Raw genomic sequence first — 56,642 nt, 5'->3', positions numbered from 1 at the left:
TGAGTTTTCGAAGTCCCAATCGCCACGCAGGAGCCGTTTTGGGTGGCTCGACGCGGCCGAAAAACGCGCTGTATGGCCTGCCCACTGAACGACAGGCCACACATGCTTCACATGCTGGCCCTACAAGTCCCCAGCATTCAGGGCATTGGCCAGATGATCGGCCTGACGAATGGCCAGTGCGACAATGGTCAATGTCGGGTTTTCCGCCGCCCCCGTTGTGAACTGAGACCCATCCGAAATGAACAGGTTCGGGATGTCATGGGTCTGCCCCCATTTGTTGACGACCCCATCGCGCGGGTTCTCGGACATGCGGTTGGTGCCCAGATTATGCGTCGACGGATAAGGCGGTGTCGGGAAGGTCCGGGTTGCGCCTGCCGCCTCATAGACCGCCTGACCTTGCTGATAGGCGTGGTTGCGCATGGCGATATCGTTGGGATGGTCGTCGAAATGCACATTCGGGACGGGCAAGCCGTATTGATCGGTCACATCCATGTTCAACGTCACACGGTTCGTTTCCTGCGGCATATCCTCGCCTACAATCCACATCCCGGCCATGTTTTCATAGCCGTCCAGAGCGGTCGTGAACTCACGCCCCCAAGCGCCGGGGTCAAGGAACGCCGCCATGAACGGCAGGCCGAGCGCCAGGGTTTCCAGTTCATAGCCGCCAACAAAGCCGCGCGACGGGTCATGTCGGGATTCATCCTGAATGATGCCGGCCATGGTGGTCCCGCGCCACATCCGCACGGGCTTGTCGAACACCGCGTATACTGATCCGGTCATGTGCCGCATATAGTTGCGCCCGACCTGACCGGAACTGTTGGCCAATCCGTCCGGGAACATGGACGACGTGGAATTCAGCAGCAAGCGGGGGCTTTCGAAGGAATTGCCCGCCACGCAAACAACCCGCGCCTTTTGCAATTGCAGATTGCCGTCAGCGTCAAAATACTCGACCCCCGTAACCTTGCCGGTGTCATCGTGCAGGATGCGGGCGACATGGGCCTTTTCGCGGACTTCCAGATTACCCGTCGCCTCGCCTTGGGGGATGTCGGTATAGGCGGCCGACCATTTGGCGCCCCATTTGCAGCCCTGAAAACAGAAGCCGGTTTGCTGACACATCTGACGATCGCGGTTTTCGTCAGAGTTGATGGCCATCCGACCTGTATGAACCTGCTCGTAACCCAGCGCCTTGGCGCCTGCCTCGAACACTTTGTAGTTGTTGTTGCCCGGCAGACCGGGGCGGTCGCCGGTGCGGGTCACGCCCAGCTTGTCCTCGGCCAGGGTGTACCAAGGGTCCATCTCTGCGGCGTCGATGGGCCAGTCCAGCAGGCTTGCACCCTGAACGTTGCCATAGGTAGTTGCGGCCTTCCATTCGTGATCCTGAAACCGCAGCGATGCGCCCGCCCAATGGGTCGTCGTGCCGCCAACAGCCTTCACGATCCAGGCCGGAAGGCCCGAGAAGTCCCTGGCCACGCGCCAGTCCCCGGATGTGGTGCGCGGGTCTAGCCATGCGAGTTGACCAAAGCTTTCCCATTCGTCGTTGACATAGTCTTCGGGCAGGTATCTGCCGCCCGCCTCCAACGCGACGACGCTGATACCTTTCTGCGCCAGTTCATTTGCCAGAACGCCGCCCCCGGCGCCGGTTCCGATTACGACAACAACACTGTCGTCGGTGAGGTCAAAAGGTGCCGTCATGGTGCCTACCTCCGATTAAAGCCAGTTGATGTCGTCGAAGCCGCGGTCGATGTAACCGCCGAATTCGTATGAAGAGCCTTCGTAGCCAAAGATCGGCCAGACGGCCTTCTGGTTATAAAGCCCGGTGACAAGACCACCCCGGATCTGTTGGAAGAATGGGCTGTTTTCCATCCCTCGCAGAATATCGACCCGATCACGTTCCCAGCCGACGTCCAGATAACTGGCGTGCCCTTTTCCCTGAGCCGCTGCATTCAGTGCGGCAATGCCGGCCTCGATTCCCTCGGCGGCTTCGGCAGTGTCGTAGCCCTTGACTGCAATGACGTAGTATTCGTCTCCAACCTTGTCGTGTGGATAGATGTCCCGGGCCATCTGGACCAGGGTTGCAAAGGTTTCCGGTTTCAGGGCCTGGGTCTGGGTCGCCCAGGCTGCGGTGCTCGAGGCGAGAAAACCCGCGCCGACAACAAAGGATGCCCCGGTTGCCGTTGCGCGGGACAACAGCTGACGCCGTGTTAGCCCCTTCAGGTTTGCGTTGTGCATTTCGTTTTTCCTCCCTTTGTTCGTGTCACTTGAACCGCCCACCGCGCTCGAGAACCTCGATCTGGTACCCGTCCGGATCGGCGACGAAAAAGAACCGCGCGATCAGGTTTCCGTCCGGGGCGAATTCAACGATTTTGCGGGGTTGCAGGCCTTCGGCCTCGAACCGGGCATGCTCGGATGCCAGGTCATCAACGGACACGGCCAGATGACCGTAGCCGTCGCCAAGGTCGTAAGGTTCCGTCCGATCCTTGTTGATCGTTAGTTCAAGTTCGAAATCGCTTTCGTCATTGCCGAGGTACACAAGGGTGAAGTCAGGAAAATCAAGCCGGTCGGCAACCTCCAGACCGAAAGCTCTCCTGTAAAACCCGATGGATCGCGCCTCATCCAGAACGCGGATCATGGAATGAATTTTTTTGGCCAAGCCTTTTCTCCCGTCATGTGTGTCCTGACAGGTTACAAGGGCCAAGGCCGGGTGCGGGTAGTATTGATCTACTACCCGTTGATCGGGAGTTTCTTCAGCCGAGGCTACTCGGCGGCGATATCCGCGGGTTTGTCCGCGTCCTGCATCTCAAGAAACTTCAGACACGCACAGCGCAGGAGCGAGGTAAAATTTTCGGGCTCTCCCTGCAGCTCCAGCACCTCAGAATGCAGTTTGGAAATGAAAACCGGCGTGGTCGTCCCTTCACCTTCCGAGATGTGGTCTATGACCGTCCAAAAGGCGTTTTCCAGCCGGATGCTGGTGCTTTGGCCGTTCAACCGTAAACTGCGGGTCGTACTCGCGTACCGGTCCGGGTCCTGCCCAGCAAAAATCTGGCACATGTTCTCCTCCCCTTTGTCGCAGAGCCGGATGGCTCTGTCGTTGCACGGCAGTCTATTGCTGCGGTACAACGCCATGCTATTCATTCAACCAGCACTTGGCTCAAAGTCAAATCAAAGTCCGGGTAGAGGGGTCCTGATGGCCGCGCGGTGCTACGTCGCACGCGCAGCACCGCTTTTGGGTTTTCGCGACGGCTTAGCCGCGCCCCCGATAGGGCGGCACGCCCTGATCGGGTATCCAGACATGTTCTGGTGTGGCTCCGGTCTGCCAGAATACGTCGATGGGAATACCTCCACGCGGATACCAATAGCCGCCGATCCGCAGCCAGCGCGGGTCTAGAAACTCGACCAGACGACGGGCGATGGACACGGTGCAGTCCTCGTGAAACGCTCCGTGGTTTCGGAACGATCCCAGGAACAGTTTCAGGGATTTCGATTCCACCAGCCAGTCACCCGGCACATAGTCGATTACAAGATGGGCAAAGTCCGGCTGCCCGGTCATTGGGCAGAGCGAGGTGAACTCGGGCGCAGTAAAGCGCACGCAATAATCGATATCGGCCTGCGGGTTCTGCACCCGCTCAAGCTCGGCCGCCTCGGGCGAGGTCGGCAGTTCGGTTTTTCCGCCCAATTGGGTCAGATCGCTGTAAATGGTTTCCATCATATGCTCCTTTCGGGGTCAGACCCCGCGTTTGTTGCCCCATAGCAGGACGTGCAGTTGCGGCAGGACCCGTGGGGTGAACCAGCCATCAGCGGTTACCTTCTCCACCAGCCACAGCAACCGGTCCGAAAGGGTTTGCGGATCGACGGGCAGGTCGGGGTCGACCTCGGCATTGCCCGGTTGCAGGTAAAGGGGCAGTGCCGGATAGCGGTCCGCTACGGCGCGTGCCCAGTCATAGTCAGCCTCATCGAAGATCACGATTTTCATCACCACCTTCGGGCCATCTTTCGCTGCTTCGATACAGGCCGCGAAGGCGACCCAGTCCACACTTTCACCGCTAGACGGCGGCTTTGGGCTGAGAACCAGCGTGTCCAGATCACCAAACCACGGTTTTGCGATCGAGCCTTGGGTCTCGCAGGCGAACCGATACCCCTCGACCCGGCCTCGCGCGATCAAGGGGGCAAAGTCCTGAATGGCCGGGTTGCCGCCCGACAGCGATACGGTCAGAGGCCGCCCACCCGACAAGGTGCGCACCCGGTCCCAGACCGCATCCGTATCCATCGCCGCCCAATCGTGGCGATATGCGGTATCGACCGCGTGCAGGCTGTCGCACCAGTTGCAGCGGTAATCGCAGCCACCGGTGCGCACGAACACAGTGGGCTCCCCGATCAGCGCGCCTTCGCCCTGAATCGTGGGGCCGAAAATCTCGGCAATGCGCAGGCGAGTCATGGGCGGTACTCGGCCCAGGTCTTTGGCGTTTCGCTGACCCGTACAGCGGCGGTTTCCGGCCAGCGCGTCGCGCACCAGTCATAGAAGTGACGCGCCATGTTTTCGGCCGTGGTCAGGAAATTCATCACGTCGTTCAGGTGGCGGTGATCGAACGTCTCGTCGATATAGGTCTTGAACGGCTTCAACTCGCCATAGTCCCGCACGAACCCGTCGGCGTTCAGCTTTGGCGCGGCCAGCTCGATCTCGACAATATAGTTGTGCCCATGCATCCGGGCGCATTGGTGATCGTCGGGCAGGTGGGTCAACTGGTGCGAGGCGGAAAAGTGGAATTCCTTGGTGATCCGATACATCAGGCGGTTTCCTTCTGTGCCGTGGCCGCGACCCAGAAATCGGGGTCTTCGTACGTGGTCGGGTCGGCGACACCAGCCAGATGGAATGCCTCGCGCCGTTCAACGCAGGTGCCACAGCGCCCGCAGTGATGGTCGCCGCCCTTGTAGCAGGACCATGTCTGCGCAAACGGCGTGTCCACACGTGCGCCTTCGGTTACAATGTCGGCCTTGCTGCGATGGACGAACGGAGTGAACAGGGACACGTCTGCATAACCGTCCAGCGCGTGTTTCTGCATTGTTTCGAAGGCTTCGGTGAAGGCCGGACGGCAATCGGGATAGATAAAGTGATCCCCGCCATGCACCGCCGTTGCAACCGCATCCGCCCCACGCGCCGCGGCCGCGCCAAAGGCCACGGTCAGCATGATCGCGTTGCGGTTGGGTACTACGGTCACGCGCATGCTGTCCTCGGCATAGTGCCCGTCAGGCACATCCACATCATCGGTCAGCGCTGACCCTGTAAGAACCGTCCCGACCGAGCGCAGGTCGATGATGTCATGCGGCACACCCAGCCGCTGTGCGCAAAGTGCGGCATAGTCCAGCTCTTTTCGATGGCGCTGGCCATAGTCAAAGGAAATCAAGCCCGTAAGCTGGTGATCGCGTGCAACAATATGTGCCAGCGACACCGAATCCAGCCCGCCCGAGCAGATTACGATCGTTTTCATGTTTTGAACCCTTGTTTTGTTACCCGGGTAGGCTGCGACCGGGATGCGCCCTGTTATACCCGGGAACCGGGCGTGCCAAGTCACATTTGCGCAATGTTGCGCCCTTTGCGATGTCGATGGCGTGCAGCCGCTTAGGTGCTAAGAACTCGGAGTTCTTCGAACCGCGTCATGTCGGCAAACTGACAAAAGGCAGGGGCGGTGAGGGGTATGACGGGCGCGGCTTCTGCAAGATCTTCAAGGATTGCGGCAAGTTCAGCTTCCCAGAGAGGTAGAACGCTATCGGGCAGCCAGTTTATTGGGTAGGCTAAGGTCATGTGATGCCGGTACGCATCATGGTTGTGGTGACGATAGGCGAATGGGTCGGTCAGCGCATCGCGCCAAGCCCGCATATTCGCCTCGTCTTCTTCGGTGGCACCTTTGAGCGCAAGCCCTGTGGGGCTCAAGCCTGTCACGCGGACGCTAAAACCCGGTGGCGCCGAAAACGCTGCGAGCCGATCAATCATGGCGTCGGTGACGCTGTTCACAGATGCGTCGCGGTCCATATCGCGGGGCCATGTGTCCGGCGTGCGACGGGTTTCGACAACGCCTTCGAACACGGTCATGTGCAGGCTTTCGATGGGTGTGAACAAAAAACGTTCGGCCTCCGGTAACGCCATCAGTCTTTCGCGTGCATCCAACACGGCCTTGTGGGCTGGGGCGTCGAAATCAAGATGGCAGACAACGGTATTGCCCGCCTCGGGCAGGAATTCTTTGGTGTTGTATCGCCGGCCAATGCGCCGCGGAGCGCCCGAATTTCTACCGGCTGCGAAGGGGGTGACGTCAACGTTCAAAGACAAGGTAAAGCTCCGTTTTTCAACAGCCTATTCGTGATCTGTTGCAGGCTTATGACTGGGGTGCGCCATTGGCTTGGGAAAACACCCGTCTTCGACTTGACTCAGAGCGTGCTCTGACCAGTAGATATGCCCGCATCCTGAGGGGAGCTTTCCAATCGTTCAGGGCTTGCGGGCAGTGCCCCTGCGCGCGGTTTCACATTACGAGCCCGACAATTTTCAGAGGCGCACCGGCAATGACATCGCCCAACCTTTTTCAACTTGCCGCGCTTGTTTTCACTGCGGTGACCTGCGTTGTGATCGGGGACACAGCGGGCAAGCTATTGACCGGCGGCGGTGTCGATCCAATCATCGTGGCTTGGTCACGCTTTGCTCTGGCCGCAATCCTGCTACTGCCATTCAGCGGGCTTACGGGAAGCGAGTTCCCAAGCTTCCGTGACTGGCGCGTCCTGTTGCGGGCGTGTTTTATCGCCGGAGGGATATGCTGCATCCTGACGGCACTGCGAACCGAGCCGATTGCCAATGTCTTTGGTGCATTCTTCGTCGGGCCGGTGGTGTCCTATGTCCTTGCCATCCTGTTTCTGGGCGAGAAACCGTCGCGCCGTCGCGGCGTCCTTCTGGCGATTGGTTTTGGTGGGGTCATGCTGGTTGTGAAACCGGGTTTTGGCGTGTCGTCCGGCATGATCTTCGCTCTTGCAGCGGGAGGATTCTATGGCGCGTATCTGGTTATGACGCGAACGCTTGCGGGCGCTTACCGGCCCCGTTTCCTACTGATGTCGCAACTTTTGATCGGATCGGTGCTTTTGACGCCGCTTGGTTTGTCAGCAGAGTTTCCTGCGCCTGACTTGTCAGTCGTGTCGTTGATATTGCTGAGCGCTTTTGCCTCCGCCGTTGGCAACTACCTGCTGGTGATTGCAAACAAATCCGCCGAGGCCAGTCTGATCGCCCCGTTGGTCTACAGCCAACTGGTGTCCGCGACGGTGCTGGGAATTCTCGTGTTCGGAGATTGGCCGGACGCCTATTCGCTGTTGGGCCTCGTGCTGATCGCGTTTTCCGGGCTTGGGTCCCTGATCCTGCACCAATCCGACAAGTGGGCTTCTGCTGCCAGAGGATGACCTTTTGGCGACAGAAGCCACGCGGTGCCGATCATCTAGCCCAAGATCGCTTCAATCCTGGCGAGCGTTGCCGTGTTCACCGCCACACCCTTTTTGTGGGCCACCAGACGTTTGGCCGTTCGGCCGTCACCGGGCAGATGGGCGCCATCCTGAAAGCGGATTGCTTCGACCAGACCGGCGACACCGGCCTCGAACCTACCCTCGGCCGTGGAGCCCGGATCGATGGCGATGAAGAACTGACCGGTTTTCGGCGGGCCACCGACAGTGCCGGAAAACGGTGAAGCATTGATGCCCAGCGTGGCCCCGGTCAGGGCGGCGGCCAAAACCTCGACCATCAGCGCGACGCCGACGCCTTTGTAGCCGCCCGAAGGTGCCATTGACCCTTTGAGGCCTACTTCGGGATCTGTGGTCGGGTGGCCTTCGGGGTCCAGCGCCCAGCCAACCGGGATCGGCTTGCCTTCGCGTGCGTGTTTCATGACTTCGCTTTTGGCAATCGTGCTGGCGCTTTGGTCGATCAGCAACGCGGGCTGTCCATCGGTTCCGGGAACGGCAACAGAAAACGGATTGGTGCCGACGACAGGTTTCGAACCGCCGGATGGGGCAATCGAGGCCGGTGCGTTGGTGAACCCCAGCGCGACAAAACCGGCTTGGGCTAGTCTGAACGTGTGATAGCCAAGAACGCCGCAATTATAGCTGTTCTTGATGGCCAGGACCGCAACGCCTTGTTCCCGCGCGGCGGTGGTCAGGGCGTCAAAACCCAGATCAATGGCAGAATGAGCGAAACCCGTTGCTGCATCGACGGTCAAAACGCCCGGTTTGGGGCGTGACAGAACAGGTTTCGCCAACCCGTCGACCTTGCCACATTGCACATGCTCACAATAGATGGGGATATAAGCCAGACCGTGGCTTGCGACGCCGTCTGCCTCGGTCGCGGCGGTTGCTTGCGCCAGCGGTCGGGCGTTGTCTTCGGATGTGCCCGCCGCGACAAGGGCGCGGAAGGATAGGTCTTCTATTTCGGCGAGGGTCAGGATCCGTGTTTCGGTCACTTGGGTCTCTTTTCAGTCGTTGTCGGAAAGCCCGGCCCCTGCGCCCAGCAGGCGGGATTCCTCGGTTGCGGGGGCGTAGGTGCGGTGGGCAAAACGGTTCAGAATATCCCAATCGCCCGGCGTGGGCTGTGCGCGCGAGTGCCGATTGAGCAGGGTTTCGGGCGCATCACCCTGAGAAACAGTGACCCGTCGGGCCGTGACTGGGAAAACACCGTGGACGGCGAGGTGATCGCCATCAGTAACTGCCAGCGTGCCGTCGAATTCGATGCTGACCCAGCATTGCAGAACGCGCGCCGCATTGGCGGCAAAGGGCAACAACAGTTCAGGGGCGCAGACGTCCCACATCTCGATCGGGTTGATCTTCAGCAGATCTGCGCTGTCGGACAAGAGAGGCCCTGCCGACAAGGGGCACAACTCGCCGTCGCCTCGCCACGAATGATCAACCTTTCGGGGGCGGTGGGCGGCAAGGTCCGAGGCCAGCCCAAGCGTCAACAACCGTGCCAGAACGCCGGCGCCATCCAGACCTTGCGCACACAGCCAGCGGGCCGCTTTAGATGCCTCTTCCGCCTGTCCCCAGGAATATCCGGCCCCGCGGGTGGCGCGTTTGGCGGTTGCCTCCATCTCGTTCAATGAGAAGCTCATGTGGGTACCTCTGGATAGACCCAAAGATCGGCGTTCTGAATGTTCAGCTCCTCGGGGTAGGGCGCACCCGCATACATGCAGATACGGACCCAGCGATCTGAGCGCGGATCGAAATGCGTGGCGCCGAAGAACGACAGCTTTGCCCGCAACATGTCGAGGGGTAAAACCGTGGCGCCAATCGTGTTGTCCCGGATTTCGCCATAAGGCGCGGTGCGGGCCATCTGTGCGCGCCGGACGGTGTGGCGGTGCTCAGGGTGTTGTAGTAAGAATTCTGCAATAGGTTTGGTGCCGTCCCATCCGCTCAACATCGCGTGGGCCGAAGCGGCATCCCGTGCCGGGGCCAGTGGCTGCTCATAATCGGCGATGGGTTCTTCGAACCGTTCGCCCATGCGAGGTTCCAGTTTCTCTTCAGACACATACCATGCGCGGGCGCAGTTTTCACGGGACGTCCAGTCCAGATCCAAGGCCCATTCAAATGCGCCCCGGATCAGGTTGCGGACATCGCTGATTTGCATCGCTCCGTCGATCATAAAGGCCTCGGCATTGCTGTCGGCCATGCACGAAGCCAGCCCGTCCACAAGTTCAGCGTAGGGCTCAAGGATCAGCGAGGCGAGGTATTCCTGCCCCTCATCGCTGAGCGCGGTTTGCGACCAGATCACCAGTCGGTTCCAGGGGTGGCTGCCGATCAGGCCGTCTTGTTCCACATAGTCCGAGATCGCTTGAATATCAGCTTTCAGCGCTGCCAGTTTTTCGATTTGAATGGGATGTTCAGACCGCCACCATGTCATCGAAAGCTGGCTGCTTTCGAAAACTCGCCGGAAGAGCTCAACCTCAGCCGCAGATGCGGTTTCCACGGACCGGACACGCGCAATCGCCTCTTCCCGTGCTATGATCCAGTTGTTGAACAGGACGGGATGGTTGACGATGAACGGCGCCATGCCGAGGCCGGTGGAATTGCCGATGCCCAGCCAATGGGCGATGTCAGGGTCCAGGTTTACGGCCTGATCGCCGCCTTTGGCGTCAGCCATGTGCTGCACCAAATCCCGAACGAAGGCGCGGGTCAGAAAAACCGAAAGCATCTCGGTCTGAAAGGGGGCGCTGGTTTCGGGGCGGTTTGCAGTGTTCTCGCGATCTGCCGCTCCAAACTTGCCCGACCCGTAAACGGCGGTCGTGCGCATCAGATAGCCAACCTGATAGATTTGCTGCACATCCGGTTGCTGCCCTGCGGCCAGCGCATCAACAACATGTTCCCACAACCTGACCGAACGGTTGGCGCGGGACAGGGACAGCTCGGATTCACTGACGCGCCCGGCTTCCTGTAGCGGAACGTTCTTGGAAAGGCGCTTGATATCAGCCTCAGTCGGGATGCCATCGAACAAGCAAAAGGTCGCATCCCAGGCATCGGCAATCACCCTATCCGAGCGTTTCTCGGGGGGCAGGTCATGGGCAAAGGCGACCAGAGAATACGCTCTTTCCGGACCGTGCGCGGTGTAGACCGCTGTTCCGACGCCCTTGGCGTCAACGTCAAACACTGGGCGTGAGAAAGACCAGCTCTCGCGTGCCATGCGGCGGGTCAGTTGTCGCATGAAGCTTAGCCGACATTGATGTAAGGATCCCAGCCGAGACAGTCGCATGACGGTGGCGGGGTCTCGTCTTTCAATCCGTGTCTGCGTCTGCGTTTCCATTCGGCTACTCCTGCGCAACAAAGTTCTCGGCAAAGAACCTGTACCAGTTTTCCCCCATGATCCCGGCCACATCGTCATTGCTCAGACCGGTTGCACGCAACCCTTGTTCAATGTTCCCAAAGTCCCGGTTGTCCCGGAACCAAGTTGGCATCGGCGGAAAGCCAGGGTTGCTGGCCGATCCTTCGCCATAGTCGATCTGCTTGGTCCAACGACCAACCCGCATCCATTCGACCACGCTATCGGGCTGGTCCTGACATAGATCCGTGCCGATCCCGAGATGTTCTGCGCCGTATTTCTCAGCCGTTCGCGCAATCATTTCGCAAAAGCTTTCCAGTGTGCAGTCTGACTTGTCTTTGAGGTGATGAGGATAGACCGAAAATCCCAACATCCCACCGTTTTCGGTCACCGCCTGGATCACCGCGTCCCGCTTGTTGCGCAGCGCAGGTGACCATTCATGCGGGTTTGCGTGGGTGATGGCGATCGGGCGTTCGGACAGTTCGGCCGCTTCGATGGTGGACCGGTCGGCCGAATGGCTCATGTCCACAACCAGACCAACCCGGTTCATTTCCTTGATCACTTGACGGCCCATGCGGGTGATGCCGGTGTCTTCGGCCTCATAACAGCCCGTCGCCAGCAGGGATTGGTTGTTGTAAGTCAGCTGCATGAACCGCGCGCCCAATGTGTGCACGATTTCGACTAACCCGATATCGTCCTCGATGGGCGAGGGGTTCTGGAAGCCGAAGAACACAGCCGTGCGCCCGGTTTCGCGCGCTTTGTCGATGTCGCTGGCCCACAACCCTTTCATAATTAGATCGGGGTATTGTTCGAACCACCGGTTCCACTTCTCAAAGTTCAGAACGGTCTCACGGAAATTCTCATGATAGGCGATAGTGACGTGGATTGCGTCCACGCCGCCGTCGCGCAATTGCCGAAAGATCTTCTCGGACCAATTGGCATATTGCAGCCCGTCGATCCGCATCACATCGGCTTTCCGGCAGAGATGTAAGCGGTTTTGACCGTCGTATAGAACTCGGCCGCGGCTTTGCCCTGCTCCCGCGGGCCGTATGAGCTGTCTCCGCGTCCGCCGAAGGGCACGTGATAGTCGGTTCCTGCAGTTGGCAGGTTCACCGTCACAACCCCGGTGCCTGCGTTGCGGCGGAAATGCGTGGCGCGCGCCAGGTTTTGCGTAACGATACCCGAAGTCAGGCCGAAATTGGTGTCGTTGACGGTGGCCAGCGCCTCATCATAGCTGCCGACCTTGATGACCGAAGTCAGCGGCGCGAACATCTCTTCGCGGTTGATGCGCATGTCATTGGTGGTGTTCAGGAACACGCCGGGGCTCATGTAATAGCCGTCATCGGGCATGTCCAAGCGCTGACCGCCGCAGGCCAGTTCAGCCCCTTCGGACTTGCCCAGATCGACATAAGCCAGGTTTTCGGCCAGCTGCTGTGCGCTGACCACCGGCCCCATCTGGGTGCCCTCTGTCAGCGCGTTGCCGACCTTCATCGCCTGCGCCCCGGCCACCAGTTTTTCGACAAAGGCTTCGTGAACAGCGGCATGAACTACCAACCGCGACGACGCGGTACATTTCTGACCGGTGCCGCCGAACGCGCCACCCAGTGCCAGCGAAACAGCAAGGTCTAGATCGGCGTCATCCATCACCGCCAGCGCGTTTTTCGACCCCATTTCCATCTGCACCTTAGTCAGGTTCTGAATGGCGGCCGCAGCGATGCCCTTGCCGACCGGCACCGATCCGGTGAACGAGATGGCGTTGACCTTTGGGCTTTCGACAAGCCGTTGTCCGATAGAGCGACCAGACCCCATGACAAGGCTGAACAGGCCCTTGGGGATGTCCTGACGGCTGATGATCTCGGTAAGGGCGACGGCCGAGGCCGGTGTGATGTTGGCAGGCTTCCAAACCACCGCATTGCCGTAGCACAGCGCCGGGGCGATCTTCCACGAGGCCGTCGCCGTCGGAAAGTTCCAAGGGCTGATGACGGCAACAACGCCAACTGCCTCGCGGCGGACATCGACCTCAATGTCAGGGCGCACGGAATCGGCATTCTCACCGATCTGGCGCAGGCACTCGGCCGCGTAATAGGTGAAAAACTGCCCGGCGCGGTAGACTTCGCCTTTGCCTTCCGCCAGCGGTTTGCCCTCTTCCCGGCTGAGCAGGGTTCCAAGTTCCTCGGCACGGGCCATCAGCTCATTGCCAATGTTCATCAGGACGGACTGCTTACGCTCAAGCCCATAGGCGGACCATTCGGCCTGCGCCACGCGCGCCTGATCCAGCGTTGCGTCAAGCTGATCCGCGCTGGCCTGCGCGAAGTGACCGATCAGGTCGCTCAGGTCGGACGGATTGCGGTTCTCGATTTCGGTTTCGCCAGCCAGCCATTCGCCGGCAATCAGGTTCAGGTTGGTCACAACAGGCCCCATGTCAAAAATTGTCCGGCAAAGAATGGACTTTGCTGCCCGTATCAGTCAAATTCAAACAACTTAAAGAAACTTCAGAAAAATTGAAGTATGGCCATTAAGATCGAAATGCTGCGTTGTTTCTGTACAGTTGTGCAAACCGGTAACCTGACCGAAGCTGCCGACCGCTTGGGTCGCACGCAATCGGCCGTTTCTATGACGCTGAAACAGTTCGAGAGCCATCTGGGCAAGAAACTGTTCGCAGGAGAGCGAAAGACTCATCTCTCAGCCCTTGGTGAGCAGGTTTTTGAAATCTCACTGAAACAGGTTCGTCAGTTTGATCAGACGGTGCAGTCTATTGAGGCGGCTGCGGACGCCAGCCACGGCCTGATGCGTATTGTATCTGTCCCGTCGGTCGCCGCTTTGCTTTTTCCTGCGGTTCTGGACCATATGACCCGCCGTTTTCCCGGTTTGAAAGTCGAATTGCGGGATACAGATACGCAGCAGGTGCTGGATTCGCTTGTGGACGGCAAGGCGGATATCGGAATCGCGTCCGGCTTCCACCCGTTGAAAGGCATCAAGGCCATTCCCCTGTTCGAGGATCAGTTCGGGCTTGTGTGCTCGTCAGATCATCCGCTTATTACAAGGCCCACACCGCCGACTTTGGATGATGTGATGGCCTCCGCGTTTGTTCGAAACGCTTTGTGCGACCTCATCCAGACGCCGAAATTTGTGGACGCGATCGCGGATGCCGACGTTACCATTCACAATACGCATTCGCTTGTCACCATGGTCAGAACAGGCAAATGGGTGACCGTGCTTCCGCAAACTGTTGCGCGATTTATTCCCGAAACCACAGCTTTCCGCACGCTCTCGGACCTGCCGGACAAGCGACAGGTCTATCTGTACGTAAAGGAAAAGCCGCGGTTCCAGGAACTGACGGACGAGTGCAGCGCCTTCATCCTGAGCAGACAACTGAGTTAAAGCGATTTGGCAAATCGATCCCGTTTCGACAGGCTAGTGGACGAACGCGATGTGAAATCTATTGCTTAAACAGCTTCTTTCAGGTGGGCGTAGCTGGCTGCGAAGCGACCGAATTTGTGGGCTCCGCAAGTGACGCCCTCATATCGACGCGGATTGTCTGCAGTGACGCACGAGTCCAGAGGCTTGAATTCCGCATCATAGTCGGCATCGATGAAGAAGGGGATGGAATAGCGTTCGCGACCGGACGTATTGATGACGCGGTGCATGTTGGCCAGATAGACGTCATTGGTCAGACGCTGGACCAGATCGCCGATATTGATCACGAAGGTTCCGGGGATTGGCGATCCTTCGACCCAGTTGCCTTCGCGGTTCATCACCTGAAGGCCGCCAACATCGTCCTGAGCCAGAATGGTCAGGTTTCCGTAGTCCGTATGAGCGCCGATGCCGATGATCTTTTCGTCGATCATGCCGTTTTGCGGTGGGTAGTGCAGCAGGCGCTGGATGCTGATCGGGTTCTGCATCAGGCTTTCGAAGTGGTTTTCCGGCAGGTCCAGGCTTAGCGCGATGCCACCCAGCAGCTGCTTGGACAGATTGACCATTTTCTGGTGATAGCCGTAGACCAGCTCTTGAAATTCAGGCAGCGCGGCGGTCCATTGGTTGGGGCCAAAGAACGGGCCTTCCAATGCATCACGCTCGGGTCCGATGTCGAAACACTCTTTCAGGTCCTTGGTTTTGGTCGGATCAGTGTTTTCTCCGTAGGGCTCGATATACCCGCGCAGCGCTACGTCCGAGTTGCTGACGTGCAGCTTCATCTTGTCTTCCATCGGCAGGTCAAAAAAGCGGCGGGTGACGTCGAAGACCTGATCGACGAAATCCTGCGCGATGCCGTGGTTTTTCACGTACATGAAACCGGCATTCGACAGCGCCCAGCGAATTTCTTTCGCCACTTTCTGTTTGCCGCTACCATCCAGCAGCGGAGCGATATCGATCACGGGGAGTTTGTCGAAAGATTCACGCTTTGCACGCAGTTTGTCATCCAGTTGAGCAACGAGATCTTGTGCCATTGGGGTTCTCTTTTCCATCCTGAGAGCGGCCTGATTGCACGCGCACACTGACAGGGGGTGACCCTTTTTCAATATTTCAAAAATTCGACTACGGATGAGCAGAATTCATGCAAGACTGTGTGTCTCTACTTTCGTCATGGTCTTTGGGAGGCTAGAAAGAGGTGAGAGAAGCCAATAATATATGATTTTCATGGCAGTGTTTGAGGAATTTTCCCATCGTGGAGAGCGGTCCAAATTTCTGTACGCTTTAGTATGCAACACCCAAAAGCTATGACCGAACGCCCGAAATAGTCGGTATTCACTCTCTTCGGTCTTTGACTTTGGGTGCGCATAATGACTTGGTGCGCGACCAACCTGAATAGAATCCGGCACCGCAATCGTGATGTCACCCGGACTTTGATCAGGTAAGTTGACGGTGCTTGTTCCGCGAACGGGATGAGCGATCAAACGGCTCGCTTTTTGAGGCTTTTCAAAACGACCCCACAGGAATCGATCAGCTGTTTCAGCTCAGCGCCGTAGTTTTCCGTGCCGCTTTGCAAAAGCGCCTCAACTGATTTTGCCATGTTGGCAAGTTCAGTTTCACCAAAGCTCGACACGCTGCCGGAAACGCGGTGCACGAGGAACTCGATCCGATCCCGGTCCCCCTGTTTCTCTGCGGTCTTAAGCTGCGCGTGGCAATCTTCCAGCGAGTCTCTGAACGCCAGAAACACCTGTTCCATTTCTTCACTGCTCAGGAACTTGCTGAGGCGCGCCTTGGTGGCTTCGGAGCCTTTGGACACGAATGGCTTGTCCGAGGGAGGTTTGTCGATCGACGCCCGGATCGCACCGTATAGAACCCGTTCGTCCAGCGGTTTGGAGACAACCGCGTCGAACCCTGCTGCCGTGTATTCATCCAGGTCCTCGGGCATCACGTTTGCGGTGACGGCTATGGTTGCGATGGTTCTTTCGGGCTGCTGGGCCTTGGCAATTCTCTTAAGGTCGCGCGCCAGTTGAACGCCGGTCGTGTCAGGAAGGCGGATATCGGTCAGGATGCAATCAACATCGTCTGGCCGGAACAGTTCTTTTGCATCGCGGCCATTTGCGGCGGCGGTGACCGCATGGCCATCCCGCTCCAACAAGCTTTTGAGGATTTCCATGCTGGTGGGGTCGTCTTCGACAATTAGAACATTCTGCCGGGTTCCCACAGTAACGGCCATCCCCGCTGCCTCGGATTGAGGCGATGGGGCCGGAGCGGCATGGAATGGGACTTCCACCCGGAAAACCGTTCCTTCACCCAGGCTGCTTTTGACGGAAACCTGTCCTTCAAGCGAGGTCACAAGCCCGCGCACAATCGAAAGCCCCAGCCCGGTTCCCCCTGTTTTGCGGGAATCGATGTTCGAAGCCTGCGTGAAGGGTTCAAAGATGCTGGCAATCTGATCCTCGGGCACACCGATCCCGGTGTCGCTGACCGTGAAGGCCACGGATTGTTTCGATTGTTCAAACGACAGTGTCACCGATCCTTCTTGGGTGAATTTCACCGCATTACCCAGCAAGTTCAGCAAGATATGCCTCAGGTGGCCACTATTGCCACTCAAGTAAACGCCACTGTCAAATTGAGGGATGATCAACTGCAGATTTTTTGAACGCGCCAGCGGGCGCAAAACGGCCTCAAGATCCTGCAGGATTTCAGACAGGTTGAAGGTCTGAAACTCGTGATCTTCAGCCTTTTCTTCAAGCCGCGCGATGTTCAGAACATCATCGATGAGGTTTCTCATCGCCAGGCTTGAGCGTTCGATTTCATCCAACCGCTGGTCCAATGACTCGCGGTCCTGTGGCATCAGTTTGATCAGCCGGATATTCCCGACGATGCCGTTCAGCGGCGTGCGCAGTTCATGACTGGCAGTAGCCAGAAACTGCGATTTCGCTTCATTCGCCTTTTCCGCGTCATTGCGTGCTTTTTCCAGATAGACACTTTGCACAAAGTTTGCCCGCAACGTCCTTTCCGAGAAAAACTTGGCATACAGGCCGATCAGAACAGTTGAGCAAAGAACAAATGAAGGCCCGATCCAGGTATCGATACCACTGCCGGAGGCATCAAACACCAGAAAGTAGGAGACCGGGATAAAGAGCATAAGTTGCAGTGCTGCCGAGTGCGAAAAGACAAAGGGCAGAAAGACTGTTCCAGCCAAGCTGATCAAAGCAAAGCGGTACAAGAAGTCTTTAGACGCATGATCGCCCGAAAACGCAAACGCCGCCCAAATCGCCAGATACATTGCAGTCCAGCCAACCGAAATGATGATGGGCAATGTGCGAGCCGGAAGCCTGTGAGAGAAAAAGAAAAGCCCAAAGATAAACGAAATAATGAACAGTCTGGCCCCCCAGACGGCTAAGTCCTGCCCCGAGAAGGAGCGCCCGTTCAGTACGAAGACTTCAAGAATGGCGTACACAACATAGAACGATGCCCCAAACAGTAAGGCCGTTCGAAACTGACCGCGCGTGGACTCGAAATACCACTCGCGGTATTTGCCCTCGACTGTCCGATCAGTGAAGTTTTGGGTAACCGCATTGATAGGCTCGTCATATATGTAAGCGCGGGCTTTCAACTTCGCACCAGTCCCAGCCGATAGCCGACGCCATGAACCGTTGAGATGATTTTGGGCCCATCGCTCCCGCTGGACAGCTTTTTCCGGATTTTCGCCACTAATGCGTCGATTGTGCGCTCACCGGCGTCATGATCCGGCGACAGGGCGACTGCGTCCAACAAGACTGCACGGGACAGTACCCGCCCGTTTGCGTTGACGATCGCCATCAGCACATCAAACTCGGCGCGGGTGAACGGTGTAGTCTCCAACCGTTCGTTCCAGACTTGCCTTGTGTCCAGGTCAATTTCCACTTCGCCCAGATGCACCCGTGTTTCGCGGCGCGGAGCTGCCGCATGGGCGTTCGTGCGCCGCAGAACCGCGTTAATGCGTGACAAAAGCTCATCAGGGTCAAAGGGTTTGGTAAGGTAGTCGTCGCCCCCGATGTCCAGCCCGCTGATCTTGTCGCTGGCGCTGTCTCTGGAGGATACGAAAATAATCGGGGGTTGCGCCGATTTCGCCCGCATGGATCGTGCCAGTACCAGGCCGTCCTCGTCCGGCAATCCAAGATCAAGCAGGGCGATGTCTACGGGTTTCGAGGCAAGAATTGCGCGAGCCTCTGCAACATTGGAGGCCTGCAGGACGCTGAAATGGGGTCTGAGAAGCGCCGACGTCAATGCAAGCAGTGACGGATCATCTTCTACCAATAGTACATTCAGCTTTTTCAAAATTCGGTCCCCGACACTGAGTTTCGATACGCGATTTCACAAGGGTGGATATCGCGCTTCGCTGTGCTCTGACCCCTTTTTGGAATATGTACCCCACAAGGCACAAGCCTAGCGTGCGTTAAACCAGCCGCTGTTAACATCTCATTAACATTTGCGTCGCGGCTTGTTGACAATATGCGGTTAGCCTGCGGTGCAAATACGCTATTTGGTGGTGCACAAATGCTGAACACATCGTTTTCAATCATTGAGCCTGTTGATTACCCCGAAATGCCCGAACCGCTGAGCCCTTGGAAGAACCTTGGTTCTATGGGCGTCCTTGACATGACCCGAGATGAGCCGGCGGTTATTAAGAGGTTCCCAACCCGGCCCAGTAAAGTACAGCTGGATCAGGGCAACCTTATTGACCAGACATTTGAAGAGAATATTTCGCTTCGCTCGGGCGACAGCGAAAACGACAGTCTGCTGATCACGATTATGATGACAGACGTCGTGAACTCGACCGAAATCATCTCGCGTCTGGGCGACGCAAAATGGCGCGACATCATGGATTGTCTTGATGCGGCTGCGATCCGAACCGTCGCCCGACACGAGGGCTCGCTGATCAAGTTGATGGGCGATGGTTTGCTGGCAGCTTTCCCAAGACCCAGCGCGGCGATTGCATGTGCCCGCGAATTTCAGGTCGAGGCAAGCAAATCCGGCCTGAAGATCCGCACCGGGATCCACGCGGGCGAGTGCCTTCGCACCGTGAATGACGTGACCGGGATTGCGATTGCAATTACGGCCCGTGTTCTGAGCCTCACGCCAGGCGGGCACGTTTGGGTGTCCAGCACTGTGCGCGATCTGGTTCTTGGATCAGGTCTGGAGTTTTCAAAGCTGGGGTCAAAGACACTCAAAGGTCTGCCGGAAGAGTGGATTCTGTATCAACTGGATGAGGAAGACGCGGCCTAGGGCCGCGTTGGATTGGGTTTTCGACTCTCAAATGCTCGAGGGGGGTCTGAGTGTTCAAAGTTGAAAGCATTCAGATCGCAAGTGTGAAGAGAGGAGAAATGGTGATGCGCGGGTGAACGGATTGTACGGTTTCTAGAGTGCTCTTTTATTTCTACCGTTCACCCTGCGCAGCACATCCCACATTGGCCAGGACTTCACAAACAGGAAATCCCGCAAAGGTGTGAAGACAATAGTCATGACAATACCCAGCGAGAACAGACACCAGATCGCGGGCATTTCCGTGGGGCTTGATGCTGTTGCCCAGGCAAGGGTTGGTCCGACCAACAGCTGAAAACCCGCCACTTTCCATGCGCCGAACAGGGCGGGAAGTATGAACATCACGGTGAAATAGACCGGGAAGTTCAGATCATATTGTCGTCCGAATACTGTGGCGGGCAGACGTTCGCCCAGATCATTCAGCGGCAAGTGCCAACCGATATGCCAGCTTTCCTTTTTCACGCACATATGGTCGCTGCAAAGCAGTCGTCCGGGCCTGCAAGCGCCGGCCCATTCGAAGGGGTAGATTTGTATCAACAGATACGCCCCGGTCAGCGCCCCGATGATCAGAACGACCGGCATGATCATTCGGCGCACGTCGCTGGGGATGAAGTAAAGCGCGAGGATGCAGGTAAACAATGGTTGGAACGCGATGTGTACATAGGCCAGCAAGGTCGCGACCTGGTTCTGCGGCAATGCACATTGCCCCTCGACTGAGTAGGAGTAGCCCTGCAACACTTCGATGGCCGTAAAATACACCAGCGGCGACCAGAGCAACGCGCTGTCGCCCTGACGGATTGCTTTCACTGTGGCGACGACACCGACGGCGGCGATCGTATAAGAAGCTGGTCCACTCCAACACATTGTTCTATCAATTTCCGAAACTTACCATGTCGGGATCAGTATGCATTCGTTGAACCACCGAGAAAGGCCTTTTTTGATCGATGAGGTTCTGGACGATTTCGCGAGGTTCGACTTTCCGCTGAAAGAGATCTGGCTTAGTGCAGCACGGTTCCATTTTCAGAACCTTGATCCTGAGATTTCAGCCCTGCCGACTGGGGCCTGCGCGCTTGAGATCGGTTGCGGCGCCGGAATCCTGATGACACTTTTGGGGCAAAAGAACCCTGACATCCGCCTGGAAGGGATCGAACCCTTTGCCGAAGGGTTCGAGGCGATGGAAGGCGTGCTGCAACACGCTCAAGGGCTGGGGGCAAAGATACACCGGTCAACCTATGAAGAGTATGAAGCCCCGCAGGCTTATGATCTGGTGTATCTGGTCAATGTGCTGGAACATCTTCCGGACTGGCGGCACTTTCTGGACACTTTACCAAGGTTCCTGAATCCTAAAGGTCGCTGTATCGTGTTGTGTCCGAACTACGGGTTCCCTTACGAGCCGCATTTCAACATTCCTGTCGTTGGGTCAAAGGCGACCACCGGGCGCCTTTTTCAGCGGCGCATTAGCTGGGTTGAAGATACCTATGGGGTGCACGGTCTGTGGAACAGCCTAAACTTTGTTCGCCTGTCTCAGATCAAGCGGCATCTTTCGGGGTCTCAACTAAAATTGCGTGTCCGGCACGAGATTACGGATCGGATGATCGACCGATTCAACACCGATCCCGTGTTTCAGGAACATATCGGGGTGTTCAACAAGGTTGGGCGTTCAGCAAAGGCCCTTGGCATGACCAAAGTGTTTCGGCTTGGGCCTTGCGAGAACATTCAGCCTTATATGTTTTTGGAGTTTTCCCGTGTGTCTGAGTGACAATTGGGCAAGCCCGGCGGTCATGACATAAACACTGGGTGTGTTGCCAAGATTACGATGACCAAGTCTTGCTTAGCTCAGGTCGTTGATGGCAGAGTGCGTTCATATTAGTTAATTTTGCCCAGCGATCACGAATGAATCCGATCAAAGTTCCGCGCGAGTTTGCACGAGCAGACAATTGGTCGGCCTGCAAAGCCCTGGCGATCAGTGCGATTATTGTGGCGCTGGGACTGGGCGTTCCCGCCGTCTTTCCCCGATCCTTGTTGGCGTTGTTTGGCGGTGCGTTGCTTTTTGGCGCGGGGATTCTGAGGCTTTATTCGATCCAGCATGATTGTGGACATTACAGCTATTTCTCCAACCGAAAGCTGAACGACCTTCTTGGCAATTGCCTATCCGTTTTTTCGGGAATTGCGCACAGTGTCCTGCGGTATAATCACAATCTGCACCACAAGCATCTTGGTGATCTGGAGCACCGGGATGTCCACGAGGTCTACGTAATGACACGGCGCGAATATGAAGCTGCGCCCGTTTCCAAAAAGCTATTCTATCGGATTTACAGGCATCCGATCACGCTGTTCCTTGTGGGGCCGCTGCTGGTCTATTTCGTGCAATACCGTTGGCCCAGAAACACACTGAAAGTCAGTGTTCGGGACGTATTGCTTCAGAACATCGCCATGTTTGGGTTTTGGTTTCTGGTGATCACGGTTCTAGGGTGGTGGTCGTTTTTTGCCCTGATCCTAGGGAGCGTTGTTGCGGGCAGCTTTGGGATTTTCGTCGTCTATGTCGGTCACAATTTCGAGGAAACCTACTGGCGGGATACCGGCGAAAAGAACGCGCAAGCCGCGGCTTTGAATGGGGCAAGCTCACTCCGGCTGGGCGTTCTTGTAGACTTTGTGCTTTTGAACTTTGGGTTTCACGACCTGCATCACTTCAACGCGAAAATTCCGTGCTATCGCCTGAAGGAATGCAATGCGGTCATCGCCGAAGATTGGAACAGTGCCGCCATAGGCATCAGGGACGCTTTGGAGTGCCTGCAGTGGCGGCTGTGGGATGAAGATGCCAACAGAATGATCCCGTTCCCGCAGTCGTTTCGAAACGACATCCGCTTGGGATCGGTGTCGTCGATCTGATCTGACAATACACCCCAACATCAGGCGAGATTACCTGACTGACGCTGTATCTTTCGCCAATTGCACAGTTTCCAGACGCTTCAGTTCGTTCAGAGCGTGGCTTTGATCACCCGTCCGAGCCAATGCGTTGTTGTAGGCCCGAAGAACCGAGCGCGGGCGCCAGGGCAGGGCGGCTTGTGCCACCCAGGCGCGCAGAACCGGGGGAAGGCGGTCGAACTCGCGCATCGGGTCCTCGCGACGGCGCCGTTTCCGAAGGCTAGTCTGACCAAGGTTACGGCCCATCAATCGGCCTCATCGATGTCAAAAATCGGGTCCAACACAAGAACCAGACGCGTTTCGCCCGTCCCTGCAATTGGTGGCGAGCGGTGCAGAAGCCCAACTGGCGGGCTTTGCGGCCAAAGCGTGCCGCGCATGATCATCGGTGCGCCGGTCGGAACGGTGAAAACCCGCCTTGGGTCGTCTCCATCTGTCGAGATTCCGTATTGCGTACCGGTGCCCCGATAGGTGCAGATCAGGCGCGCATAGATGGCGTCGACGTGGAATTTGCGGCAGGCGTTTGTGCTGATCGCGTCCAACCGAAGGCGCAGATAGGGCGCGCGCATCAGCTTAGCAAAGCGTGCGGCTAAATCAGCGATATCGCTTTCCAGCCAGCTGCGTTCCGCGGTGTCTTCCAATCCCGCGATATCACACAGGTGTTCAACGGCACTGGGAATTGCCGCCGGTCGCAGAACAAGCCGCGCAGTTGGCAGCTGCGACGGGTCAAGCGCGTTGATCCATGTCTGGAATTCGGCACCCGGCTGACGTCGCCAGATCGTGGCAGCGCATCCCGGCATTTCGATTTGTGCCAACCCGTCGGGGGTGTCGGCCACACCAACACCCACCGCTGCATGCTTCAATTCTGTTCGGACAAAAGTCACGCGGCATCCTCCACCCGGCGCCAAAGCGGGAACGGGTCGGGCAAGTCTGTGGGCAAGGCATCCGGCCCGGACGCCAGTGCCTTAGGCAGCAAACAGCCATCAAGCCGGGATTTCAGCATTGGCCAGTCGATACCTGCACCGATAAAGACCAGCTCTTGCCGCCGGTCGCCCCAGGGCTCTGACCAGTGCTGCTTGATGTAATCCAGCACCGAGGGGTGTTCAGGCCACCGGCTTTCCGGGACCGACGCCCACCACGTGCCGATCGGTTGCACGCTGGACAATGCACCTGCCAGAGAGAACTCGGCCACCCATTGGGGTCGTGTTGCAATCCAGAAATGCCCCTTTGCCCGGATGACTCCGGGCAAGTCGCCGTTCAGAAGGTCCAAAATCTTCTCGGGCTCAAACGGCTGACGGGCACGGTAAACAAACGAGGATACGCCATATTCCTCGGTTTCCGGTACGTGATCGGCGAAGCCGTACAGCTCTTTCGCCCACATCGGATGCTGATGGGCGGCTTCGAAATCGAACATCCCGGTGTCCAGAATGGCGTCGGCGTCAACATCGGAGTGGTTTGTTTCGATGATCTTGGCGTCCGCGTTCAGGCTGCGGATGATTTTCCGCGCAGCATCGGTGCGGTCCGGTCCCGCATCGTTAATCTTGTTCAGAATGACGACGTCGGCGAACTCGATCTGGTCCGTCAGCAGATGAACCAGCGTACGCTCATCACCTTCCCCCATCGTTTCGCCACGGTCGTGCAAGAAATCATGGCTTGAGAAGTCCTTGAGCAGGTTCACCGCATCTACGACTGTGACCATTGTGTCGAGACGGGCGACATCCGACAGGCTCTGCCCGTCTTCGTCGCGAAAATCAAAAGTCGCCGCGACAGGTAACGGTTCCGAGATCCCGGTGGACTCGATCAGCAGATAGTCAAACCGGCCCTCCGCTGCCAGCCGTCGCACTTCGTCCAGCAGGTCGTCGCGCAATGTGCAGCAGATGCAGCCGTTCGACATTTCTACCAGGGTCTCATCGGTGCGGCTCAATTCGGTTTCGGCGCGCACCAGATCGGCGTCGATATTCACTTCTGACATATCGTTTACGATCACGGCAACGCGGCGACCTTCGCGATTGTTCAGCACGCGATTCAGCAAGGTGGTTTTGCCAGCCCCTAGGAAGCCGGACAGAACGGTGACGGGAAGACGGGTATCAGTCATGGCTCAGAAGTTCTTCTTTCGTGGCTGTGTTGGGTTGGTGGGCGCGCAGCATGTCTAGGCTCCGCTGCAGTTCAGGACTGCCCAGATCGCGGGCGATGACCACAATGCGCGAGCGGCGGTCGTCCCCGATCCAGTTTTTCAGCGGGACGGGTGGGTCAAAGATGTGTTGCACGCCGTGAAACACGAAGGGCACGTCGAACCCGTCGAGGAACACAATGCCTTTGACGCGCAGAATATCGGGACCCTTGAGCGCGATCAGCGTGTCCAGCCAATAGTCAAAGGTTGAATCCTTGATCGGCGCATCCAGAATGATCGAGGCAGAGCTGATCCGGGTGTCATGAGGCGTTAGGGCAAGTGCCACTGGTTTGGGTGCGGAAAACCCGGACAGGTTGGCCAAGGGATCAGGTGCGGTGGTCGGTGTCGTCCACAAGATCGCGTCTTCCTGAGCCACACCTTTGCGCAAACCGCTCAAGCCCCACAACTTTTGAGGATCAAACTTGCCTCCAACGGGCCGCTCGATCCGGGCTGTGGGGTTTAGCGCTGTTAGCCGCACGGAAAGGGTCTCTGCACTTGCCTTGGAAACAAGATCGGTTTTGCTGAGGAGGATCAGGTCGGCCATTGCGACCTGTGAGACGGCTTCGAACTGTGCGTCCAGTGTTTGCGCGCCATTGGCCGCATCGACGACGGTCACCAGGCCATCCATGCGGGTCGTACGTGCCAATTCAGGATCGACCAGTAGCGTTTGCAGAATGGGGCCGGGGTCAGCAAGCCCGGTGGTTTCAATGACGATCCGCTCGAATTGCAAAAGCCCGTCGTCTCGCCGTTCGACCAAATCCGCAATCGTCCCTGCCAAATCCCCCCGAATGGAACAGCAAAGGCAGCCGGATTGCATCAGGATGATCTCATCCTCAACCGACTCGATCAGATCGTGATCCAGGCCGGCCTCGCCGAATTCGTTCACGATAACGGCGATTTTGCCTGCAGAAGACTCTGATAGTACTGCATTTAGCAGTGTTGTTTTGCCAGCACCCAAAAAGCCGGTCAGAACAGTGACAGGGATTCGGCGGTCTTTGGTGGGATCCGTGCCGTATGCCGCGTGGGAAATCACTGTTCTCTCCTCTGATAGATATGTGATATCATAACATTAACGAAAAGACGAACACAAGGTTCCTATTCATCGGGATCAAGTATTCGAAAGTTGGCCGGGAACTCGTGGACCAAAGCGCTCTGGCCGGTAGGGACAGGAGCATCGCAGTCACATGAAACGGAAAAACTGGTTACCTGCGTTGCCCCTGACAGTGTTCGGCCAGGCCGGAGTTTAAAACCCGACCGGACCGGTCATTTTAGTCAGAGGCAATCGGCCAGAGTTTTTGCCAGATTGCGGATGACGTTCGGATACAGGGCTGCTCCGGGTTCAAGGTCGGACCCAAGCGGATCCATCACGCCGGTATTGGCCTCGGTCCCGTCCAGAACGGTTTCGACAATGCCCGGATTGAATTGCGGTTCGGTCAACACGCAGTTGACGCCTTCTTCACGGATACGGCCTTGAATTTCGGCGATGCGTGCCGGGCTTGGGTCGGTCGCATCGCTAAGAGAAATTGCACCCGAAGCCGGAAAGTCAAACGCGTCCTCGAAATACTGGTAGGCGTCGTGGAACACGATAAAGCTGCCACCACGGACCGGTTCAAGTGTTTCAGCGACTTCGGCGGACAGCGCTGCCATTTCTTCGCGTGCGGCGGCCGCATTTGCAAAGTAAGCGCCAGCATTGTCCGGGTCGGCGGCCGAGAGTTGTGCCGCAATCACGTTCAGCCAAGTTTCGGCATTTGCCGGGGACAGCCAGGCATGTGGGTCATGGTCGCCGTGGGCGTGGCCGTCGTGATCATCATGCCCTTCGTGATCGGCATGATCTTCATGGTCATGATCGTCGTGCCCGTCATGATCCTCATGACCTTGCTCGTCCTCATGAGCGTGTTCTTCGTCATGACCGTGGTCATCATGATCCTTGTCTTCGGCATGATCGTCATGGTCGTGGTCGTCGTGCACATGCTCGTCTTCATGCGCGTGTTCTTCTTCATGATCATGATCGTCGTGATCATCATGCCCGTCGTGATCGCCATGATCATGCGCCTCGAACAGGGCATTCTCGCGAAACTCCAGAAGAACCGTGCCGTCCGAGTCCAGCAAAGTCGTGACGGTGGCACCATCGGCCAACGTTTCCACCGCACCTTCCATCCACGGCGTCAGGTCTTCGCCGATCCAGAACACCAGGTCGGCTTCTTGCAGCGCGGATGCTTCGGAGGGGCGCAGGTTGTATTCATGTGGCGACGCGCCGGCCGGAACAATCAGATCAGGCGTACCAACACCGTCCATGACCCGCGCTACCAGTGAATGCACAGGTGCGATATCAACCGCGACATTCGGAACATCCGCCATGGCCGTTCCGCCCATAAGTGCAGCCGTGATCGATACTGGGAGAAGCTTTCTGGACATCAGACCCTCTATGTGATTTTATAACGTTGCGAGCGGCATACATGATATGGAATAACATGACAAGTGACACGCATCACATCCCTGCAGACGAGACAGCCCCGGTTGGGTTTCAGAAGCACGACCACGAAAGTTGCGTCGAAACTGCACTGGCCTCTGCCGAAGCGCGGTGCAAAGAGGGTGGGCTGCGTCTCACCCCGGTTCGGCGCAAGGTTCTGGAGATGTTGCTGCAGGAACACCGTGCACTAGGCGCCTATGCCATTCTTGACCGTTTGCGGGATGAGGGGTTCGGGTCGCAGCCTCCGGTTGCCTATCGCGCGCTCGATTTCCTTGTACAGAACGGGTTCGTGCACAAGATCGAGCGTTTGAACGCATTTGTCGCATGCTCGCATCCTGGTGCTGCGCATTCCCCTGCCTTTATGATCTGCAGAAAATGCGATGCGGTGGCCGAGGCTCAGTCCGCTCCGGCCAAGGGCGTTTTGGGTGCAGCGGCGCGCGCGGCGGGTTTCGAGATCGAACGAACGGTTGTAGAAGCCGAGGGAATCTGCCCCGACTGCACCAAAAAGGCGTAGAGATGACCCTGATCACCGTTGAGAACCTCAGCGTGCGCTATGGCGCAAATACAGTACTGCGTCATGTAGACATGGCAATCGAGCCCGGTGAGATCGTTACTATTGTCGGGCCGAACGGCTCGGGCAAGACCAGCCTGTTGAGGGCCGTCATCGGCGCGACCAAACCCTCTGTGGGCAAGGTTTCCCTCAAGCCCGGCCTGAAGATCGGATATGTCCCGCAAAAACTGCATATTGATCCGACCTTGCCGATCGCGGTCGAACGGTTCATGCGTCTGACCAACCGCGTTTCGCGCAAACAATGCATGGAAGCGCTGGAGGCTGCAGGTGTTCCTGATCTTCTGCGACGCCAGATGTCGCAACTGTCGGGCGGGCAGTTTCAAAGGGTTTTGCTGGCGCGAGCCCTGATCAACCGCCCTGACGTCTTGCTTTTGGACGAGGCGACACAGGGGCTCGACCAGCCTGGATCGGCGGCATTCTATCGCCAGATCGAAGATGTGCGCCGTGAAACCGGTTGTGCCATTCTGATGATCAGCCACGAATTGCATGTGGTCATGAGCGCCTCGGACCGGGTGATCTGTTTGAACGGGCACGTGTGCTGCGAAGGGTCGCCCGCCGTTGTGGCCTCGGCCCCGGAATACCGTGCGCTGTTCGGAACCGGCACAGGCGGTGCGCTGGCGTTGTATCGACATGATCATGACCACGATCACGACCATTGTGACCACTCTCAGGAAGCAGCTGAATAATGCTTGATGATTTCATGACCCGCGCCACGCTTGCGGGCGTTGGTGTTGCCTTTGCTGCAGCCCCCCTGGGGTGTTTCGTCGTCTGGCGCCGGATGGCGTATTTCGGCGATGCAACGGCACACGCAGCCATCCTTGGCGTCGCGCTGTCGCTGACTTTCCAGATGTCAGTTTTCACCGGTGCGCTGGCCGTTGCGCTGGTGATGGCGCTGACCGTCACCCTGTTGGCTGGGCGTGGTTACGCGATGGATACTTTGCTGGGGGTGTTGGCGCACTCAGCGCTTGCCTTCGGCCTTGTGGCGGTCTCGTTCCTGTCGGGTGTACGTATCGACCTGATGGCGTATCTTTTTGGCGATATACTTGCGGTGTCACGCTCTGACCTGATGGTGATCTGGGGTGGGGCTGCACTGGTCGTCGCGCTAATCGCGTGGCGTTGGTCCCAACTGCTGACGGCGACGCTGAATGAAGAACTGGCCTATGCCAGCGGGTTTGACCCTAAACGGGAGCAGCTGATCCTGACGCTTTCGCTGGCTGTGACCGTTGCGGTGGCGATTAAGGTCGTGGGTGTTCTTCTGATTGCCGCGATGTTGATCATCCCAGCAGCAGCAGCGCGAAGCTTGGCGAAATCTCCGGAAACCATGGCTTTGATTGCCGCCGCGATCGGCGCGTTTTCCGCCGTCGCAGGGCTGAGGGCCGCTTACGTGTTTGATACGCCTGCAGGCCCGTCGATTGTCTGCGTCGCCGCGATCCTGTTTGGGTGCCTAAGCCTGGTTGGCTGGCCGACACGGCACCGGGCCTAAACGAAAAGGTAAGGTTTTGGATATTGACACATTCAAAGGTGTCAATCACAGCAAGCACCCAACAAAGCCGTAACAATAAAAGGTGCACCTTGCTGTCCTCAGTGCTCAGCCGCAGTCTGTATTGCTTTTGCCTATCGGCCGGTGCGGTGGCAGCGGACTCGCAGTTTCTTTCGCTGGCTCCAACCTATCTACCGTCTTATGTCGGGCTTGGGATAGGGTCCTATCCGGAATACTACGGGGCAGACGAAAATGTCATCGGTGCCGCCCCAATCGCCCGCTATACCTTTGGTGAACAGCGATACATTGCGCTTGAGGTCAACTACGCGCGGCTAAACCTGCTCGAAGATCGCAATTGGCGTTTTGGTCCGGCCGGTATGTACCGATTTGGCAGAGAGGATGTCAAAGACGATGTCGTTGACAAACTGCCCGAAATCGATGGCTCGTTCGAGCTGGGTGCTTTTGGGGCATATGAAGAGGTAGGCAACGACCCCCGGAACAGGTGGGTGGTGGGCGCCAGCTTCTTGCACGGTATTGCAGGCGACAATGACGGCTACACGGTTTCCGTCAATTTCAACAGATGGATCCCGGTCGGGCGCTATGCGGCCTTGGGTCTGTACACGGCGGCTTCGTTTGGGTCGTCAGACTATATGAGTACCTATTTCTCGGTGACACCTGCGGGCGCTACTGCGAGCGGGCTGCCCGTCTTTGGCGCAGGGTCCGGTATGCGTGATCTGCGTTTCGGGGCCGTGTTCATCCAACCGCTGAGCCGAGAATGGCAAGTTGGAACCGGTTTTCTTTACAGCCGGCTACTGGGGGATGCCGCAGATAGCCCCATCGTTTCGGAGCGTGGTGATGCCAACCAGTTTGTCTTAGGTTTCGGGTTCACCCGCGCATTTTAACCCAGCTCTGGAATGGCGCTACGACGCGGCGTAGGGTTTAGGAATGCTACGTCTTATTTGTCGTGTTTTCTTAGCTTCAGTTTTGCTTACCGGGCTTTCGAACGCGCAGGAAGCCGTGTTCGTGGGTGATGTTCCATTGCCTGAGGACGCGGTTTCTGCCGAGCAGCCAGATGCGCCTTTTCTGGGAACTTGGGTAGGACAGTTCGACAATCGGAAAAACCACATCATGATCGTCGAAAGCCTTGGACGCGACGGTCTTGCGGACGTCATTTATGCGGTCGGAAATGACCTCAAAAACCGCGGTCGGTGGATCAGACGCAAGGCAATGATCGAAGGCGATACGCTGGTCTTTGCGGATGGTGGCTTTCCTGCACGCTATTCATTGTCACCTACGGGGCGAATGCGTGGAGTGTTTGCGAACAACAAGAGTTTTGCAATCCTCGAACGCAGGGAACTGGCGGCTCTGCTGGCCTCTCCGGCGGATGATTGGTTTTCGATTGGAGAGCTTGAGTTCCTGCAAACAGACCTGGTTGAAGGCGGCAGCAACATCAGGCTTGCCGTTGTCGTTTACCGCCCGAAGGGTGAGGGGCCATTCCCGCTGGCGATCGTTCATCACGGATCAACCGGCCGGGGCACAAACCCGAATGATTTCGGGCGAGTGTGGGCTTATGATTGGTTTGCAGACGTTTTGAACGCGGATGGCTGGTTGGCTGCCTATCCACAAAGACGTGGCCGTGGCGGGTCGGATGGGCTGTATGACGAAGGGTTCGCCGAGGACAGGTCGCTTGGATATTCACCAGAACCTGACTTGTCCCTTCCGGGGGCCGATAGGGCGCTGGAGGATGCAAACGCCGCATTGTCAGCCTTGAGACAACGTCCGGACGTGGACAGCGGCAAAGCCTTGCTGGCGGGGATGTCGCGTGGCGGTGTTGTCGCGGTCATGCAGGCCGGTCATACCCCACAGGAATTTGCGGGCGTGATCAACTTTGTCGGGGGTTGGGTGAACGAAAAGTACGGAGATCCCTCGATCAATCCGACCCTTTTCCGGCGGATTGGATCATTCGACGGTCCAGTCCTTTCGATCTATGGTGAGCAGGACTCGCATTACAGTATTGAACATTCCAGTGCGAACCTTGCTGAAATGGAGGCGCTTGGCGTCGACAATCAGCTGCACGTGGTCAGGGTTCCGGGGTATGGCAATGGACATTGGGCGCTCTACCTGCCGAATCTTTGGGAAGAGGTTGTTGCCGAGTTTCTTGGAAAGATCGATTGGCGCACTCTGCCACGATAATGGCGGGCTCTGCTAATTAACTTGGGTCTTTGTTACCCTATGTTGGCTGCAGGCTGACAAGGACGAATATCATGACATACCCGAATTTAGCCGGTTCATATGGGACCGTAAGGGCCTTCGATGCCGACAAAGGGCGTTTGCCCGCATGATATCACCCGACCGCATAAAAACCCCTCACGCCTTCTGGCAGGCCGCCGAGCGCCTTTCGATACGGCGTTCAGCCCTTGTTCACAAGGCGCAACTGCATCCTAGCGTCGTCCAGCGCGATGCGCGGATGTCCACGGCACAGTTGTTTGCATTGTGGCGCGCGCTTGAGGCGCTGGGTGGTCCGGATGTCGGCTTTGATCTGTCTACCCAAATGCAGGGGGCGACCATGCCGCCATCGCTCATGGTTGCCTTTCACGCCAAAAATCTGGGTGAAGCGTTGCACCGGGTCGCGCGGTTCAAGGCGTTGACCGCGCCGGAAGAGTTCCAGATCACGACAACCGCCCAAGAATGTGTCATCACCACCGCTTGGCCTTATGCAAACGAACCGCAGCCGGATGCCTTGATCGATGCAAGTTTCGCCTTTCTGGTCAGTATGGCCCGGGCGGGAACGGAAAATGAGATCATGCCCGATCGCATGGACCTGTGCCGAGCGCGCAGCGAAAAGATCGAGACATGGTTCGGTTGCCCCGTGAATTGGTACGCACCCACTGCGCGGCTGGTCTTTCGCAAATCCGAACTGGACATCCCGTTTGCCAGCTATAATCGAGAGCTGCTGGAAATGCTGGATGCGGCGCTGGATCAGGAGCTGGGCCGACATCAGACAAAGGGTTCGCTATCCGATCAGGTTCGCTGGCACCTGCGTCGCTGCCTGACTGCTGGGCGCCCGGAACTGCGTAGTATCGCCCGCCAGATGGCCATCAGCGAAAGGTCTCTACAACGCCGCCTCAAAGAAGAAGGGCAGAGTTTTCAGGCCCTGCTGTCGGACACACGCCACAGGCTGGCCTGCGAATACCTCTCGGAACCCGAGTTCGACGTCACCGAAATCGTCTATCTGCTGGGCTACGAGGATCAGGGATCCTTCTACCGTGCCTTCCACAAATGGGAGGGCAGAACGCCCGCCGAATGGCGCCAGGCGCAACTTGAGGTCAACCAGTAAACAACGAACGGAATTTCAGGGAGAAATGCCATGACCGCGCAACCAACCGCAGAGCAAATGGCCATCATTCAGGGCATGGCCCAAGGCAACATGATCATCAACCGTACCCCAGTTCTGAAAACACCGGCTGATTATGGCATGGATTATGAAGATGTCTTCTTTCCCGCGTTGGACGGTGTCCCGCTGGAGGCCTGGTTTATTCCTTGTGAAGGCAGCGACAAGCTGATCGTCTGCAACCACCCCCTGACCTTCAGCCGCTATGGCTTTCCCGGCCATCTGGAGCCGTGGTCACAATTCGCGCCGGTCGAGGTTGAATTCAACAAGGTTTACAAGGCGCTGCAAGATGCCGGTTACAACGTGCTGACCTATGACATGCGCAATCATGGCCACAGCGGTGCTGCCAATGGCGGTCTAGCCGCCTATGGCCTGTTCGAGTGGCGCGATGTGGCCGGAGCGCAGGAATATGTGCAGAACCACGAGACGCTGAGACACATGACCGTGGGCCTGTTCAACCCGTGCAACGGCGGCAACTCGGCTATGGTCGCCATGACCAAACGGCCCGACCTGTTCAAGGACGTCAGGGCCTTTGTCTGCCCGCAACCCTGTTCGTCGCGCACAGCGTCCGAAGAGATTGGCAAACTGCAGGGTATTGGAGATTTCATTGACATTCTCGATCAGGAACAGCAGCACCTTGGCGCATTTCCGATGGAAAAGATGACACCGCACAACTTTGCCGCCAACGTCAAAATACCGACCTACATCATTCAGGTGCGGGACGACATCTGGACCCGCCCCGAAGACGTACAGGGCACGTTCGACCGCCTGACCCTGCCGGAAGAGGACAAAAAACTCATGTGGATCGAAGGCACAACGGTGCGGTTCGACGGCTACAACTATTTCGGCGAAAACCCCGAAACCATGGTCGCGTTCTTCGACAAATACATGACGTTTTAGACTCGTCAGCGGGGCCAGACCTTCTGGTCCCGTTGCCCCTGAATATTTTCTGAACGGTTTACAACAGGCTGCAGATACGATTTCAAATTGGTGAATACGTACAGTCGGGAACCTTCGAACCCGCATTAGCCGAGCAGGAAGTCATGGATCACGCGTGGATCGATAAATTCAAAGGCCTAAGCCGCCTGCCCGATGACATTCGGGCAGAGCTTGTTGCAGGCAGTCAGGTCGTCTCCCTACCCGCGGGCACGCAGGTTTTTGCTCCGGGTCAGACGGCAGACAACCTTTTGCTGTTGCTGGACGGCACCGTGCGGGTGCAGCAGAAATCGGACACCGGCCGAGAGGTCTTTCTGTATCGGGTTCATGCCGGTGAAAGCTGCGTTTTGACCACCGCCTGCATGTTGGCGTTCGAGGATTACTCGGCCGACGGGATCGCCGAAACCGACATTACCGCCGTCGCCATTCCGCGATACACCTTTGACGGGCTGGTGGCGAAATCGACGGTGTTCCGCGAGTTTGTCTTTACCGCCTATTCCCGGCGGATCACCGATCTGTTCACATTGATCGACGACATCGTTTTTCAACGCATGGATGTCCGTCTGGCCGCACGGTTGCTGGAACTTGCGGACGAAGACAACATCGTTCACGCAACCCACGCCATTCTGGGAACCGAGTTGGGCACCGCGCGCGAGGTGGTCTCGCGCACCCTCTCCGAATTCCAGCGTCGTGGATGGGTCGAGCAAGCCCGAGGTGAGGTCCACCTGACCGAACGCGAAGGGCTGGAGCATATGGTGAAAGCGGCCAGCGCCGCCTGACGTCTTTCAATTCTCGAAAATTTGCGGCTTTGGTGACCAAGTCACCAAAGCTCTGGTCCCGCCTGTGCGATTGAACACCCATCGATTCTCGATGGAGTGAGACATGACCACCAATATGGGAAAAATAGACCGCACCCTGCGCATCGTGATTGCTACAGCCCTGGCTTATGCCGCCTTTGGAACAGCCCTTCTGGGCACCGGTGCCCTGTTCTGGCTGGCGTTGATCGTCGCGGCGGTCTTCACGCTGACGGCTTTTGTAGGGAACTGCCCGCTCTACCGTATCATCGGCCTGAAAACCTGCAGCGACTGCGGCTGACCCAAACGCTGAATACGACCCGGAGGAGACACCAAATGACGACCTATCCCGTAAATATGGCCGTAAAACCCGACGTTTTTGCGTTTTTTGACGAGGCCACGAATACCATCAGCTATATCGTCAAGGACCCGGGTTCGAACGCCTGCGCCATCGTCGACAGCGTTATGGATATCGACTACGCGGCGGGACGCATCACTTTTGATCATGCGGATGAACTGATCCGCGTGATCAGGGAAAAGGGGCTGAAGCTGGAATGGATCATCGAAACCCATGTCCACGCCGATCACCTGTCCGCCGCGCCGTATATTCAGGAAAAACTGGGGGGTAAGATCGGGGTCGGCGCAAAGATCACCGTGGTGCAGGACACGTTCGGAAAGGTCTTCAACGAAGGCACCGAGTTTCAGCGTGATGGGTCGCAATTCGATGCGCTGTTCGAAGACGGTGATACCTACATGATTGGCACGATGCAGGCCTTTGCCATGTATACGCCCGGTCACACTCCCGCCTGCATGGTGCATGTGATGGGCGATGCGGCCTTTGTCGGCGACACCTTGTTCATGCCGGACGGAGGCTCGGCCCGCGCCGATTTCCCGGGAGGGGATGCCGGCGTTCTTTACGACTCGATCCAGAAGGTTCTGGCGCTGCCAGATGAAACCCGGCTGTTCATGTGCCACGATTATGGGCCAAACGGGCGCGATATCGCTTGGGAAACCAGCGTGGCCGAGGAAAAGGCCAACAACATCCATGTCGGCGGTGACAAGACGAAGGAAGAGTTTGTCAGGTTCCGCACTGAACGGGATGCAACGCTTGCTATGCCCAACCTCATCATCCCATCCCTGCAGGTCAACATGCGGGCCGGAGAAGTGCCGACCGACGCGGATGGGAACCCGATGCTCAAAGTACCGGTCAACGGGCTGTAAGCCGCAAAAGGGAGGAGAGTCATGGAACTTCGTACCATATCACCCAAGTTCACGGTCAGTCCGCAGATCTCGGTTGAGGACGTCCAGACTGTTGCGGCACAGGGATACCGCGCGATAATCTGCAACCGGCCGGATGGCGAAGGCGCCGACCAGCCTTCGTTCAAAGAGATCGCCAAAGCTGCCGAGGCTGCAGGGATTGAGGCACGTTATGTCCCGGTGCAGTCCGGCATTGTGAAGGATCAGGACGTTGCTGCGTTTGGAGAGGCGTTGGAGGACCTCCAGCGCCCGGTGCTGGCCTATTGCCGGACCGGCACACGCTCGGCCACGCTATGGTCGTTTCACGAGGCCAAGAAACGCCCGATTTCCGAGATACTGATGGCCACCAAGGCAGCAGGCTATGACATGAACGGCGTTGCCCGCCGGATTGCCAATGGCGGCAAAACCCCGACCGAGTCGGGCGATGCGCACTTCCAGATCGTGATTGTCGGTGCGGGTGCGGGCGGCATTTCGGTCGCCGCCAGCCTCAAATCGCGGCAACCTGATTTGGACATCGCGGTGATCGACCCCGCCGACATTCACTATTATCAGCCCGGCTGGACCATGGTGGGCGGCGGCATCTTTGACGCTCAGACCACTGCGAAAACCATGGGCAGCCTGATCCCGAAAGGCGTTCACTGGATCAAGGCAGCAGTCGCCTCGTTCGAGCCGCAGAACAACGCCGTCGTTCTGGACGGGTGCCGGGTGGTGAAATATGACCGCCTTGTCGTTTGCCCCGGGCTGAAGCTGGATTGGGGCAAGGTCGAAGGGCTGGAAGAGACCTTGGGCCGCAATGGTGTAACGTCGAACTATCGCTATGACCTTGCGCCCTACACCTGGCAACTGGTGCAAGAGATGAAAGAGGGCAGGGCGCTGTTCACTCAGCCGCCAATGCCGATCAAATGTGCCGGCGCGCCGCAAAAGGCCATGTACCTCTCAGGCGATGCATGGTTTCGGAGCGGTGTTTTGAAAGATATCGACATCCAGTTCATGAACGCGGGCGGCGTGCTGTTCGGGGTCAAGGACTATGTCCCGGCGTTGGAGCGCTATGTCGAGAAATATGACGCCTCCCTGAACTTCTTCCACAATCTGGTGTCGATCGACGGGCCAGCCAAAAGGGCGGTATTCGAAGTGAACAAACCGGACAGTGAACGGGATACGGTGGAGGTCGATTTTGAAATGATCCATGTCTGCCCGCCGCAGACGGCGCCCGATTTTGTACGCGTCTCACCGCTGGCAGATGCGGCGGGTTGGGTCGATGTGGATCAGTCGACCCTGCGCCACAAAAGCTATGACAATATCTGGTCACTGGGTGACGTGATGAACGCGCCGAATGCAAAAACCGCTGCTGCGGCACGTAAACAGGCGCCAACGGTTGCGGGGAATATCGTGGCTGACATCGCCGGACGCTCGGCCGTGGCGCAGTATGACGGTTATGGATCCTGCCCGCTGACGGTTGAACGCGGCAAGATCGTGCTGGCCGAATTTGGTTATGGCGGTGCGCTGAAACCCAGTTTCCCGCGTTTCCTGATCGACGGCACGCAACCAAGCCGCATGGCGTGGTTCCTGAAGGAAAGCCTGCTGCCGCCAATCTATTGGAAGGCCATGTTGCGTGGCAAGGAATGGATGGCGCGGCCTGAAAAGCTGAATGTCGCGCCTGAATAGGGATTGGGTCTGCGTGTTTTGCGCGCGACTTGCGGGGGGTGCCGACTGCACTGCTCGCTCTGAACATCGGAAAGTCTAGATGATCGAACGACTCCGCCACTATGTCCCTGTTCTGGACTGGGGCCGAACCTACACACGCGGCGCCTTTTCAAACGACCTTATTGCGGCCCTGATAGTGACGATCATGCTGATCCCGCAATCGCTGGCCTATGCTTTGCTGGCCGGGTTGCCTCCAGAGGCAGGGATCTACGCATCCATCGTGCCCATTGTGCTTTATTCAATCTTCGGCACCAGCCGAGCGTTGGCGGTTGGGCCCGTGGCAGTGGTTTCGCTGCTGACCGCAACAGCCATCGGGCAAGTGGCCGAACAAGGCACTGCGGGCTATGCAATCGCGGCGTTGACGCTGGCCTTTCTTTCTGGCGGGTTCCTTGTGCTGATGGGTGTCTTGCGCCTTGGGTTCCTGGCCAATTTCCTCAGCCATCCGGTTATTGCGGGGTTCATCACGGCCTCGGGCATCCTGATTGCGACCAGTCAGGTCAAGCATATACTGGGGGTCAGCGCGCATGGGCATACGCTGCCGGAAATGCTGGGCTCGATCTTTCAGCACCTGCCCGAAATCAACTGGGTCACGGTGACAATCGGAACCTTGGCGACCGGGTTCCTGTTCTGGGTGCGAAAGAACCTCAGACCATTTCTGAACCGGTTGGGAGTGCCGCCGGTGCTTGCCGATATTCTGACTAAGGCCGGTCCCGTCGCAGCCGTGGTCGCCACGACCGTTGCCGTCTGGCGGCTCGGTCTGGCTGCAGAGGGGGTGCAGATTGTTGGGAGCGTCCCTCAAAGCTTGCCGCCCCTGACCTTGCCGGGGTTTTCGACGGAATTGGTCAGTGCGCTTGCTGTGCCCGCCATCCTGATTTCGATTATTGGTTTTGTCGAAAGCGTCTCGGTGGCGCAAACTCTGGCCGCCAAAAAGCGTCAGCGGATTGACCCGGATCAGGAATTGATCGGGCTGGGGGCTGCAAATCTCGGTGCCGCTTTTACCGGGGGGTATCCGGTGACTGGCGGCTTTGCCCGCTCGGTCGTCAACTTCGACGCCGGGGCGGAAACGCCAGCGGCGGGGGCCTTTACCGCCATTGGTCTGGCCATAGCAGCGATCGCTCTGACACCTTTGGTCTTCTACCTGCCCAAGGCTACGTTGGCTGCAACCATCATCGTTGCCGTGCTCAGCCTTGTGGACCTGTCCATCCTGAAAAAAACCTGGAACTACTCCCGTGCCGATTTTATCGCCGTGGCGGCGACCATCCTGCTGACGCTGGGACTGGGTGTTGAGGTTGGAGTGGCCTCCGGTGTGGCGATCTCGGTTCTGTTGCACCTCTACAAGACCTCGCGCCCGCATGTGGCCGAGGTTGGCCTAGTCCCCGGAACCCAGCATTTCCGTAACATCCTACGTCATGAGGTTGAAACCGTGCCGTCACTGGTGACACTACGCGTGGATGAGAGTCTATACTTCGTGAATGCGCGGTTCCTTGAGACGCTGATCCAAAACCGCATGACCGAAGGATGCGCGGTTCAGAATGTGGTGCTGATGTTCTCGGCGGTGAATGAGGTAGACTTTTCCGCCCTGGAAAGCCTTGAGGTGATAAACCACCAGCTGACCGAAATGGGGGTTGGTCTACACCTGTCCGAGGTCAAGGGGCCGGTCATGGACAGGCTGAACCGCACGTATTTCCCCGAAATGTTGAACGGTCAGGTGTTTCTGTCGCAATACGATGCCTGGACAAGTCTTGCCCAAAGCGACCTCAGCGCGGGTGGCGCGACGAGCTTGTCCTCGGTTGGCGGCTAACTCCCGCTGCGGGGTCTTCGATCGCGTCGCGCGGGCAGTCTACGGCCCGTCCGAGTGGTGAGCGGACAACGCCTGTTCTGTCAGGGTGGCCACTAGATTTTGCGCGGCTTTCAGGTCGACGGGCTCAACACGGGTTGCGTGTTGCAGCCACACACCGTCAATGAGCGCGACGATCATGCGCGCAACTTGCCCGGCCTCTTCTACTGGATAAAGCGGCGCGATTGCCAAACGAACGACGTTTAGGTTCTGCTGCTGATAGCGCAGCAGTTCCTGGTGATACTCAGCGTCCGATCCGGCCAGACAATAGAGTGTCAGCCAGACCGACGACAGCCGCTTGTTCGACTGCTCGGGTGCCAGCGCCATGCGTACCAGTGCCAGAACTTTGTCCCGGGGCGGGGTGTCTTGCGTCGAGATCAGGTCTAGCTGTTCTCTGTAAGAGGTCACCGCATGACGGATCGCTGCCAGCAGCAGCCCCTGTTTGGTGTCGTAATAGTGGCAGACCAGCCCAGCAGAGACACCCGCCTGTCGGGCCACATCTCTGATCTTCAGCGCACAGAACCCCTGATCATTCAGCACGTCCATAGTGGCTTCAATGATCTGAAGCTTGCGGGTTTCAACGTCTGACAAACGGGGCACTGGGCTGACATCCTCTGACTTCGAGCCGTTGTAGACGGCGCTTGGGTTGAAGGCCAGAGAATTCATTGAACAACGGTTCAATGAATCGTTGAACGGTCGTTCAATCAATGTTAGCCGTTCCGAAACACGTGACCGGAGGCTCAAATGATCCGCGCAATCAACCTGACCGATGCCGGGGCACATGCCCTGATGGCTGACCCTCGCCAGATGGTCATGAGCTCGCCCGAAGTGGCCGCGCCGCAGGAATGGGAAAACCTAGTGATCGATCGCGCCTCGGACGAGGTGCGTGTCGGAACCTGGAAATGCGAGCCCTACACGGATGAGATCGTCGACTATGACTATGACGAGTTCATGTACATGATCGTCGGAACGGTCGAGTTGATTTACCCCGATGGCAGCTCAGACAGGTTTGGGCCCGGCCAGGCTTTCCTGCTTCCCAAAGGGTTCACCGGCACGTGGAAACAGCCCGAAACGGTTGTCAAATTCATGGCAATGATCCGCTGAACCGGATGGAACACTACGACTATATCATTGTGGGCGCTGGGTCTGCGGGATGTGTGTTGGCGAACCGGTTGGGCGAAGACACACGCAAACGTATTCTGGTGCTTGAGGCCGGAGGCAGTGACAACACGTTGATCGTGCGGATGCCGTCGGCCCTGTCGATCCCTATGAACACCAAGCGCTTCAACTGGGGCTTTGTGACCGAACCCGAGCCGCATCTGGACGGGCGTGTTATGAACCTGCCGCGGGGCAAGGGGCTGGGGGGATCAAGCTCGATCAATGGTATGTGTTATGTGCGCGGCAACCCAATGGACTATGAGCTTTGGGCGGATCACGGGGCCACGGGATGGAACTGGGCTAACGTGCTGCCCTATTTCAAGCGGCTTGAAAACGCCTCGGACGCAGGCACGTTTCGGGGGCGCAGTGGCCCGATCAAGGTGACCCGAGGGGCGGAAACCAACCCGCTGTATCAGGCGTTCATCGAGGCGGGTGTTCAGGCCGGGTACGCCCGCAGCGCCAACATGAACGACCTTCAGCATGAGGGTTTTGGTCCGATGGAAATGAACGTGGGTGGGGGTGAGCGCTGCAGCGCCGCCGTTGCTTATCTGCGCCCGGCCATGGCACGGGGCAACGTCCTGGTCGTAACCCATGCCCACACAACGCGCATCCTGATAGAGGGACGCAAAGCGGTCGGCGTTGAATACGAGCATAATGGAAACCGGGTTCAGGTGCGCGGCGCGGAAGTGATCTTATCCGCAGGCGCGATCATGTCGCCTGTCATTCTACAGCGGTCGGGCATTGGGCCTGGGGGTGACCTGCAACAGGCCGGGATCGATGTTGTCCATGATCTGCCGGGCGTCGGTGGCAATTTGATGGATCATCTTGAGCTGTACGTGCAGCAGGAATGCACGCAGCCGGTATCGCTCTACCCGCATATGAGCCTGATGGGCAAAGCCCGGATCGGGTTGCGCTGGCTTCTGCGCCGCGATGGCCTTGGGGCCACCAATCACTTCGAGGCGGGGGCTCATATCCGCAGTCGTGCCGGTGTCCTTTACCCGGACATTCAGTTTCATTTCTTGCCGCTGGCCATTTCCTATGACGGGAAATCGCTGGCCAAAGGCCACGGATTTCAGGTGCATGTGGGTACGAAACGATCGAAAAGCCGGGGCAGGGTGAGGATGAACGCATCAGACCCGCTGGGCGCTCCCCGCGTTCGGTTCAACTATATGAGCCATGAGGATGACTGGCAGGAGATGCGCGCCTGCGTCCGCTTGACGCGCGAGATTTTTCAGCAACCCGCTTTGGCTTCTTTCGCCGGGCGCGAATTGGCTCCGGGACCGCGTTGCGAAAGCGACACGCAGATCGATCAGTTCATCAAGGACAAGGTGGAAAGCGCCTATCATCCCTGTGGTACCTGTCGGATGGGTGTGGATCCGCACTCCGTCGTCGATCCCAACACGATGCGCGTTCACGGGACAGAGGGGTTGCGCGTCGTAGATGCCTCGGTCATGCCGCAGGCAACGGCCGGAGACCTCAACGTACCGACGCTGATGCTGGCGGAACGCGCTGCTGATCTGATCCGGGGGACCAGCTTGCCCGCGGCCGATCCAGCGCCGGTGATGGTGGATGCCAACTGGCAGAGCTGTCAGCGATCGGGTGAAATTGATCTGGATCTGAGCGGCAAGGATACCGGCGCGCTCTTTGCTGACGAACGCAGGCTAGTGGGTGGCACAACGTATCGATGACCGGGCATTGCCCTTAAATCGGCCGGCAGGCCAGCCAGGGCCCGCCGCCTTATCTCGCTTACTCGGGCAAGTATCTTTCCGACCAGCTTGTGCCGGCGGTGCCTGCAGCGATTAGCTCGTCGATCTGCTGGTCCTCATAGCCCAGCCGCGTCAGAATAGACCGCGTGTGCTGCCCGTATTTCGGCATCGGCCCTGGAATACTGATCCGGCCGGATTTAGGCCGCACTGCGTTCGGGGCGACCAGATCACACCAGCGTCCCATAGGGTGCTGATCATGGCGAATGACGCGGAAAGTTGCATCGGCCAAATCAATGTCACCCGCGCTTTCATGCTGCAGAGCTTTGTCGCGCGTGTCATGCAGGGATGCGAGCGGGACAACCGTGCTCTGACCCGCCGATAATGTCTGTTGCCAGAACGAGAGCGGCTGCGTTCGGAACCGCTCTGCCAAGGCGTCATGCAGACCATCCAATGGCACCTCTACAAGGTCAGCCAACTCCGGGACACGGGCAAGCGCAGCCTGCCGCTCGGTCGGGGCCGCGAAGAACAGCCACTGATCTGCGGCCTCATAGCAATGATAGAACGGACCCCATCCCAGTGCCTCGCGACCAGATGGTTCGTCAAACGGCGCGCGGTCGTCATAGTCATACATGAATTGCGCCTGAATGAGGTTGCCCGCCCCTGCCAAAGACGCGCGTGCAATGCCACCCTTTCCGGTCTCGCGCAGACGCAATAAAGCGCCACCCAGCGCCACACAGGCACAGAAACCGGTCAGAACGTCAATGGTTCCGAAATGCGCATGTTCTTCTGGGGTTTCCATGCCGCCACCAAAGCGCACCATGACTCCGGTCGCTGCTTGCGCCAGATCATCGTAACCAAGGTGGTCGGATTTCGGCCCGCGCATCGGCCCACCGAACGCGTCCAGCTGAACCAGAATGAGACGCGGATTGATCTCGCTAAGGCGTTCGGGCGTAAGCCCCAGCTTGTCGCGCTGTTCATCCGTGCCGTTAATCGTGATCACGTCGGCTTCGGCTATGAGCTTGGCCAGAACCTGGCGCCCGTCGTCACTTCGCAGGTTCAGAAGGATGCTTTCCTTGCCTCGTTGCGCGTGAACGCCAAAAACAACCGTGTTCCAGGGATCGACCGAGGGTTCAACCGGTTGCACAAGCGTCACATCGGCCCCATAACGCGTCAGAGTCGAGCCGATGGTCGGCCCCGCAATGACATTGGTCAGGTCTAGAACCTTGAGGCCATCCAGCCAACCACCGCTGCCGGTGGTGCCGCTGGCGCGCGGTGCAGCGGCCAGCAAGGCGTCCAAGTCAGCCGCCGCAGGGCCGGTCTTGTCCGACGACGCCTCATCCCCGGACAGCCAAGCAACATTGCCCATCTGACGCATTTCGCCGTGGCGGGCATCGTCGACCTGCAGCACCAATCCTGAGGCCAGAGCATGGGGATCAGCCAGCCATTCCTTGCTGAACCGCTGTGCCGTGGCCGGGGCTTTGGCGGTTCCGAACAGCTCTTCCCATTCATGCGCGGGGCGGGTCAGGAACGCTTCCTTCATCGCCGCGGACACGCGCGCGCGATCAGACGCCCCGACCGGGTAGTTGCGCATTGACCATTCCGCTGGCCAATCCTTGGTGTCCAGATAGGCCGAAAAATCAGGCATCTCGTCTGCCAGATCCTTGAGCCCCAGCGTCTCCAGCACGCGGCGCGGATGGGTGGCAACTGAGCCCGAGACAACATAGAACCCCCGCCCGTCGGCACAGGTATATGTGCGATAGAACGGGTCGAGGAATTCGGACAGCTCATCGAACTTTAGGTTCATTGGCAGGCCTTCGGCGGCGCGCCTATCCAGTTCAACCTCGCGCGGGGATTTGTAGCGCTCCGGGTAGTCCTCGATCTGCTCGCAATTGTAGATCAGGCCTTCCAGCAATGCGGCGGCCAGAGGGACCTCGATATGATCGCCGCCATTGCGATCGCGCGCGTTCAGGGCAAATAGAACCGCCATGGCCCCAAAGCTTGCGCCGTAGGCCGAGGCCAGGGTCAGCGGCGTGAAGGACGGGTTGATCCCCATAAGCCGGCGGTTCAGGCCCATATCGGTGAATTGTCCGGTATAGGCAGCGATCACGGCCTCCCACGCGGGCAGCTGGGCCAGTTCCGGATCGGTCGACGCAAAGCCGGGCATGGACAGGTAAACCAATTGATCATTGGCGGCCCGAAGCACATCCGGCCCCAGCCCAAGGCGGTCCATGACACCCGGGCGGAAGTTCTCGATCACCACATCGGCGCGTTTTGCCAGTTCGATTGCGGTTTCCCGCCCCTGATCCGTCTTCAGATCCAGAGTCAGGGTTTTCTTGCCGCGCGAGATCATCTGAAACGCCGGATCGTCAAAGGTTGGGCCATTTGGCGGATCGATCCGGATGACCTCGGCCCCCATGTCGGCCAGCATCATGCCGACAAGAGGGGCGGCCAGATATTGCCCGAAATCAAGGACGCGAATGTGGGATAAGGGGCGATGGGTCATGATAGCTTCACACAGACTTTTCGTTAGGGGCTTGCGATTCCAACACAGATGAGCCGCAAAAATAGAGGAAGTACACTGGCCAAAACATGATGCAGCCGATAACAAATTGTTATGGAGAGAATTATACGCCCCATCTCAGGTTCGCTGAATGCCTTGCTGGTTCTTGAGGTCGCTGTGCGCCATTCCAGCCTGTCCCGCGCCGCTGAGGAGCTGGGGTTGAGCCAACCTGCTGTTTCAAGACATATTTCAACGCTGGAAAGCCGGTTGGGACAGGCGCTGTTTGAACGCAACAATAACCAAGTCATTCCTTCAGCTGCTGCTGTGCGGCTGGCCGATGCTGTTGCCTTGGGGTTCGGCCATTTGGATCAGGTCTGGACCGAGATTTCGGCACCGACGGACCGGCAAGAGGTAACACTGGCCTGCTCATTCGGCTTTGCTGATCAATGGTTGATGCCGCGCTTTTCGGATCTGCGAGAGTTTTTGGGCGGATCAAAGGTGAGGGTGGTCACCACGGATCAACTGGGCGACATTGACCTCAGCCGACTGGACGCAGCTGTGGTCTGGGACACCGCCGGATTGCCGGACCGACCGTTCATCCCGCTAATCAAATCCGAAGTCTTTCCGATCTGCAGCCCCGACTTTCTGGCCGCGCACCCGGAAGCTGGGGGCAATATCTCTCGGCTGTCGCCATCACTCTTCCTGCATTTCGACGTTAGAGAGTCCGGTTTTCTAACCTGGCAAGGATGGTTCGAGCGTATCGGCCTGCAGGCGCCGTCATTCGCTCGCACATCCGAATTCGACGCCTATCCTTTTCTGCTGCAATCCGTCCGGCGCGGAGAAGGGGTGGGTCTGGGGTGGCATGGGCTGGTCGATCAGGCGCTTGCCAAGGGGGAGATCCTTCGGCTGGGGCCGACCATTTCTGACCGTGATTATTCATATTTTCTGCAACACCGACCGTTCCGCGACAAAGATGGCGCGCTGGCGCGTCTTGTGGACTGGTTCAAGATGGCGGCGTCGGACGGTCCGGCAGACGGCCCCTAGGTGCTCAGCTATTCGCAGCCTCCTCGGGCAGGTCTTCGCTCCACTTTCGCAATGCATCCAGAAACCCCAACGCGGTGCGACCAAATTCGGTGATTTCGTACTGGACCGAGACTGGCGCAGTATCCATCACTTCGCGCTGAACCAGACCATGGGCCTCAAGCTGACGCAGCCGTTCAGTAATCATCTTTTTACTGGCGCCGCCAATTAGACGGGACAGATCGTTAAAGCGCACGGGGCCGTCTTTCAGGTGCCATAGGATGGACCCCGTCCATTTCCCTCCGATGATCCGCATGCCGCGCTCTATCGGGCAAGGCTCTGAACAGGCTTCATAAACTTGCCGCCGCCCGGTTCCATTGTCTTCGATCCGTGCCCGCATCCTACATCTCCGTCGCCTACAAACTAGGTTACCAAAAGTATACTAGTTGCATTTTCTTCATTGGGAACACAACTTCATCACCACGTCGCACAAAGTCAAGCGGCATCAGAGCCAACGAACAAGGAACCAGACATGAGCAACATCCTTATCATCAACGGCACGCAACCCTATGAGTTTGCCCCGGGCCGACTGAACGCAAGTCTGGCGCAAAAGGCACAGGAGGCGTTGGCGCGCAAAGGTCATTCGGTGCGCCTGACGACCATTGCGGACGGTTACGATGTGAACGCCGAGGTCGATGCCCATGTCTGGGCTGATGTAGTCATCATGCAATTTCCGGTGAACTGGATGGGAACGCCGTGGGTATTCAAGAAATACATGGACGAGGTGTACACCGCCGGGATGGACGGACGTCTGAGCACCGGCGATGGCCGCACCACCGAAGCGCCGAAAGCCAACTATGGTATGGGCGGCGGGCTACGGAATACGAAATATATGCTGTCCGTGACCTTCAATGCCCCGCAGGAGGCGTTCAACGATCCGTCAGAGCCCTTTTTTGCAGGTGATAGCGTCGATGATCTGCTGCGCCCGATTCATCTGACCGCAAAATTCCTTGGTATGGAGCAGATGCCGACCTTCGCAGCCTTTGACGTGATGAAAAATCCTGCAATTGAGGCGGACTTCACACGCTATACTGCCCACCTGACCACTGTTTTCGCCGAGGCCGATCATGTCCCAGCCTGATATCCATCTTTACACCGCAGCCACTATGAACGGCTACAAACCGGTAATCTTTCTGGAAGAAGCGGGTGTTCCCTATGACCTCACCGCGATCGATTTCGCGAAACAGGAACAGAAAACGCCGGACTTCCTGAAACTCAACCCCAACGGCAAGATACCAACGATTGAGGATCGGGCCGAAGGGCGGGCGATTTTCGAAAGCGGGGCGATCCTTTGGCATCTGGCTGAGAAATACGGAAAGTTCCTGCCCGCCGACCCGGTCAAACGGTCTGAGGTGATGCAGTGGATGTTCTTTCAAGTTGGCCATGTCGGTCCGATGATGGGACAGGCGATGTACTTTCAGCATATCGCTGCCCCCAACGGCCATGAGGAACCGTTTTCCATCAAACGCTATGTCGACGAGTCCCGGCGGTTGCTTGAGGTTCTCGACAGCCATCTTGAGGGTCGCGAATGGCTTGCGGCAGGGGAATACACCATCGCGGATATGATGATCTATCCCTGGGCTCGCGCGTATGTCTGGGCCCGTGCCAGCGTCGAAGGCCTACCACACCTTCAGGCTTGGTTCGACCGGATCGATGCCCGCCCAGCAGTGCAAAAGGCCCTGACCATTCCCAAGGCAAACCCACATTTCTGGGACACAGAGGCCGATGCCACCGCCTTTGCCAAGGAAAACGCGGCCCGGTTTGCCGGGGATGTCAGGAAAGACTGACACTCAATCCTCAATTGATCCTGTGATCGGGGTCGAAAGCCGCCCGAACGGTTCTATCTGGCCATGCACCGTCGGGCGGCGCGACACAGGTTTGTTCGCACCGTTACAACCATTGCCTGTTTCATTATGGTACTGCATGTGCCTTCTTGGGTCGGCTACTTGATCTTGGGGAGAGCACCGCCCCCCATGACCCGGGCCTGGATGACATATCGTAATGAGTGACACGACACTGGAGCATAAAAGCCTGCGGGCGAAACTATACTGGTGGCTGGAGAGGCCAGACCGCAGTGCGACCGGGCCGTGGCTGCTTGAGATCGCGCTGATCCTACTCATTTCACTCAATGTCACCGCCGTCATCCTTGAAACGGTCGCCTCGATTTACACGCGCTGGCACGTAACGCTGGACCTGTTCGAGACAGTGTCGCTGGTTGTTTTTGTGGTCGAATACGCCGCGCGACTCTGGGTTGCGCCCGAGGATCCAAATTACAAGTCCCGTTGGGATTGGATCAAGTCGCCGCTGGCCGTGATCGACCTGCTCGCGATATTGCCGGCTCTGCTTTATCTGCTTTTTCCCATGGATCTGCGCATCCTGCGGACGTTCCGGATGTTGCGGCTGCTCAAACTGACTCGGTATTCTCCGGCACTTGGGATGCTGTTTGCCGTGTTTGAAGAAGAGGCCGGATCGTTCTTCGCCGGGTTCTTCATTCTGATGGTCATGCTGGTTTTCGCCGCCAGCGGCGCCTGGATCGCTGAGCATGATGCCCAGCCGGAAGCGTTTGGCTCAATCCCTGCGGCCATGTGGTGGGCCATGGCGACGTTGACGACCGTAGGCTACGGTGACGTGACGCCAGTCACTGTGGCTGGAAAGCTATTTGGGGCTTTGATTACGGTGATCGGCATCGGTATGGCGGCGTTGCCCGCAGGCATCTTGGCCAGCGGCCTAAACGATCAGCTACACCGGCGCCGCGCCCGGATGGAGCGGGAATTCCGCGCGGCACTGGAGGACGGTGGTATCTGCGAGGATGAAGAAAAGGAAATCGAAATCCTGAGAAAGCAGTTGGGTCTGTCGCACCGCGCTGCAAATCACATCCGCGAACAAATCCATTCCGAAACGCTATCAGCATCAGGCCGGTGTAAAACCTGCGGGCAAGCGCTGCCGGAACTGGACAAGGCGCCGGACTAGGACGTCAGGCACCCTCAGCGCAGGAACCAGTGTGCAGGATTGTCGTAACAAACGCGCGAAACCAGACCTTCCGCCAGCGTCATGTCGTTGGGCATATGCCCCTCTGCCATCCATCGACCGATCATCTGACAGAGCAGCCGTCTGAAATACTCATGCCGCGGGAAGGACAAAAATGAGCGGGAGTCAGTCAGCATTCCGATAAACCGTGACAGCAGACCCATCTGTGCCAGCTGCGTCATCTGACGCTCCATCCCGTCGAGTTGATCGTTGAACCACCACGCAGTACCCGCCTGTATTTTGCCCGGGTGGCTGCCGTCCTGAAAGTTCCCGGCCGTGGTCACCAGAATTTCGTTTTGCGAAGGGTCAAGTCCGTAAAGAATGGTTCGTGGCAGACCGCCTTGGCTTTCGATCGCGTTCAACAGTGCGTTCAGCGGTGCCGCAATCGCAGCATCGTTGATCGAGTCGCAGCCGATATCCGGCCCAAGCTGGTTGAACAGGCGCGTTTTCGTGTTGCGTAGGGCCCCGATATGGAGTTGCATGACAAGCCCGCGCTGCGCGTAGGCGCGGCCCAGTTCGATCAGGGTCGCCGCCTGAAAATCCGCCTGCTCCCGCGCGGTTGTTGGCCCGCCTCTGCGGGCGCGGTCCAGAATTGCGTCGCGATCCGCACCGGTAAGAGCTTCGATAGCAGCCAGCCGGTCCAACCCGTGATCCGTCGCCTTGCACCCGGCCTCGATGAAAGCGTCCAGACGAACAAGCAGTGCTGCGATCAGATCGTCGAACCCTCGGATTTGAATGCCGGAGATTTCCGACAGCCTGTCAAGATAGGCCCCATAGCCGGGCTTCTCGATCTTGAAGGCCGCGTCGGGACGGAAACTGGGGGCCACGGTGAAGCCCAGATCGGGAATGGCGGCCAATGCCTGGTGTGCGTTTAAGTCGTCGCAGGGGTCATCGGTGGTCCCGATAAAACGCACATTCATCTGCTGCAGCAATCCGCGCGCTGAAAAATCTGATTGCGATAGTTTGGAATTGGCAAGGTGCCAGACTTCGTCGGCGGTTTGAGGGCTCAACACCCCTCGCCAGCCGAAATAGCGGGACAGTTCCAGATGGCTCCAGTGATACAGGGGGTTGCCCAGACAGTGGGGCAGCGTGTCGGCAAAAGCATTGAATTTGTCGCGATAGCTTGCACTGCCGGTAACGCGGGCCTCGGCGATCCCGTTCCAGCGCATCGCCCGCCATTTATAGTGATCACCCTCCAGCCAGATCTCGCCCAGATCGGACCAGACCCGGTCCTGCAAGATTGCTTTCGGATCGAGGTGGTTGTGGAAATCGACAATCGGCAGGGGGGCCGCGACCTCATGATAAAGCCGTTCGGCCTGCGGGGTACTTAGCAGGAAGTTTTCGTTGAGGAATCCGGTCAAGGCTTCTGTTTCTCCGGCTGCATGGTTTGGGTCAGAGAGGCCTGCGCGCCCTGGGTTGCGAGTGTTCGATAGGCGTTGTGAAGCAGGGCGCGAAACTCGGAATTGGCCACCAGACCGGTGGGAAAAACCTGTTCGAGGTCCAACAGCGCGTCGACATAGGTGTTTCCGTCAGCTTCCTTGGCGCAGAGGGTCAAGGTGTCGGCCAGTGGATCCTGAACGGTCAGGGGTGCGCCATCCTCGGCCTGTCCGCGTAGAAATCGCATCCAACCCGCAATCGCCAACGCAGAAATCGGCCAGGGCGTACCGTTGCGCAGGTGGTAGGCAATCGGGGCCAGCAGGCGCTGCGGCAGCTTCTGGCTGCCATCTGCTGCAATCTGGATCGTCCGGTGATGTAGGTGGCTGTTGCTGAACCTCTTGATCAGGCGATCGGCATAGGCGGTCAGGTCGATATGATCCGGAACGCGCAGGGTCGGGGCCTGTTCGCTTAGCATCAGGCGACGGGCGGCTGCTCGGAATAACGGGTCCTGCATGCAATCTGCCACGGTTTCATGCCCTGCAAGCGCCCCCAGATAGGCCAGACAAGAATGCGCACCGTTCAGCATCCGCAGCTTCATCTCTTCAAACGGGGCGACGTCGTCGACGAACTCGGCCCCGGCCAGATGCCAGTTGGGGCGACCGGCGGCGAAATCATCTTCGATCACCCATTGGCGGAACGGTTCGCACAAAATACCGTTGGGGTCCGGGTGGCCCAATATCCGCGTCAGCAGAGCGTGGCTCTCATCGGACATCGCGGGCACAATCCGGTCGACCATCGAGCAGGGAAAAGTGCAGGTGTCTGCGATCCAATCCGCAAGTGCGGCGTCCCGAAGTCGGGCCAGCGCCAGAACCGCCGTGTGGCAGGCATGACCATTAGCAGGAAGGTTGTCGCATGACAGGATGGTTAGGCCGCCGAGCCCAGCCAATCTACGCCGGTTCAGTCCTTCGACAATGGTTCCGATTGCCGTTTTCGGTGATTGGGGGCTCTCAAGATCATAGCGGATACCCGGCGATGACAGGTCGAGCTGATCCCCTGAAAGGCAGTATCCTTTTTCGGTGATGGTCAGCGTGACAATGCCCAAGGCCGGGCTGGCCATCAGTTCCGGTATCGCATTCGCTCCGTCCCGACAGGGATGCAGGGTCTGCGTGATGCAGCCGACCCGGCGGGCGGAGATACCCTGATCGGATGTTGTAACAACAGTGTACCAGCCATCCGCCTGATCCAGAGCACTCAGCTCTTCGGCCCCAGTATTCAACCGCGCCGCAACCACACCCCAATCGGCTTGTGTTTCCGCCAACGCAAGATCGGTATAGAGCAGTGGATGCGCCCGGGCGAAGGCGCCAAACCCAAGATGCAGAATGCGCGGGCGCAAGGCGGCGCGGTCATATTCGGCCCGAACCACCGGGATGTCTAAGCTTTGCAAAACGTCCTCCTGTGCGCTTATTCCTGCATATGAAAACGATGCAGGGCGCCGGACTCATGGCGTTGCCCTTGCACGGTCAGAGCCTGCCCCAGCGGGGTGCGGATTTCCACATGATCGAAATGGGGTGATCTTTCGCCTGATGTCGACCATGACAGGGCTGCCCCGTCAGCATCACCAGAAAGCTCAATCCGGGTCAGGCAAAATTGCCCATCCAGAGCGTCGGTGCTTTGGCCGTCATCGTCATACATCCATGAGGTATAAGGCGCGGCATCTTCCGGGCCGGGAAAGGCCATCAAAACCCTTCGGCCCTCATGCTCGGGCGTGGCCCGTTTGGTGTCTTCTGAAAGAGGCAGCACCGCGCCGCCTCTCACAAAAGCCGGGATGCTGGACAAGGTGACCGGCAGATTGATGCGGGTTCCGCCCGGGTGCCAGGTTTCGGTCTCCAGATGCCACCAGCCACAGGGCCAATCGGGCAGAACAACGGCCCGATGCGTCGCGTCCTGTTCGATGACCGAGGCCACCAGCAAGTCTGGCCCTAGCATGAAGTCGAATTGACGGTCCCGGCAGGTGGGGTCGTTGGGAAAGTCCAGAAACAGAGGTCTGAGGATCGGTTCATGCGCGGTCACTGCGCGGTAAAGTTGGGTATAGAGATAGGGTAACAGGCGATAGCGCAGCCGGATCGCGTGGCGCACGAGGTCAATAACCTCGGGGTGCATCCAAGGTTCATTTACCGTGCCGTCGTCATTCCAGGAATGGATGGTGAATCGCGGGTGGAAAATTCCGTTCTGGACCCAGCGCAGGAACAGTTCTGGATCGGGTTTCGGTCCGGCAAACCCGCCGACATCATGGCCGATGTTGAAAAACCCCGACATACTGAGCCCCAGCCCCATCGGGATATTCCATTTCAGCGTTTCCCAATTGGTGCGGTTATCTCCGGTCCAGGTCTGTGCATAGCGCTGCGTGCCGGGTGCCGCGCAGCGGGAAATCACGTAGGGCCGCCTGTTGGGGGCAAACGCCCGTTGGGCTTCGGCTGAGGCACGGGTCATGAGTTGGCCCATCAGAGGGCGGATTGGTGCGATACCGTGTTCGGAACCAAAACCATTACAGCGGGCGGCGCCGTCCCAGATTTCATATTCGTTATTGTCATTCCAAGTCGAGCCGATCCCGTGCATTAACAGCGCGTCTGTGACATTCGCTTGCCACCAACGGATGGTGCTGGGATTGGTAAAGTCCAGATGGCTGCCTTGCCCGTCCCAGAATTGCGATGCCTCGGGCGCATCCGTATCCGCATCCCGCACAAACAGACTGTCTCGGGCGGCTGCGTCATATTGCGGGTGATCGTCCAGAAGCACAGGTTTGATATTTGCAATCAGGTGGATGCCTTTCTCGCCAAACTCGTCGGCAACCGTGTGAAAACTGGGGAACTTGTCGGTGTTCCAGTTGAATACATAGCGGCGGTTTCCGATCGACGTGTAGCCGGAGGACATCTGAAAACTGTCACAAGGGATGTCGTGTTCACGCAGCTGGTCCAAAAACCCCAGCATCATATCCTGCGCGTTTTCGGCATCGGTGTAAGCCATCGAAGAGGCTGAATACCCCAGGCTCCAGCGCGGCAAAAAAGCGGTGCCTCCGGTCAGCGCCGCCTGCTGCTTGATCACATCGCGCAGGTCCGGCGCCCAACTGACATAAAGGTCCAGGTCACCGGCCTCGGCCCTCCAGAGCCGATAGGGGGCGTGGTAGTTGTCCAGCTCATTTCCCAGATCGAACCAGCTGGTCGAAAGGTTGTCATAGAACAAGCCCAACGCGCCTGACCCGGGGCGTTCGGTGATGGTGAACGGGATGTGCTTGTACAGAGGGTCCGTGCTGTGTGCATCATATCCCAGCGCGTCGAGGTTGCGCATCTCGTACCGGTGCCCACTACGCTCCAGTGGTCCGGCTTTTTCGCCAAGCCCGAAATACCGCTCATTCGGGAAGCGGTGCATGAAATGGGCCACCTGACTGCCGTTTCGAGCGATCTGATAGGCCCCGGTGGTGCGATCCTCGGCCAGAGGCTGCCAAGGCTGTGACGGATCGGCCCGACACTCCCATCGCAGTGCCAGCGGTTCCAGAACGGTCATGCGCAGTTGCTCGGTTTCCAGAACCAGATCGTTGTTCCGATCGACCTTACAGCCGGGGCAAGTAAACCCGCTACGTTCTTCGCGGTGCCGCCCATGCCAAGGGACATCGCCATCAGGCGCGACTGACCAGCTTTTATCCAATTGCCACTGCCCATCCCGCAATAGCTGCACGCGGATCAGATTGTTGTCCAGCACCACAATCTTCATCAGATGCTGATCCTCGACCAACAAGGTCAGGCCATCCCGGTCGTGATGATGCAGGGTCCAGTGACGCAGTGTTTTCATGGCGCCACCTCAATACCCAAGCAGCAATCGCGGCAGGAACAAGCTGATCTGCGGAAAGTAGGTTACGATCAGCAACAGCACCACCAGAACCGCGTAGAACGGCAGCATAGGGCGGATGACCTCGCCGATCTTAACCCCGCCGACCGAGCAACCCACAAACAGGGCTGACCCAACCGGAGGCGTACAGATCCCGATACACAGGTTGAAGGTCATCACCACGCCGAAATGCACCGGATCCATGCCCAGATCGCTGACCACCGGCAGGAAGATGGGCGTGAAAATCAGCAGGGCAGGGGTCATGTCCATGAAGGTGCCGACCACCAGCAGGGCGATGTTGATGATCAACAAGAGCACCAGCGGGTTTTCAGACAGGCCTAGCAGCGCATCCGAGATCGAATAGGGAATATCGGCAAAGGCCATCGCCTTGGACATCGCAATCGAGCACCCGATCATCAGCAAAACGATTGAGGTCGTCACCGCGCTTTCCAGAATGATACCGGGAAGCTCTTTCACCGTGATTTCGCGATACCAGACCAATGCCAGGAACAACGTGTAAACCACCGCCACGGCCGAGGCTTCGGTGGCAGTAAAGATGCCGCCGACGATGCCGCCCATCACGATTACGATCAGGCCCAGCGGCAGCATCGCGTTCAGGGCTTTCTCGGAGGTTTCGCGCAGCGAAGGTCGTTCGGCCACCGGGTATCCGCGCCGTTTTGCGATGATCCCCGCAACCACCATCAGGCAGACCCCCATCAGGATGCCGGGCAGATATCCTGCCACAAACAGTGCCGCGACCGAGGTGCCGTTGGTAATCAGCGAATAGACAATGAAGGTAGAGCTGGGCGGGATTAAAAGGCCCGTGGGGCACGAGGCGACGTTCACTGCAGTGGAATAGGCCGGATCATACCCTTCCTTGCGCTGAAGCGGAGACATGACACCGCCAACCGCTGCTGCCGAGGCAACGGCCGAGCCCGAGATCGATCCGAACATCATGTTGGCGATGACATTGCAATGGGCCAGCGCCCCGGGCAGACGTCCGCCAAGGACCTTGGCGAACTCGATCAGGCGCAGAGCGATGCCGCCGCGGTTCATGATGTTGCCAGCAAGGATAAAGAAGGGGATCGCCAGTAGGGTGAAACTGTCCAGACCCGACGCTACTTGCTGCGCCACGATGTAAACCGACTGGTCGAAGGACATGAACAGCAGGAACGTGGCCAGCGCAGCAAGGCCAATGGAGAACGCAATCGGCACTCCCAATGCCATGAGCAGGGCGAAGGTTCCGAAAAGCGTGGCGACAGATTGAATGTCCATAACGGGCCCCTAGTCCAAAGGTCCGCCGGGGGCGCTTGGTTCCATCCGTTCATTCGGGCCCTGGCCCGTCTGCGCCAGATCAACCACAAACCCCATGCAATAGAACAGGATGGCCAGTCCCGAGACCGGGATAGCGATGTAGACCGTCCCCATCGGCAGCCGCAACGCGGGTGAGACCTGACCAGTCTCAAGCGTGCGCGAGACAAGGTTCCAACCGCCATAGATCATGACCACACAGGCAAACAGCGCGATTGCCCCGATGATGGCCCCATTGACCAACAGGCGCGGTGTCCCGTGTGTTATTGCCGGCAGCAGATCAATTGCAAGATGTCGGCGCTGCCCCAACGTGTAGGCTCCGCCCAGAAGCGCCACCCAGATGAACAGAAAGCGCGCCATTTCATCGGTGACCGTACTAGGGGTGCCCAGCACGTATCGCGAAAAGACCTGCCAGATCACGCAGGCCACCAGAACCGCAAATGCAATCACGATGATAAGGCGCAGCACGGCATCCACAGCCGCAGTCACTTGTTTCATCTATGTCCTCCCAACGGTGCGAAGGTCATTAGCCAGATCGCTCCACCACTGCTCTTGCCTCATGGAAGCTAATTGGTCAACCAATTTATTATTTTTGGTTGACTAATTTTGGATATTGGGCGATCACTTTGGGCGTTGCGGGTCGGCGGGCGGTCCGTGGCACCGAATCCGACCTTATTGATGCAGGTTCCGAACAGCCTGCCGCACCGGCCCGCGATTGGGAGGAGACTATGTCCAAATTCTCGAAGATCACCGCTGCCATGGCTGTCAGTTTCATGGCTTTGTCGGTTGCGGCCGAGGCCAAGACGCTGCGGCTGAACCACAACAACCCCGAAGACCATCCACTGCATAGATCGATGGAGTTCATGGCAGACCGGGTTGAAGAGCTGACCGATGGCGACCTCAAGATCCGCATTTTCGCCAACGCACAGCTTGGCACCCAGCGTGAGTCGATGGAGCTGATGCAGAACGGTTCGCTGGATATGGCGCGGTCGAACGCCAGCGAGTTGGAAGCGTTCGAGGAATCCTATGGCGCGCTGAACCTGCCCTATATTTTCACCAGCGCCGATCACTATTTCAACGTGCTCAGCAGTGATGTGGGCGACGATATTCTAGCCGCTTCTGAAGACAACGGCTTTATTGGTTTGACCTATTACATCGAAGGCGCGCGCTCTTTTTACGCTAACAAGGAAATCCATTCGCCTGCCGATCTGGAAGGCATGAAAATCCGGGTGCAACCAAGCCCCTCTGCCATTCGGATGGTGGAACTACTGGGCGGCAACCCGACACCGATCGCTTGGGGCGAGCTTTACAGCGCGCTGCAGCAGGGCGTGGTCGATGGCGCCGAAAACAACCCGATGGCGCTGACCAGCGCGCGGCATGGCGAAGTGTCCAAGGTCTATTCGGATGACGGCCACACGATGATCCCGTCGGTGGTCATGATCTCGACCCAAAGCTGGAATGATCTGACCGAAGATCAGCAAGCGGCTCTGCGTCAGGCGGCCAAGGAATCGATGCTGTTCCACCGCGAGCAATGGGAC

At 58.0% G+C, this 56,642-nt stretch carries 55 protein-coding genes (1 of these 55 cut by a window edge); 24 read left to right on the top strand and 31 right to left on the bottom strand.

Annotation, left to right across the window (positions count from 1 at the left end):
• Positions 1-120: 120 nt before the first annotated feature.
• The 9 genes from ACXAGD_RS21990 to ACXAGD_RS21950 all read right to left on the bottom strand — a co-directional run bounded on the left by ACXAGD_RS21990 (position 121) and on the right by ACXAGD_RS21950 (position 6,319).
• On the bottom strand, positions 121-1,692 hold the full coding sequence (locus ACXAGD_RS21990) for a GMC family oxidoreductase (protein WP_475214083.1): 1,572 nt from the start codon (positions 1,690-1,692) through the stop codon (positions 121-123).
• 15 nt (positions 1,693-1,707) lie between these two features.
• Positions 1,708-2,229: a Twin-arginine translocation pathway signal gene (locus ACXAGD_RS21985; RefSeq protein WP_475214081.1), complete on the bottom strand. Its 522-nt coding sequence runs from the start codon at positions 2,227-2,229 to the stop codon at positions 1,708-1,710.
• 25 nt (positions 2,230-2,254) lie between these two features.
• The gene (locus ACXAGD_RS21980; RefSeq protein WP_475214079.1) at positions 2,255-2,650 is read right to left on the bottom strand and encodes a VOC family protein; all 396 of its coding nucleotides are present in this window, start codon (positions 2,648-2,650) and stop codon (positions 2,255-2,257) included.
• 104 nt (positions 2,651-2,754) lie between these two features.
• Positions 2,755-3,048 (bottom strand): ribbon-helix-helix domain-containing protein, encoded by a 294-nt coding sequence (locus ACXAGD_RS21975; RefSeq protein WP_475214077.1) that lies wholly within the window; start codon positions 3,046-3,048, stop codon positions 2,755-2,757.
• 193 nt (positions 3,049-3,241) lie between these two features.
• A complete protein-coding gene (gene queF / locus ACXAGD_RS21970) occupies positions 3,242-3,706 on the bottom strand; it encodes a preQ(1) synthase (RefSeq protein WP_475214075.1) in 465 nt (154 codons plus the stop codon).
• Between the two features lie 15 nt (positions 3,707-3,721).
• Complete coding sequence (queE, locus tag ACXAGD_RS21965) at positions 3,722-4,432, bottom strand: 7-carboxy-7-deazaguanine synthase QueE (protein WP_475214073.1); 711 nt, start codon at positions 4,430-4,432, stop codon at positions 3,722-3,724.
• Positions 4,429-4,782 carry a 6-carboxytetrahydropterin synthase QueD gene (gene queD, locus ACXAGD_RS21960; RefSeq protein ID WP_475214071.1) on the bottom strand — a complete coding sequence of 118 codons (354 nt, stop codon included), beginning with the start codon at positions 4,780-4,782 and terminating at the stop codon, positions 4,429-4,431. Before queD ends, queE begins: the two co-directional genes overlap by 4 nt.
• The gene (gene queC, locus ACXAGD_RS21955; protein ID WP_475214069.1) at positions 4,782-5,483 is read right to left on the bottom strand and encodes a 7-cyano-7-deazaguanine synthase QueC; all 702 of its coding nucleotides are present in this window, start codon (positions 5,481-5,483) and stop codon (positions 4,782-4,784) included. The genes queD and queC overlap by 1 nt, the downstream gene beginning before the upstream one ends.
• Before the next feature lie 131 nt (positions 5,484-5,614).
• On the bottom strand, positions 5,615-6,319 hold the full coding sequence (locus ACXAGD_RS21950) for a DUF1868 domain-containing protein (RefSeq protein WP_475214067.1): 705 nt from the start codon (positions 6,317-6,319) through the stop codon (positions 5,615-5,617).
• Positions 6,320-6,549: 230 nt separating this feature from the next.
• On the opposite strand from ACXAGD_RS21950, the gene ACXAGD_RS21945 reads away from it, so the two are divergent.
• Positions 6,550-7,428, top strand: a complete 879-nt coding sequence (locus ACXAGD_RS21945) for a DMT family transporter (RefSeq protein ID WP_475214065.1) — start codon at positions 6,550-6,552, stop codon at positions 7,426-7,428.
• Between the two features lie 35 nt (positions 7,429-7,463).
• Here ACXAGD_RS21945 and ACXAGD_RS21940 read toward each other — a convergent pair whose 3' ends face one another.
• Genes ACXAGD_RS21940 through ACXAGD_RS21920 form a run of 5 tightly spaced genes read right to left on the bottom strand, consistent with a single transcriptional unit; the run spans position 7,464 to position 13,237 of the window.
• Entirely contained in the window at positions 7,464-8,474 is a 1,011-nt protein-coding gene (locus ACXAGD_RS21940) for an Ldh family oxidoreductase (protein WP_475214063.1), read from the bottom strand.
• Positions 8,475-8,486: 12 nt separating this feature from the next.
• Positions 8,487-9,116 (bottom strand): DUF3726 domain-containing protein, encoded by a 630-nt coding sequence (locus ACXAGD_RS21935; RefSeq protein ID WP_475214061.1) that lies wholly within the window; start codon positions 9,114-9,116, stop codon positions 8,487-8,489.
• Entirely contained in the window at positions 9,113-10,801 is a 1,689-nt protein-coding gene (locus tag ACXAGD_RS21930; RefSeq protein WP_475214059.1) for a hypothetical protein, read from the bottom strand. The genes ACXAGD_RS21935 and ACXAGD_RS21930 overlap by 4 nt, the downstream gene beginning before the upstream one ends.
• Before the next feature lie 4 nt (positions 10,802-10,805).
• Positions 10,806-11,780 (bottom strand): membrane dipeptidase, encoded by a 975-nt coding sequence (locus ACXAGD_RS21925; RefSeq protein ID WP_475214179.1) that lies wholly within the window; start codon positions 11,778-11,780, stop codon positions 10,806-10,808.
• Entirely contained in the window at positions 11,780-13,237 is a 1,458-nt protein-coding gene (locus ACXAGD_RS21920) for an aldehyde dehydrogenase family protein (RefSeq protein WP_475214057.1), read from the bottom strand. The genes ACXAGD_RS21925 and ACXAGD_RS21920 overlap by 1 nt, the downstream gene beginning before the upstream one ends.
• 87 nt (positions 13,238-13,324) lie before the next feature.
• Here ACXAGD_RS21920 and ACXAGD_RS21915 point away from each other — a divergent pair, with 87 nt between their 5' ends.
• Positions 13,325-14,197: a LysR family transcriptional regulator gene (locus ACXAGD_RS21915; protein ID WP_475214055.1), complete on the top strand. Its 873-nt coding sequence runs from the start codon at positions 13,325-13,327 to the stop codon at positions 14,195-14,197.
• A 65-nt stretch (positions 14,198-14,262) separates the two neighbouring features.
• Here ACXAGD_RS21915 and ACXAGD_RS21910 read toward each other — a convergent pair whose 3' ends face one another.
• The 3 genes from ACXAGD_RS21910 to ACXAGD_RS21900 form a co-directional block, all read right to left on the bottom strand.
• Positions 14,263-15,261, bottom strand: coding sequence for an isopenicillin N synthase family dioxygenase (locus tag ACXAGD_RS21910; protein WP_475214053.1), 999 nt, complete (start codon positions 15,259-15,261; stop codon positions 14,263-14,265).
• Between the two features lie 443 nt (positions 15,262-15,704).
• On the bottom strand, positions 15,705-17,546 hold the full coding sequence (locus tag ACXAGD_RS21905; protein WP_475214051.1) for an ATP-binding protein: 1,842 nt from the start codon (positions 17,544-17,546) through the stop codon (positions 15,705-15,707).
• A gap of 293 nt (positions 17,547-17,839) precedes the next feature.
• Positions 17,840-18,547: a response regulator transcription factor gene (locus tag ACXAGD_RS21900; RefSeq protein ID WP_475214049.1), complete on the bottom strand. Its 708-nt coding sequence runs from the start codon at positions 18,545-18,547 to the stop codon at positions 17,840-17,842.
• A gap of 219 nt (positions 18,548-18,766) precedes the next feature.
• Here ACXAGD_RS21900 and ACXAGD_RS21895 point away from each other — a divergent pair, with 219 nt between their 5' ends.
• Positions 18,767-19,495 carry an adenylate/guanylate cyclase domain-containing protein gene (locus tag ACXAGD_RS21895; protein WP_475214047.1) on the top strand — a complete coding sequence of 243 codons (729 nt, stop codon included), beginning with the start codon at positions 18,767-18,769 and terminating at the stop codon, positions 19,493-19,495.
• A 132-nt stretch (positions 19,496-19,627) separates the two neighbouring features.
• On the opposite strand, the gene ACXAGD_RS21890 is transcribed toward ACXAGD_RS21895, so the two are convergent.
• Positions 19,628-20,395: a DUF5765 domain-containing protein gene (locus ACXAGD_RS21890; protein WP_475214045.1), complete on the bottom strand. Its 768-nt coding sequence runs from the start codon at positions 20,393-20,395 to the stop codon at positions 19,628-19,630.
• 73 nt (positions 20,396-20,468) lie between these two features.
• On the opposite strand from ACXAGD_RS21890, the gene ACXAGD_RS21885 reads away from it, so the two are divergent.
• Together ACXAGD_RS21885 and ACXAGD_RS21880 are read left to right on the top strand one after the other, a co-directional pair.
• The gene (locus ACXAGD_RS21885; protein WP_475214044.1) at positions 20,469-21,290 is read left to right on the top strand and encodes a class I SAM-dependent methyltransferase; all 822 of its coding nucleotides are present in this window, start codon (positions 20,469-20,471) and stop codon (positions 21,288-21,290) included.
• Positions 21,291-21,424: 134 nt separating this feature from the next.
• On the top strand, positions 21,425-22,420 hold the full coding sequence (locus ACXAGD_RS21880) for a fatty acid desaturase (protein WP_475214042.1): 996 nt from the start codon (positions 21,425-21,427) through the stop codon (positions 22,418-22,420).
• Between the two features lie 30 nt (positions 22,421-22,450).
• Here the strand turns inward: ACXAGD_RS21880 and ACXAGD_RS21875 are convergent, their stop codons facing one another.
• The 5 genes from ACXAGD_RS21875 to ACXAGD_RS21855 all read right to left on the bottom strand — a co-directional run bounded on the left by ACXAGD_RS21875 (position 22,451) and on the right by ACXAGD_RS21855 (position 27,038).
• Positions 22,451-22,702 (bottom strand): DUF6525 family protein, encoded by a 252-nt coding sequence (locus tag ACXAGD_RS21875; protein WP_475214040.1) that lies wholly within the window; start codon positions 22,700-22,702, stop codon positions 22,451-22,453.
• Entirely contained in the window at positions 22,702-23,337 is a 636-nt protein-coding gene (locus ACXAGD_RS21870) for a DUF1826 domain-containing protein (RefSeq protein WP_475214039.1), read from the bottom strand. The genes ACXAGD_RS21875 and ACXAGD_RS21870 overlap by 1 nt, the downstream gene beginning before the upstream one ends.
• Positions 23,334-24,548: a GTP-binding protein gene (locus tag ACXAGD_RS21865; RefSeq protein ID WP_475214037.1), complete on the bottom strand. Its 1,215-nt coding sequence runs from the start codon at positions 24,546-24,548 to the stop codon at positions 23,334-23,336. Before ACXAGD_RS21865 ends, ACXAGD_RS21870 begins: the two co-directional genes overlap by 4 nt.
• Positions 24,541-25,656 (bottom strand): CobW family GTP-binding protein, encoded by a 1,116-nt coding sequence (locus tag ACXAGD_RS21860; protein ID WP_475214036.1) that lies wholly within the window; start codon positions 25,654-25,656, stop codon positions 24,541-24,543. The genes ACXAGD_RS21865 and ACXAGD_RS21860 overlap by 8 nt, the downstream gene beginning before the upstream one ends.
• A gap of 239 nt (positions 25,657-25,895) precedes the next feature.
• On the bottom strand, positions 25,896-27,038 hold the full coding sequence (locus ACXAGD_RS21855; protein WP_475214035.1) for a zinc ABC transporter substrate-binding protein: 1,143 nt from the start codon (positions 27,036-27,038) through the stop codon (positions 25,896-25,898).
• Between the two features lie 56 nt (positions 27,039-27,094).
• On the opposite strand from ACXAGD_RS21855, the gene ACXAGD_RS21850 reads away from it, so the two are divergent.
• The 12 genes from ACXAGD_RS21850 (at position 27,095) to ACXAGD_RS21795 (ending at position 39,027) form a co-directional block, all read left to right on the top strand.
• Positions 27,095-27,607: a Fur family transcriptional regulator gene (locus ACXAGD_RS21850; RefSeq protein ID WP_475214033.1), complete on the top strand. Its 513-nt coding sequence runs from the start codon at positions 27,095-27,097 to the stop codon at positions 27,605-27,607.
• Positions 27,608-27,609: 2 nt separating this feature from the next.
• On the top strand, positions 27,610-28,350 hold the full coding sequence (locus ACXAGD_RS21845) for a metal ABC transporter ATP-binding protein (RefSeq protein ID WP_475214031.1): 741 nt from the start codon (positions 27,610-27,612) through the stop codon (positions 28,348-28,350).
• A complete protein-coding gene (locus ACXAGD_RS21840) occupies positions 28,350-29,147 on the top strand; it encodes an iron chelate uptake ABC transporter family permease subunit (protein WP_475214029.1) in 798 nt (265 codons plus the stop codon). The genes ACXAGD_RS21845 and ACXAGD_RS21840 overlap by 1 nt, the downstream gene beginning before the upstream one ends.
• Before the next feature lie 146 nt (positions 29,148-29,293).
• Positions 29,294-30,046: a MipA/OmpV family protein gene (locus ACXAGD_RS21835; RefSeq protein WP_475214027.1), complete on the top strand. Its 753-nt coding sequence runs from the start codon at positions 29,294-29,296 to the stop codon at positions 30,044-30,046.
• Between the two features lie 43 nt (positions 30,047-30,089).
• Positions 30,090-31,337, top strand: a complete 1,248-nt coding sequence (locus ACXAGD_RS21830; protein WP_475214025.1) for an alpha/beta hydrolase family protein — start codon at positions 30,090-30,092, stop codon at positions 31,335-31,337.
• A 145-nt stretch (positions 31,338-31,482) separates the two neighbouring features.
• Positions 31,483-32,481, top strand: a complete 999-nt coding sequence (locus tag ACXAGD_RS21825; protein ID WP_475214023.1) for an AraC family transcriptional regulator — start codon at positions 31,483-31,485, stop codon at positions 32,479-32,481.
• A gap of 30 nt (positions 32,482-32,511) precedes the next feature.
• On the top strand, positions 32,512-33,435 hold the full coding sequence (locus ACXAGD_RS21820) for an alpha/beta hydrolase family protein (RefSeq protein ID WP_475214021.1): 924 nt from the start codon (positions 32,512-32,514) through the stop codon (positions 33,433-33,435).
• A gap of 143 nt (positions 33,436-33,578) precedes the next feature.
• Positions 33,579-34,250: a Crp/Fnr family transcriptional regulator gene (locus tag ACXAGD_RS21815; protein WP_475214019.1), complete on the top strand. Its 672-nt coding sequence runs from the start codon at positions 33,579-33,581 to the stop codon at positions 34,248-34,250.
• A 103-nt stretch (positions 34,251-34,353) separates the two neighbouring features.
• Positions 34,354-34,566, top strand: coding sequence for a YgaP family membrane protein (locus tag ACXAGD_RS21810; RefSeq protein WP_475214017.1), 213 nt, complete (start codon positions 34,354-34,356; stop codon positions 34,564-34,566).
• Positions 34,567-34,601: 35 nt separating this feature from the next.
• Entirely contained in the window at positions 34,602-35,486 is an 885-nt protein-coding gene (locus ACXAGD_RS21805) for an MBL fold metallo-hydrolase (protein ID WP_475214015.1), read from the top strand.
• A 21-nt stretch (positions 35,487-35,507) separates the two neighbouring features.
• A complete protein-coding gene (locus ACXAGD_RS21800; protein ID WP_475214012.1) occupies positions 35,508-37,187 on the top strand; it encodes a bifunctional protein tyrosine phosphatase family protein/NAD(P)/FAD-dependent oxidoreductase in 1,680 nt (559 codons plus the stop codon).
• A gap of 79 nt (positions 37,188-37,266) precedes the next feature.
• Positions 37,267-39,027, top strand: coding sequence for a SulP family inorganic anion transporter (locus ACXAGD_RS21795; protein ID WP_475214010.1), 1,761 nt, complete (start codon positions 37,267-37,269; stop codon positions 39,025-39,027).
• Between the two features lie 39 nt (positions 39,028-39,066).
• On the opposite strand, the gene betI is transcribed toward ACXAGD_RS21795, so the two are convergent.
• On the bottom strand, positions 39,067-39,729 hold the full coding sequence (betI, locus tag ACXAGD_RS21790) for a transcriptional regulator BetI (protein ID WP_475214007.1): 663 nt from the start codon (positions 39,727-39,729) through the stop codon (positions 39,067-39,069).
• Between the two features lie 78 nt (positions 39,730-39,807).
• Here betI and ACXAGD_RS21785 point away from each other — a divergent pair, with 78 nt between their 5' ends.
• Positions 39,808-40,167, top strand: a complete 360-nt coding sequence (locus tag ACXAGD_RS21785; protein WP_475214005.1) for a cupin domain-containing protein — start codon at positions 39,808-39,810, stop codon at positions 40,165-40,167.
• Between the two features lie 5 nt (positions 40,168-40,172).
• Complete coding sequence (gene betA / locus ACXAGD_RS21780; protein WP_475214003.1) at positions 40,173-41,909, top strand: choline dehydrogenase; 1,737 nt, start codon at positions 40,173-40,175, stop codon at positions 41,907-41,909.
• A gap of 58 nt (positions 41,910-41,967) precedes the next feature.
• On the opposite strand, the gene ACXAGD_RS21775 is transcribed toward betA, so the two are convergent.
• Positions 41,968-44,430: a CoA transferase gene (locus ACXAGD_RS21775; protein WP_475214000.1), complete on the bottom strand. Its 2,463-nt coding sequence runs from the start codon at positions 44,428-44,430 to the stop codon at positions 41,968-41,970.
• A gap of 111 nt (positions 44,431-44,541) precedes the next feature.
• Between ACXAGD_RS21775 and ACXAGD_RS21770 the strand changes: the two genes are divergently transcribed.
• Positions 44,542-45,471 carry a LysR family transcriptional regulator gene (locus tag ACXAGD_RS21770; protein ID WP_475213997.1) on the top strand — a complete coding sequence of 310 codons (930 nt, stop codon included), beginning with the start codon at positions 44,542-44,544 and terminating at the stop codon, positions 45,469-45,471.
• Between the two features lie 4 nt (positions 45,472-45,475).
• Here the strand turns inward: ACXAGD_RS21770 and ACXAGD_RS21765 are convergent, their stop codons facing one another.
• On the bottom strand, positions 45,476-45,847 hold the full coding sequence (locus tag ACXAGD_RS21765) for a winged helix-turn-helix transcriptional regulator (protein WP_475213994.1): 372 nt from the start codon (positions 45,845-45,847) through the stop codon (positions 45,476-45,478).
• A 132-nt stretch (positions 45,848-45,979) separates the two neighbouring features.
• Between ACXAGD_RS21765 and ACXAGD_RS21760 the strand changes: the two genes are divergently transcribed.
• From ACXAGD_RS21760 to ACXAGD_RS21750, 3 genes are all read left to right on the top strand, one after another.
• Entirely contained in the window at positions 45,980-46,588 is a 609-nt protein-coding gene (locus ACXAGD_RS21760) for an NAD(P)H-dependent oxidoreductase (RefSeq protein WP_475213992.1), read from the top strand.
• Positions 46,575-47,294 (top strand): glutathione S-transferase family protein, encoded by a 720-nt coding sequence (locus ACXAGD_RS21755; protein ID WP_475213990.1) that lies wholly within the window; start codon positions 46,575-46,577, stop codon positions 47,292-47,294. Before ACXAGD_RS21760 ends, ACXAGD_RS21755 begins: the two co-directional genes overlap by 14 nt.
• A 214-nt stretch (positions 47,295-47,508) precedes the next feature.
• The gene (locus tag ACXAGD_RS21750) at positions 47,509-48,477 is read left to right on the top strand and encodes an ion transporter (RefSeq protein WP_475213988.1); all 969 of its coding nucleotides are present in this window, start codon (positions 47,509-47,511) and stop codon (positions 48,475-48,477) included.
• Between the two features lie 14 nt (positions 48,478-48,491).
• Here the strand turns inward: ACXAGD_RS21750 and uxaC are convergent, their stop codons facing one another.
• Genes uxaC through ACXAGD_RS21725 form a run of 5 tightly spaced genes read right to left on the bottom strand, consistent with a single transcriptional unit; the run spans position 48,492 to position 55,602 of the window.
• The gene (gene uxaC / locus ACXAGD_RS21745) at positions 48,492-49,895 is read right to left on the bottom strand and encodes a glucuronate isomerase (RefSeq protein ID WP_475213986.1); all 1,404 of its coding nucleotides are present in this window, start codon (positions 49,893-49,895) and stop codon (positions 48,492-48,494) included.
• Positions 49,892-51,355: a mannitol dehydrogenase family protein gene (locus ACXAGD_RS21740; protein WP_475213984.1), complete on the bottom strand. Its 1,464-nt coding sequence runs from the start codon at positions 51,353-51,355 to the stop codon at positions 49,892-49,894. Before ACXAGD_RS21740 ends, uxaC begins: the two co-directional genes overlap by 4 nt.
• Positions 51,356-51,372: 17 nt before the next feature.
• A complete protein-coding gene (locus ACXAGD_RS21735; protein ID WP_475213982.1) occupies positions 51,373-53,757 on the bottom strand; it encodes a glycoside hydrolase family 31 protein in 2,385 nt (794 codons plus the stop codon).
• 9 nt (positions 53,758-53,766) lie between these two features.
• Positions 53,767-55,068, bottom strand: coding sequence for a TRAP transporter large permease (locus ACXAGD_RS21730; protein ID WP_475213980.1), 1,302 nt, complete (start codon positions 55,066-55,068; stop codon positions 53,767-53,769).
• Positions 55,069-55,077: 9 nt separating this feature from the next.
• A complete protein-coding gene (locus tag ACXAGD_RS21725) occupies positions 55,078-55,602 on the bottom strand; it encodes a TRAP transporter small permease (RefSeq protein ID WP_475213978.1) in 525 nt (174 codons plus the stop codon).
• A 230-nt stretch (positions 55,603-55,832) separates the two neighbouring features.
• Between ACXAGD_RS21725 and ACXAGD_RS21720 the strand changes: the two genes are divergently transcribed.
• Positions 55,833-56,642, top strand: the 5' portion of a protein-coding gene (locus tag ACXAGD_RS21720; RefSeq protein ID WP_475213976.1) for a TRAP transporter substrate-binding protein. 171 nt of this gene lie beyond the right edge of the window; only the first 810 of its 981 coding nucleotides appear in the window; it begins with the start codon at positions 55,833-55,835; its stop codon lies off the right edge, out of view.

This window comes from Ruegeria sp. ABF4_144, assembly GCF_056160045.1.
This window is presented reverse-complemented; position numbering and strand designations above follow the sequence as displayed.

What these genes read in the sequence shown, in the direction of transcription:
- ACXAGD_RS21830 (WP_475214025.1), top strand. Translation starts at nt 30,090, where the DNA reads ATGCTACGTCTTATTTGTCGTGTTTTCTTAGCTTCAGTTTTGCTTACC.
- ACXAGD_RS21920 (WP_475214057.1), bottom strand. Translation starts at nt 13,237, where the DNA reads ATGGGGCCTGTTGTGACCAACCTGAACCTGATTGCCGGCGAATGGCTG.
- ACXAGD_RS21805 (WP_475214015.1), top strand. Translation starts at nt 34,602, where the DNA reads ATGACGACCTATCCCGTAAATATGGCCGTAAAACCCGACGTTTTTGCG.
- ACXAGD_RS21880 (WP_475214042.1), top strand. Translation starts at nt 21,425, where the DNA reads ATGAATCCGATCAAAGTTCCGCGCGAGTTTGCACGAGCAGACAATTGG.
- queD (WP_475214071.1), bottom strand. Translation starts at nt 4,782, where the DNA reads ATGTATCGGATCACCAAGGAATTCCACTTTTCCGCCTCGCACCAGTTG.
- ACXAGD_RS21865 (WP_475214037.1), bottom strand. Translation starts at nt 24,548, where the DNA reads ATGACTGATACCCGTCTTCCCGTCACCGTTCTGTCCGGCTTCCTAGGG.
- ACXAGD_RS21770 (WP_475213997.1), top strand. Translation starts at nt 44,542, where the DNA reads ATGGAGAGAATTATACGCCCCATCTCAGGTTCGCTGAATGCCTTGCTG.
- ACXAGD_RS21990 (WP_475214083.1), bottom strand. Translation starts at nt 1,692, where the DNA reads ATGACGGCACCTTTTGACCTCACCGACGACAGTGTTGTTGTCGTAATC.
- ACXAGD_RS21825 (WP_475214023.1), top strand. Translation starts at nt 31,483, where the DNA reads ATGATATCACCCGACCGCATAAAAACCCCTCACGCCTTCTGGCAGGCC.
- ACXAGD_RS21725 (WP_475213978.1), bottom strand. Translation starts at nt 55,602, where the DNA reads ATGAAACAAGTGACTGCGGCTGTGGATGCCGTGCTGCGCCTTATCATC.
- ACXAGD_RS21820 (WP_475214021.1), top strand. Translation starts at nt 32,512, where the DNA reads ATGACCGCGCAACCAACCGCAGAGCAAATGGCCATCATTCAGGGCATG.
- queE (WP_475214073.1), bottom strand. Translation starts at nt 4,432, where the DNA reads ATGACTCGCCTGCGCATTGCCGAGATTTTCGGCCCCACGATTCAGGGC.
- ACXAGD_RS21935 (WP_475214061.1), bottom strand. Translation starts at nt 9,116, where the DNA reads ATGAGCTTCTCATTGAACGAGATGGAGGCAACCGCCAAACGCGCCACC.
- ACXAGD_RS21800 (WP_475214012.1), top strand. Translation starts at nt 35,508, where the DNA reads ATGGAACTTCGTACCATATCACCCAAGTTCACGGTCAGTCCGCAGATC.
- queC (WP_475214069.1), bottom strand. Translation starts at nt 5,483, where the DNA reads ATGAAAACGATCGTAATCTGCTCGGGCGGGCTGGATTCGGTGTCGCTG.
- ACXAGD_RS21755 (WP_475213990.1), top strand. Translation starts at nt 46,575, where the DNA reads ATGTCCCAGCCTGATATCCATCTTTACACCGCAGCCACTATGAACGGC.
- ACXAGD_RS21895 (WP_475214047.1), top strand. Translation starts at nt 18,767, where the DNA reads ATGCTGAACACATCGTTTTCAATCATTGAGCCTGTTGATTACCCCGAA.
- ACXAGD_RS21730 (WP_475213980.1), bottom strand. Translation starts at nt 55,068, where the DNA reads ATGGACATTCAATCTGTCGCCACGCTTTTCGGAACCTTCGCCCTGCTC.
- ACXAGD_RS21840 (WP_475214029.1), top strand. Translation starts at nt 28,350, where the DNA reads ATGCTTGATGATTTCATGACCCGCGCCACGCTTGCGGGCGTTGGTGTT.
- betI (WP_475214007.1), bottom strand. Translation starts at nt 39,729, where the DNA reads ATGAATTCTCTGGCCTTCAACCCAAGCGCCGTCTACAACGGCTCGAAG.
- ACXAGD_RS21750 (WP_475213988.1), top strand. Translation starts at nt 47,509, where the DNA reads ATGAGTGACACGACACTGGAGCATAAAAGCCTGCGGGCGAAACTATAC.
- ACXAGD_RS21855 (WP_475214035.1), bottom strand. Translation starts at nt 27,038, where the DNA reads ATGTCCAGAAAGCTTCTCCCAGTATCGATCACGGCTGCACTTATGGGC.
- ACXAGD_RS21945 (WP_475214065.1), top strand. Translation starts at nt 6,550, where the DNA reads ATGACATCGCCCAACCTTTTTCAACTTGCCGCGCTTGTTTTCACTGCG.
- ACXAGD_RS21910 (WP_475214053.1), bottom strand. Translation starts at nt 15,261, where the DNA reads ATGGCACAAGATCTCGTTGCTCAACTGGATGACAAACTGCGTGCAAAG.
- ACXAGD_RS21815 (WP_475214019.1), top strand. Translation starts at nt 33,579, where the DNA reads ATGGATCACGCGTGGATCGATAAATTCAAAGGCCTAAGCCGCCTGCCC.
- ACXAGD_RS21925 (WP_475214179.1), bottom strand. Translation starts at nt 11,780, where the DNA reads ATGCGGATCGACGGGCTGCAATATGCCAATTGGTCCGAGAAGATCTTT.
- ACXAGD_RS21975 (WP_475214077.1), bottom strand. Translation starts at nt 3,048, where the DNA reads ATGTGCCAGATTTTTGCTGGGCAGGACCCGGACCGGTACGCGAGTACG.
- ACXAGD_RS21930 (WP_475214059.1), bottom strand. Translation starts at nt 10,801, where the DNA reads ATGGAAACGCAGACGCAGACACGGATTGAAAGACGAGACCCCGCCACC.
- ACXAGD_RS21785 (WP_475214005.1), top strand. Translation starts at nt 39,808, where the DNA reads ATGATCCGCGCAATCAACCTGACCGATGCCGGGGCACATGCCCTGATG.
- ACXAGD_RS21735 (WP_475213982.1), bottom strand. Translation starts at nt 53,757, where the DNA reads ATGAAAACACTGCGTCACTGGACCCTGCATCATCACGACCGGGATGGC.
- ACXAGD_RS21765 (WP_475213994.1), bottom strand. Translation starts at nt 45,847, where the DNA reads ATGCGGGCACGGATCGAAGACAATGGAACCGGGCGGCGGCAAGTTTAT.
- ACXAGD_RS21845 (WP_475214031.1), top strand. Translation starts at nt 27,610, where the DNA reads ATGACCCTGATCACCGTTGAGAACCTCAGCGTGCGCTATGGCGCAAAT.
- ACXAGD_RS21875 (WP_475214040.1), bottom strand. Translation starts at nt 22,702, where the DNA reads ATGGGCCGTAACCTTGGTCAGACTAGCCTTCGGAAACGGCGCCGTCGC.
- queF (WP_475214075.1), bottom strand. Translation starts at nt 3,706, where the DNA reads ATGATGGAAACCATTTACAGCGATCTGACCCAATTGGGCGGAAAAACC.
- betA (WP_475214003.1), top strand. Translation starts at nt 40,173, where the DNA reads ATGGAACACTACGACTATATCATTGTGGGCGCTGGGTCTGCGGGATGT.
- ACXAGD_RS21890 (WP_475214045.1), bottom strand. Translation starts at nt 20,395, where the DNA reads ATGTGTTGGAGTGGACCAGCTTCTTATACGATCGCCGCCGTCGGTGTC.
- ACXAGD_RS21760 (WP_475213992.1), top strand. Translation starts at nt 45,980, where the DNA reads ATGAGCAACATCCTTATCATCAACGGCACGCAACCCTATGAGTTTGCC.
- ACXAGD_RS21850 (WP_475214033.1), top strand. Translation starts at nt 27,095, where the DNA reads ATGACAAGTGACACGCATCACATCCCTGCAGACGAGACAGCCCCGGTT.
- ACXAGD_RS21915 (WP_475214055.1), top strand. Translation starts at nt 13,325, where the DNA reads ATGGCCATTAAGATCGAAATGCTGCGTTGTTTCTGTACAGTTGTGCAA.
- ACXAGD_RS21775 (WP_475214000.1), bottom strand. Translation starts at nt 44,430, where the DNA reads ATGACCCATCGCCCCTTATCCCACATTCGCGTCCTTGATTTCGGGCAA.
- ACXAGD_RS21795 (WP_475214010.1), top strand. Translation starts at nt 37,267, where the DNA reads ATGATCGAACGACTCCGCCACTATGTCCCTGTTCTGGACTGGGGCCGA.
- ACXAGD_RS21985 (WP_475214081.1), bottom strand. Translation starts at nt 2,229, where the DNA reads ATGCACAACGCAAACCTGAAGGGGCTAACACGGCGTCAGCTGTTGTCC.
- ACXAGD_RS21810 (WP_475214017.1), top strand. Translation starts at nt 34,354, where the DNA reads ATGACCACCAATATGGGAAAAATAGACCGCACCCTGCGCATCGTGATT.